This is a genomic window from Brevibacillus panacihumi W25, assembly GCF_000503775.1.
Lineage (GTDB): Bacteria > Bacillota > Bacilli > Brevibacillales > Brevibacillaceae > Brevibacillus > Brevibacillus panacihumi_A.
The window spans coordinates 315,172-370,791 of record NZ_KI629786.1; the positions used below are offsets into that span (position 1 = coordinate 315,172).

Consider the following 55,620-nt stretch of genomic DNA (forward strand, 5'->3'; position numbering starts at 1 on the left):
ACCGGCCGCAGCTGCGTCCCGTACCAAATCCGCTCCCGGATCAGAGATAGCGGGCAGCCCCGCATCGCTGACCAGGGCAATTCTCTTGCCCTCCGCCAACCATTGCAGCAAGCCATGCCCGCTTGCTTCCTTATTATGCTCATGATAACTGACTGTTCTTTTCTCAATCTGAAAATGGTTCAACAGCTTGCGGGTCTGTCGTGTATCCTCACAGGCAATCACATCGACCATTCGCAGCGTTTCCAGACAGCGTACCGTCATATCATCAAGATTGCCAATCGGTGTCGCCACCAGGTAGAGCGCCCCCGTCAATTCCTCTGTAAAGCTGCTTTGGACGTTCATTCGCAAGGCACGCCTCCTATCAACTCTTCTTTTTGTCTGCGCGTAAGCCGCTTGATTGCTTCCTCCCGCTTCAAGCCCCAGGAGCGATCCTCTCCTTCTTCCCAGTACAACAGCTCTACCGGACCTCTTCCTCTGGTATACTTCGCTCCCTTGCCCTCGTTGTGGGCGCGAAGGCGGCGTGCCAGCTCCGTGGTGTATCCCGTATAGAGGCTCTCATCCCGGCAGACGAGAATGTAGACAAAATGGCTTTTATGCGAGGGAATCGCGTCTTCCGAAATAGATCTCCTGCAGTTCTTCACAGTATTCCTCTCCCTTTTCATAGACAATCAGGGGAGGTTGAATCCGCAGCTCCGGTTTGCCGCCACGCATCCCCTCGATCAGCACCATATTGGGTTCGGCGTCCCTGCGCGGATAGACGAGCCGCATGCGCTTTGGTTCCATTCCATACTTCCGCATGTACGAGATGATGTCCACCAGCCTTGTCGAACGGTGCACCATCGCCAGCTTGCCGCCGTTTTTCAACAATTGGCTGCCGACACGTATGACATCCTCCAGATTGAGCAAAATCTCGTGGCGCGCAATGGCAAAATGCTCACGGATGTTTTGTTCTCCGCTCATCGCGGGCATGTACGGCGGATTGCAGGTGATCAGATCAAACTTGCCATGGCCGAACCGCTCTACGGCTTCCTTCACATCCCCATGGTGCATCGTAACGCGCCCATCCAGACCGTTGAGTGTGACATTGCGGGAAGCCATGCTAAACAATCTCTCTTGGATTTCAATACCGTCAAATGTGGCTTCTGGTGTCCGCGTGGTCATGATCAATGGGATCGCTCCATTGCCGGTGCACATGTCCAACACTCTCCCGCGTTTGGGAACAGAGGCGAAGCGCGCCAGCAGGACGGCATCCATGGAAAAACAAAATACCTCATGGCTTTGAATGATCTTCATTTCGTGTGTAAGCAAATCGTCAATACGCTCCGCCTCAAAAAGCGGCACATGAGAGACTGGTTCCATCAGCTACGCCAAACTCCTTTTTCTTGTCTTCATCTGTGAAGTGAAAAAAGCGACCTGATCGATGAGACAGGTCGCTTTTTTCATTCGGTGCCAAGGGACACCTTTATTTTTGCGGACCGCCGCTCAAAAAAGACAGACAGAACAGGCAATCGCCTTCTTTTCGCAAGCTGCCGAAGTGTACATTGCAAATATGAAACCCTTCTCCGTACAGACGAGCCAGGTTGTCATATCCTTCCCCGACTACTTTCTTCTTGGCTTTCTCCTGTGCAGCAGGGTTGGTTCCCTTCTGTTTTGGTGAGGAGCCGGTCTTCTTCTTGTCTAGCCGGTTACGAAGGTGCTGGTTTTCAACGAGTAATTGGGCATTTTCCTCCATCAAAACGACGATGACATCTTTCAGTTCGCCAATCTCTTGATACAGGTCGCCAATTCTTTCTTCAATGCTCGCCATTTTGACGAAAATTTCCCGTTTGTCCACTAGCTCACCTCTCCCCTACCCCACATTATTCAAAAGTGGGGAGCCCTATCGCAATCTCATCAAGTCCAAACTCGGTAATTCGTTTATCTACCGCCAGCTCCACCTGAACAGACTGATCCAGTACGTTCACAGAGACGACCCGTCCGTTCCCCATCGGGGTGGTTACAACTTTGCCAACATCGGGCATTTCATCGCGGGTGCTTTCATAGTTGTCATTTTCGTATTTTAAACAGCACATCAATCGTCCGCAAAGACCGGAGATTTTCGCTGGATTCAACGAAAGATTTTGATCCTTGGCCATCTTGATCGACACTGGCTCAAAGTCGCCCAAAAACGTCGAGCAGCAGAGCAAGCGTCCACAAGGGCCGATTCCGCCCAGCATCTTCGCTTCGTCCCGTACCCCGATCTGGCGAAGCTCAATGCGCGTGCGAAAGACGGAAGCAAGATCCTTTACCAGCTCACGAAAATCAACGCGTCCATCAGCAGTAAAATAGAAGATGATCTTGTTGCGGTCAAAGGTGTACTCCACATCGACCAGCTTCATATCCAGCTTGTGATCCTTGATTTTCGCCTGGCATACGGCAAAGGCGTTCATCGCCGCCTGTTTATTTTCATCCACCTGCTTGGCATCACGTTCGTCCGCCATCCTGATGACTTTTTTCAACGGCAACACGACGTCTTCATCGGCTACCTGCTTCTTGCCAATCACAACTTTCCCGTATTCGACCCCTCTCGCCGTCTCGACGATTACGGTGCAATCCTTCTCGATCGGCAGTCGGTCAGGGTCGAAGTAATATATCTTGCCCGCTTTTTTAAAGCGGACACCAACAACCTCATACAAGGATTATCCCTCCTGGAGTTGAAGAACCAACCGCTCAAGGGCCAACTGTGCGTTGGCGTTTCGCTCTATCCGATACTTCGTTTCCATGACCAAATCAATCCCACGCAAGAGCTCAGCTTTTGTCCATGCCAGTGCTTGTCCTTGCAGCACATCCTGTTGGTCGCTGTTAATGAGATGGGCATGCCTGCCTACTTGCACATACAGGATATCGCGCAGCCAAAGGATGAGCAAATCCAAAAAGAGGGGTAGTTCCTCCTTTATTTTGTCGCTCTTATGCAACATATCATGAATCGAAAAGAGCGGTGACGAGTTGCGTTGTCGGCACTCATGCACCAATTGTATCACTAGATTTCTCAGCTGTGCAAACGATTCTGATTGGCTAAGTATCAGGGCCTCTTCCACATTTGTCGTAATGTGGGAAGCGACCTTCGCGATGCCCGGCAAAACCCCGGCATCGCTTAGCTTTTGGGCGATTGCTTCTGCGGATAGAGGGGAAAAGGGAACAATTTGGCAACGGGATAAGATCGTGGGAAGAATCGCGTGGCTGTGCTCCGTCAAGAGCAGAGCCAATACGCCAACGGGCGGTTCCTCCAAGAATTTCAGCAGGCTGTTGGCAGCCTGCGCGGTCATTTTGTCGATATGTTCAATAATATATACCTTGTGCCGCGACTCCACGGCACGCATCGCCATTTCCTTTTGCAGGGCACGGATCTGGTCGATCTTGATCGACGCGCCATCCGGCGTCACATAGAGGACATCGGGATGGTTGCCAGATTCAATGCGTCTGCATGTAAGACAGGCCCCGCAGGCGTCCGCCTCTTTTTCTGGACAAAAAAGAGACTTCGCCAGATGCAGGGCCATCTGCTTCTTGCCTGCGCCTTTGGGTCCCGCGAACAGATAGGCGTGGGCCAGACGATGGTTGAGCAAGCTATGGTGCAGCAGCTCGGAGGCACGCGGTTGCTGGGAAAATTGTGTCCACGTCATGGTCGGTCTACCACCCGTCAAAAGTACAGATTGATCAGCATGCCGCGAATCTCGCCGATTCGCGCCAAAAGATCGATCATGGGAGCCTGGTCGCTGAGTAGCTCATCGGTCAGCCGCAACAGCTCGGCGTCCACTTCCTTGACGATTTTGTACAATCTGCTGCGTCCGCGTCGGTTCATGCCCCTTCTGTCGTCCAGTGCAATGCCGTATTGAACGGCTTCCTCCATAAACTGCTTGACGAGATTCTTGTAGGCGTAGAAATCACGAATCGAGCGGGAGCGCGCCAAAATCTGGCCTTGCTTATCAATCGTTGACAACAGTTGGGTCAGGCGTTCTTGCGACATGCGCTCATCCTCGCCTTGAACCAGCTTGCCAAAATTCAACTGTTCCGATTGGGGATTTCTGCGTGAGTCTGTAGCTCTTGGCATTTCCACCTTTGGCCGAAGACCATCGCTGATTTTCATCGTGCCACCTCCGTTACTCCTTTAAAACGAATGGAACTCCCCCACATCCAGTACAAAGACGGCTGCACCGCCGACTTGCACTTCCAATGGATAGGGCATAAAGGAGTCGACTGCATTGCTGAGGGGCGAAACCGGGGTTACCATTTGTTTGCGGGACTTGCAGTTATGTGAAATGATGTCGATTACTTCCGGCACACTTTCGTCAGACGTACCGATTAAAAAAGTCGTATTGCCTGCGCGCAAGAAACCCCCGGTACTGGCAAGCTTGGTCGCACGAAACCCTTTTTTGACCAGTTGTTGAGACAGACGACCGCTATCTTTGTCCTGTACGACCGCAATTACCATCTTCATCGGCCATCACCCTTTCTACCATCAAGATTATGGTTACTATCGTTGCTTCATTGTATGTCAAACCTCTAGGCTGGTTACGAACTCCTTCTATAAGTAGTATAGCATGTCTATAACAAAGCGGTACTGTCAGCTTACAATCTCGCAAGTAAAGCTTCCATCGCCGCTTGATACACCTGATCTGGATTTTGCTCGGCATCAATGATGATAAAGCGCTCGGGATCGCGAGCGATCGCCAATTGATAGCCTTCCTGGACCAGCTCGTGGAAGCGCAGCCCCTCCAAATCAAGGCGATTCACTTCCCTGCCACGTGTAGCATTGATCCGTTCCAGACCCACCTCGGGGGAGACATCGAAGTACAGTGTCAACTCCGGCATGCAACCCTCGACGGCAAACTGATTGATCACGAAGACTTCCTCAATGCCCAGCCCACGTGCATGCCCTTGATAAGCAAGGCTGCTGTCGATAAAACGGTCGCAAAGCACCAGCTTGCCTGCTTCCAAGGCCGGCAGTACCTTTTCTACCAAATGCTGACGTCTGGCAGCCGCGTACAACAGGGCTTCCGTCCGTTTGTCCATCTGGGTATGCGCGGGGTTCAAAATGATTTCCCGAATCTTTTCCGCGATGTCGATCCCGCCCGGCTCGCGGGTCAAAAGCACATCCATACCGCGTCTGCGCAGTTCTTCATACATGCGGGCGATGACAGTCGATTTCCCTGCCCCATCACCGCCCTCTACGGTAATGAATCTGCCTTTTCTTCCTGTTGTCACATTCATGCTCCTTCCGAACCTGTTGTCAGCCTACTTCTCATCCCGCAAGACCCGAATCATCTGCAGACTGTCGTCCTGCAACCCGTGAAAACGGGTTTGACCAGCCCGCAGCTCAACAAGCATCGCCATACTCTGTTCATCCATTCGCTCGCCTGGAACCAGTATAGGGATGCCAGGCGGGTAGGGAATCACCATCTCGGCAACGACGCGCCCCAGCGATTGGTCCAGCGGGATGGAGACTTGCGGCAAATCCACCGCTTCATGCATCGGGAGTGCCTGCTCCCTTATATAATGAGAAGATACGATTCCGGCCTGCACGACCCGCTCTGTATCCATCTCTTCCTGTACCTCCAGCGACTCCAGCAAACGCGCCAAGGCGTCAAGGTCTCTTCCTGTCGTACCCGAGGAAGCCGCCAACAGCACGTGGGCGTCATCCGCCAGCTCGGGAAAGATGCCGTGCTGCTCCATCAGCCGCTGCAGGGAAAAACCGTCGATCTGCTCCGTTCGCAGATGCAAAAAAAGCTTCAGCGGATCCAGAGTCGAATAGACGCTGTTGGCACTCAACTGGGGCCAGTGCAGCCATGATAAATGGCGGGTCCGCTCACGCAGCTTGTCCAGCAATGGGAAAAGCCGCTCCCACTCCCACGCCGCTTCCAGGGCAAGGTGTCGCCTCGCCAGATCCAGAGAAGCCATCAGCAGATAGGAAGGGCTGGATGACTGGATCATGCCCAAAATCCGGTATAAGCGTTCCCGGTCAATCCGCTCGCCTTGCAAGTGCAGCATCGACGACATGGTAAGCGCGGTCGCCATCTTATGGGTCGATTGTACAGCGGCATCTGCTCCTGCCTGCATGGCTGATTGCGGGAAGGCGGGGTGAAAACCGTAATGCGCCCCGTGCGCCTCATCCACAAACAGGGGAATGTTATGTCGATGTACGGTCGCAGCCATTTTTGCCAGATCGATCCCCATTCCGTAGTAAGTGGGGTTGGTGAGAAAAACAGCCTTGACGTCCGGATGTGCCTGCAGCGCCCGCTCCACATCCTCACGCCGTACTCCTGCGGCTACACCTGTCGCCAGATCGACAGCCGGAACCAAAAAGACCGGAATCGCCCGCGCCATGATGATGCCGTGAAATACGGATTTGTGGCAGTTGCGCTGAACGAGGATTTTCTCCCCTGGTCGGCATGCTGTCATGATCAGGGCCAGGTTTCCTACCGTGCTGCCCCCGACAAGGAAGCGGGTCTCCTGTGCGCCAAACGCTTCGGCAGCCAGTTCCTGCGCCTTGGCGATGACGCCTTGTGGCTGATGCAGGTCATCCATTCCAGAAATTTCCGTCAGATCCAGCTCCAATACGGACGCAAAGCGATCTCGTCCACCCTGATCGAAGCTGTGACCCATTTTATGCCCAGGCACATGAAACGAGTGCGGTCGATGTCTCGCATGCCGCTCTAGCTGCTCGTACAACGGAGCCTTGCTTTGCCGCTCCCGAAAATCAGCTTCTCTTGCCATCACGCACTCTTCACGCCCTTTACTTTTTCCATGGTTTCCCCATCATTTTAACATGAATTGCCGAAAACGGAAAAAGACATCGGAGGGAATCCGACGCCTTTTTTGCCTTCACGCATCTTTTAACCAGATTCTTCTCATCTGGTGAATGAAGAACGGATACTTTTCGTCCTGTACATCGGTGTTGACCATTTCTTGCTCGCATTGCTGGCAGATAAACTGTTCGCAAATGGCAATTCCGTCCTTTTGTTCCTCGTCACAGACGATACAGCGTTGAGCAACTTTTTCCATAGTGGTAACGCCTGCCCTTTTCCTCAATCTACCAAACATTATACCCCATTATAATCAGCATCATTCCCAAACGTTCGTCTTTTCGCCGATTGCTCGGTAGAGACTTAAATATGCTCGTGCTTCCTGCAGGGGAAAACAGCCCGCCGCATCTAGCACAATGGGCTGTCTCATGATGCGGGCGAGCGAAGGTAGAGGCAGCTCGCCAATCACGGGGTCATGCTGTGCAAGTAGCAGTAAATCCGCTTGTACCAATGCTTCTTCCCTATCGCGCTGAATCGACCAGGTCGGGGCAATGTCGTTCGGAAATGGCTCGTCCTGCTTTATGTACAAGATTACCTCATAATCCTTCAGCCAGCCTACAGGCATCTGTTTCCAAAGAGACCAGGGACCCCAGAGCACGATCCGCCGGATATTCGCTTTTTCCAGGATAGCGGACGTCTCACGCATCAACCAGGCGCAAAGCTGCGCATGATCCTCCCGTGCCGGAAACCACCATTCCTGACCGACTCGCCTGTCTAATCCTAATGCACGGGACACGGAACGCAGGGAAATCCCTTCCGCGTCACAGGTATCGCCCAATTCGAGAAAAAAGCGTTCTTTCCATGCCAGGTAGCGCGGCAACTGGCGAATGACTTCATCTACTTCCCGCCTGGCGCAAACATACGACATCCGTCCATGCGCTGCCAGATGGCGGCTCAATCGGCGCAGCCACTTCCCGTCGGGCTCTCCACCGAGCAGCACGCGTTCCTGATCCGCTACCAAGGCCATGCGCACCACTTCCCAGCGCTTGTTTTCCTGTACCTCGTCTGCCAGTTGATCCGCCCAGCCATACGGGTTGCCCGCCCCGTATACCAGAAGCAGACCAGAAGTCTCACTCAGACGAGCTATGCCATTTACACCATGCAGCTCTGCAGGTGTGGTCACCAGCAAGCCGTCCACTTCGCGTCGAGGAAGAGAGGAGACACCCTCCCTGGGCACCTGAAGATCAATGCCGCACATCGCCAGTTCCGGCCCCACCAAAGGCGAAAGCTCCGCCGATGCGGACAGCAGGAGTCGTTGAGGATGGGACACGACGCTTCACTCCTTTTTCCATCTATCTTGATAGTCTGCCCTCAAAGTGTAAAAACCGCTGGCCGGGACCAACGGTTTCCTCCTGCATGAAGTCTGTGCGATAATACGATGGAATAGCTAAGAATTGCATCGCTCTGGGGGAAGTGAACGGTTGTGAAAGAATCCATGCATCAAACCATCTATAGCTATAAGCTGCTCTACCGCTTCCGCTGGCGGGGTGTCGGCTATCTGACGCAGCTTTTGCTGATCGGCTTGTCTCTCATCGGCAGCTCGCTTCTGCTGGATACTCCCGTGGTCCACCTGATCGTAAGCTTGGCCATCTTGCCAGTAATCCCCGTCTGTCATCTTCTCATCTTCCGGCTCTATGCCAAACTGCGGCTGCAAAAGCCTCATACGACTGCGGACATGCTGGTCTCTCCCTGGTGGGGAACCGGCTATCGGCTGCCTGTCCCAATCCGTCTCTACCGTACCACCGAAGGAACCGTCTTGGCCGGCAGTCTTCTTTTCTCCGGTGCTGCTTATGTCTGGCTGCCTATGGAATACGGCCTTGCCCTGCTTGCCGGCACGTTCATCCTCGCGCTGCCCCGCGTGCTTGCATTGTTGGCTTCCCTTCGTCAGCCAAAGTCGTGCAGCGTCAAGTACGAGGAGCGAGGAGTTGCCTTTCTATTGACCGACGGGTAACGGCTCCCATCCGAATCACATAATCCAGAGCTTGATCACGATCAACGCCGCCAGTCCGGGCAAACGCAGGAATCCCACGAGCATCGCGGTAATCGGATTGATGGGAATATGAAAGTTCGCCATCTCCCCGATCAGATTGGCGAAGAACAACAGGATCGCGCCGATGACCACCTGCATGGCTGCAAATCCAATCCACCGTACGGGACGCGCCACCGATTTGCTTGCGGCAATCAGCAGCATAATGCCGACGATGACCAGTCCTATAATCCATTCCACCGACATGACCAACCCCTCCTACGCTTGTTGACGGTCCCGCTCCCGTTTGGCTTGTGACAAAAGGTACATATAGCGTTTTTCCGTCAATTGCAGATAGTAGATCGCTTCGTCCACCCTGCCGTCCGGTTCGCAGATTTCCATCAGATAGCGGGCGTGCTGCCAATCCTGGCGCGCGTGATGGACAGAAGCGTCCAGCCCCTCCCGCCCCCATTCGACGACTACCCTCGATTTTTTTCCCCAACGACTCACTTGTTTTACGCCTCCCTTACTGAAAGTAGTACAACACGCCCGTCATGTTGTTGATCGCGTGCAGAATGACTGCGCCCCAGATGGATTGATAGCGGTGCCGGACAAAGCCCAGGCCGATCCCAATGACAAATAACGGGGCCAATAACGCCACGTCCATGTGCAAAAGGGCAAACCACAGACTGCTCAGAAGAATCCCGGCGAACGCTCCAATCCGCTTGACCAAATATGTTTGGACGACTCCGCGAAACAGCAGTTCCTCCGCAATCGGCACCAGAATGCCAATCACCAGCACAGACGCCCATGCTGCCAGGATGTTGGTTTCTTTCGCCTGTGCGATCTCCTGGGCGATCTGCTGCTCCCGCTCGGAGGATAAAGAAAGCCCAAACCAATCTGCTACGGGTTCCGTCACCAGAACATCCATCGCTTGCGAAATCAAGAGAAGCAACACCAGCAAGGTGAGGATCATTCGCCACAGCTTGACCGGCTTTTTGATGCCGATTTCCCCCCAGCGGCCACGAAACCAGAGCGGAATCAAAAACAGAAGGAAAAGTTGATACAGCGCGGATTCAAATACCCCACCGACTGTTCCCCTTGCAAAATACGTCCCCTCCATAAAGATTCCATACAGAATCAGTGTTGCTGCTTGATACACATGCATCCAAGCGACGATGTGGAGAACATCGCGACCGTCCAGTTCGTGATCCCCCCATAGCCAGCGCCTGACTTTTCGTTCTCTCCACCAACTGATGACATATCGCACGGAAATCACGATAGTCAGTACGGTTACAGCCAGGATCACGAGTGACAACCAGAGCGCAGGCTGCTCCTCCGTAGTCGCCACCCACCGTCCGTCCTCCCCTTTGATGAATCGGATCAAAGAAAGCTCGGCGGCAAACATGATCCAGTACCCTGCAAACAGCAGGATCGCCCACCACTCGGATTTGTGTCGGTACTGGGACAGCCCCGTTCCTGTCAGCATTTTCTCACGCTCCTATCTCATCTCTATGTCTCGTCCCACCAAAAAAGTCCCCCTTGTTTGCAGGTGCAGATCGTAAGGATTTCTTAAGAAATACGTAAGTCCAGCTTAAGAACGTGTTGATACAATCATGGGCAGTACAGAGACAAGGAGAAAAAATTGCCCATGAAGAGAAAGAAAATTGCGATTCTGTTCGGAGGCTGTTCTTCCGAATATGAGGTGTCGCTGAAATCTGCATCTGCTGTGATTGAACATCTCCGTGATGAGCTTTATGAACCGATCCTGATTGGCATCACAAGGAAGGGTGAATGGCTCCGCTATCGCGGCAATCCCGATAAAATTCTCGCTGACACGTGGTTTCTGGACGAGAATTGCACGCCCGCTGTCGTCTCGCCAAGTCGAGATGTGCACGGAATCATCGAGCAGTATGAAGACAGTACCGAAAAGATTTGGATCGATGCCGCCCTTCCGATCCTGCACGGCAAAAACGGGGAGGACGGCACCATACAGGGGTTGCTGGAGCTTGCCGGTATTCCCATCGTCGGTTGCGATACCCGCAGTTCCGCGCTCTGCATGGACAAGGAACTGGCCCACACCATCGTCCGGTCAGCCGGTATCCTCACACCGTCTTCCGTGGTTATACGAAAAGATACGGACTTGGACCAGGTAGAAAAATGGACCAAAGATCTGACCTATCCGCTGTTTGTAAAGCCGGCAAGAGCAGGCTCCTCCGTCGGAATTACCCAAGTATTACAAAAGCCTGACCTTCTGGACGCGGTAAAACTGGCCTTTGAACATGACGACAAGATCGTCGTGGAGGAAACTGTCCCCGGCTTCGAGGTTGGATGCGCCATTATGGGAAATGAAGAGCTGATCATCGGGGAAGTAGACGAAATCGAGCTGACCCACGGATTTTTTGATTTTACGGAGAAGTACACGCTGAAAACGGCTCATATCCATATGCCCGCTCGTATCGATCCAGATACTTCAGTTCGGATTAAGCAAACAGCCGCCGCGATCTATCAGGCATTGGGTTGCAGCGGGTTTGCCAGAGTGGATCTCTTTGTCACGCCTGAGCGCGAATTGGTTTTCAATGAGGTCAACACGATACCGGGCTTTACTCCGCATAGCCGCTTTCCCAATATGCTCAAAGGGGCAGGATGGTCCTTTGCGGACATGCTTGACCATATCATCGATTTGGCGGTGAGAAAATGAGAGTGGTCTTTCTGAATTCGAAATCCATTCATGAAGGCAATCTGGTGCTGGTGAATCGACATCATCCACTGCGCCAAGAGATAGATCCCGACAAGCTCGTTCCGGTGGACGAGAAGCATACTGCTATTCTTTTGCACAGTGAAGCCCAAACCATGCTTTCCCGGCTATTAACCCTATTGGACGCCAAGGACGGGATTGTGCCCGTCAGCGGCTATCGGTCCTTGCAGGAGCAAGAAACCATTTTCCAGGATTCGCTGAAAGAAAACGGTGAAGAGTTCACCTTGAAATACGTCGCGCTTCCGAATTGCAGCGAACATCAGACAGGTCTGGCCATCGATCTGGCGGAAAACAAGGCTGATATTGACTTTATCCGGCCCGACTTCCCCTACTCGGGGATCTGCCAGGAATTTCGCATGGAAGCGGCCCAATTCGGCTTCATCGAACGCTATCAGACAGGCAAGGAAGCGGTGACAGGGATTGCCTGGGAGCCGTGGCATTTTCGCTATATCGGCTACCCGCATTCCGCCATCATGCAGCAAAAGCAGTTCTCACTTGAGGAATATATCGAGCACCTGAGAGATTTCCCCGAGCACGGGCAGCATTTGCGCTTTGAAGATGAGGGACATGCAGCGGAGATTTTCTATATCCGGGCACAAGAGTCTTCCGTCACAACTGTTTCACTGCCAGACGAGTTGCCTTATCAGCTCTCGGGCAACAACGTGGATGGCTGGGTCTGCACCATTTGGAGGAAGTAGCATGAATCAGGAAAAACAGTACGGCGGAATTGATTCCTTTCGGGTCATCGCCGCATTGCTCGTCGTAGCTATCCATACATCACCGCTATTATCTATCAATGAAACGGCCGATTTTGTGTTTACCCGCATCATCGATCGCGTTGGCGTCCCGTTCTTCTTCATGGCAACCGGCTTTTTCCTGCTCCCGCCCTTTCTTAGAAAAGAGGGACAGTCGCAAAGCGTCATCCGTTTGTTGGCGAAATGCGGGAAGTATTACGGAATCGCCACTCTGATCTACCTCCCGATCCTGTTCTACAAAGGCTATTTTCAGGAAGAAGCGTCGGCTTCGGCAGTCATAAAGGACATCTTCTTCGACGGGACCTTCTATCATTTGTGGTACTTCCCGGCGGTCGCGATGGGGGCTTGCCTGCTGATTCTGCTTTTGCGGCGGTTTTCCAGTAAAATCGTGTTTTTCTTGGCTTTCGGCCTCTATGGTATCGGACTGTTTGGAGACAGTTATTATGGCCTCGTGGAAAACGTACCTTGGATCAAGACAGGGTATGAGTGGCTGTTCGCGTTTTCAGATTATACGAGGAACGGCATCTTCTTTGCCCCCGTCTACCTCCTGCTGGGCGGGATCATCGCGGAACAAAAGCGGCCATTATCGAAAAAGGCTTGTGTCACCGGACTTCTTCTCACCTTCTCGCTCCTTTTGGCGGAAGGGCTCTGGCTGCATCATCTCTCGGTACAACGCCACGACAGCATGTACATCATGCTGATTCCGGTGATGTTCTTCCTGTTTCACTGGCTGTTGTTATGGGGAGGTCGCAGCAACGCTGCATGGCGGTCTGCCTCGATGTGGATCTACATCATCCATCCGCTGTGCATCATCCTGGTCAGAGGGTTGGCGAAAGTCACCAATCTCAGCTGGCTGCTCGTGGAAAACAGCCTGGTGCATTACGGGATGGTCGTCCTTGTCTCCGTGATTGGCTCCCTGCTGATCGTCCAGCTTACCACGCGAAAAAAGGCTAAGAGGGTGTCCCAAAAGTCATCATAAATGACTGAGGGACGGCCCTCTTTTCATTAAGTTAAACAAAAAGAAACCGCTTTTTGTTAAAATGGAAGTTCCACCCACCATTTACAAAAAGGAGCCGGTTTCTTTGTACATTCAATATACCATGGATCAACTCTGCTTACCAATGGATTTAGAAGAAGACATTCCCGCAAATCACCTCGTTCGTGTGGTCAACGCCGCTGTCAATCGTCTTGACGACGCCATCTTCGATGCGGCTTACCCCGGTGGCGGACGAGACAGCTATCACCCCAAGATGCTCACCAAAATCATTATTTACGCCTACACTCAGCGTATCTACTCTTCTCGTCAGATCGCCAAGGCCGTCCGTGAAAACATCATGTTTATGTGGATCGCAGGCAGGCAGCGCCCAGACTTTCGTACTATCAACCGTTTTCGATCAGAGCGCATGAAAGCCGTACTGGAGACCGTGTTTACCGCGGTGCTTCAATTTCTGGTTGAGGAGAACTACGTGCAACTGGAGCATTATTTTGTCGACGGCACCAAGATCGAAGCCAATGCCAATCGGTATACATTTGTTTGGGGAAAAGCTGTCGTGAAGCACAAGGCCAAACTTCAGGAGAAAGTCCAGACTTTGTTCGCCACTATTGAAGAAGCTGAGAAGTATGAAGAAAGAATCCACGAGGGCAAGGATCTTCTTGAAATAGGCGAATCTTCTACCATCACCAGTGAAAAGTTGGAGCATGCTGTCAAGCAATTGGAAGAGCGTCTGCAGGAGAAACCAAAAGACAAACCACTAAAGAAAGCGGTACGCACAATCCGCAAGGATCTGCTTCCTCGCCTCCAAAAGTATGAGACGCATGAGACAATTTTAGGCACGCGAAACAGCTACAGCAAAACGGACCATGATGCCACGTTTATGCGGATGAAAGAGGACCACATGCGAAACGGCCAGCTCAAGCCGGGTTACAATGTTCAGATCGGCACCGAAAATCAGTTCATTCTCGGCTACAGCGTCCACCAGCGACCAACCGATACTCGCTGTCTCATCCCTCATCTGGAGAAAATAAAATCACAGTTCGGCAAACTGCCAAACACCGTCATTGCCGATGCGGGCTATGGCGGCGAGGAGAATTATGACTACTTGGAGCAGAACGAAGTTGAAGCCATCGTCAAATACAGTACGTACCACCGCGAAAAAAGTAAGGCATGGCAAAAGGACATCAGCAAAATTGACAATTGGACCTACAACAGCGAACTGGATACGTGGACATGTGCAGCGGGTCAAACGCTCCATTTCCGCCGAGTAAGTAAGGAGAAAACAGAAAGTGGGTATGAAATCGAATACCGTCATTACCGCAGCGCCGGTTGTGAGGAGTGCCCGCTAAAGCCTCAGTGTACGAAAGCCCAAGGAGATCGAGAGATCAAAGTCAGCATGAAGTATTGGCGGCTAAAGAACCAAGCAAGGCAAAAACTCCGCAGCGAAGAAGGCTATGCTCTGGCCGTGAGGCGCATGATCGAGCCGGAGCCCGTATTTGGCGATATGAAGAACAATCGAGGCTTTAAAAGGTTCCTGCTTCGAGGCTTACCAAAAGTAAGTCTGGAGGTCGGGTGGCTTTCCCTTGCCCACAATCTGCTCAAGAAAGCAGCGGTAGACGCTAAAAACCAAGAAGCTAAGCGAGAACGGACCGCTTAGCCTCTTAGTTTCTTCCGAAACTCATCTAATTTTTCTGATGAGGGTGTTCCAGAGTTTACTTTTGGGACACCCTCGTGGGCAGAGATCAACCTGGACAATCTGCGTCATAATGCAGCGGTATTGCAGAGCATTTTGCCGTCCACATGCAAGTTTATGGCTGTTGTCAAAGCCAATGCCTATGGACACGGAGATGTCCAAATCGCCAAAGAGCTGAATCGTGCAGGGATTTTCTCCTTCGCCGTCGCCACCCTGGCTGAAGGGGTAACATTGCGCAAGCATGGAATCAAAGGCGACATTTTGATTTTGGGCTATACACATCCAAAGGACATCCCTTCCCTGAAACGGTATCGACTAATTCAAACGGTAGTGGATTACAGCTATGCCGCCATGTTGGAAGACATCGGCGAAAAAATCCGGGTTCATGTAAAGGTGGATACCGGGATGCACCGTCTGGGCGAAAGCTACAGCCATATCGACAATCTCAAAGCGATCTTTGGCTGCAAACATCTGCTTATCGAAGGGATCTACACACACCTGAGCGCAGCAGATTCTTTGCGCTCATCGGATGTGGCTTATACCCGCCAGCAAATCGGTCGTTTTTACGATGCGATCAATCAGATCAGCCATAGCGGTTACGCAATTCCCAGGATTCACATTCAAAGCAGCTACGGCGTCTTGAATTATCCCGAGCTTGACTGCGATTACGTCCGCGTCGGCATCGCCCTGTACGGCGCATACAGCCATCCACAGGATCAGACCAAGGTGTCCGTAGACCTGCTGCCTGTCATGGCGGTCAAGGCAAGGGTCTCGGCTGTTAAAGAGATTCCTGCTGGAGATGCCGTCAGTTATGGCAGGGATTATGTCGCTTCTCGGCCGATGAAAATCGCGGTTGTCGCGATCGGGTATGCAGACGGTCTTCCCCGCAATGCCCTCGACAGTCAAGGCCAGGTGCTGATCCATGGTCACCGCGCACCCATTGTCGGGAAAATCTGTATGGATCAGTTGATGATCGACGTAACCGATATTCCAGGCGTTGCACAAGGCGACACGGTTACGATTTGGGGACAGGACGGCACAGAACAGATCACGGCTGAACAAGTAGCGGCAAACTCCAATACCATCACCAATGAACTCGTAAGCCGAATCGGCAGCAGGCTCGAACGCGTCTATATCCGTCACAAGCAAGCAAAGTGAAAGGGCAGGATCACCCTGCCTTTTTCATTCCCCGCAGCCTCTCGCTTGACGTTCCGCTTTTTCCTTCAAATACAGATTTCGCTCCAGCAGGAATCTCCTCATATATCTCTCGAGTATGAGTACATCTGCCAATTTCCCCAACACTCCAAGGGGAGACGTATAATCGAACGTATCGATCATCCGTGTTTTCTTTTCCCCCAACGGAATGAATTCATGCTTATGATAAAAGCGCTTGAACGCGCCTTGCACCATTTCATCGACAAAAAACCACGGCTCCTCCATCTCTGTAATCTTGGCGGTCAGCCGCTGCTTGACGCCAAAATGAACCGCCTCCCAGGTCACGCTTTCTCCAAGTCGGATCAGTCCGCTGGTCACCCCGCCGATCGCCTTCTCCCGCGTCCGGGCCGTAGATTCCATATGACTGTCAATGCTGCGCGCCAGGTCAAAACAGATCTGTTGCGGGGCATCGATCTCTACCTCCATGCGAATGACTGGCATTCACACCCCTCCTATTGCGTTCCATTGGCTGGAGTGCGGTTGGATCCGAATGTCAGGGTCACCGTCGTCCCGTATCCCAGCTCGCTTTCGACCGCTATTTCCCCTTCATGCGCCAAAACCAACTGCTTGGCAATGGCCATCCCCAGTCCTGTCCCGCTTTCATTTTCCTCTGTATGTCCTCCCCGGTAATAACGCTCAAACAGGTTGGCCAGCGTATCCTGATCCATCCCCGGCCCATTGTCCTTCACCTTGACCTGGAAGCCTCCATTCCCGTAGGAACTCACTTCGACCAGCACCAGAGTCCCGGCAGGCGTATGCTTGATCGCATTCGCCAGGATGTTGATGATGATGCGCCTGAAATACGTCGGATCAACCTCGGCATTCAAGGATGTGACACTCGTTCGAAACTCAATCTGATGCTCAGACGCGATCGGATCGTTCACCATCTCCACGGTGATTCTTCGGATCGTTTCGACTGCCGCTATCTCTGTCTTCATCATAGGAAGCGCTTGATTTTTCAATCGATAGGTGAGCGTCAAGTCTTCGATCAGGCCGTTCATATAATCCGCCTTTTCCCGAATGGTTCGTCCAAATTGACTCACTTCCCCATGCTCCCACTTGTACTGCTCCGATTCCAGAATCGAGGCATAGCCAAAAATAGAGCTAAGCGGTGTCTTCAAATCATGCGAGAGTCCGGTGATCCACTCTTCCCGCGTCCGCTCTACATCCTTTTGACGCTGTTCATTCATTTGCAGTGTCTGGCTCAACCGGGAAAGGGCGTCGAACATATCCTTGAATACGGCAAATGACCGCTTCCACTTCCCTTTGCGGGTCTTCCCCACCCTGCGGCCTTTTCTGCCGACGGGCTCGTCATAATTCCCCTTCGCCAAGTGCTCCAGCCAAGTAACCATGTGCAAAAGCGGTTTGCCGACACGCAGCGCGTACCAGCTTCCCGCGATGACGACGGACGCAATCATGATCAGTCCGAATTGGAGAAGCATCGTTTTCATCATATTGTCAAACGATTCATCCGCAGTTCCCGGCGGATCGACCGGGTGACGCGTACCGACCAGATACATCATCTGGCTCTGCTCGTCAAAGCGGCTCATGATGTACAAAGGTGCTTCTTCCTTTTCCAGTACCTCTATCAGTTCAAGCTTGGGAGCAGCAGTCGGATGGTTCCACTCCTGTAAAAGGCGCCCTTCGCGGTCGTAAATCGCATACCAGGCTTTTTTCTGCAAAAAGGTCTCCTGCAATGCCTTCGTTGCTTCTGCACTGCCCGAAGATTCCGCAGCTTGCAAAAGACTCATCAGCTCTTCTTCCGGTGCTGGCGTCCCGTATAAGACGATCACCTTCCGATCAAGCTGATCAACAACCCAATGCTTTACGTGGTATTGCTTGGACTGCACCATGGCCATCCACTCACCTGGCGTATAGCGGCTGGGTATATCGGCTGGAGACCGATACGCGTAGATCACATTCCCTTGCTCATCCAGGATTTGCAGCCATCCCTCATGATTCTCTACGCTTTTCTCCACCCGCTTCTCTACCCGGATGCTCTCGCCATCATTAATAAGCTGAAACGCGATATCGGATGCGGTTAGGCGGGAGAGATCAACCTCAATATCTTCATGCAGCAATTTCATTCCCAGCACCGCAAGCGTAACCAGAAAACAGATGAGCAGCACCATAACAAAGCCAGAAAATTGACGAACATACTGGATAATCAGCTTTTTGCGCAGATTCATAATGGTTTTCCGCCGGGCACCAGCTTGTAGCCCAACCCTCGAATCGTGACCAGATGCTTCGGCTGTGCCGGATTTTCCTCAATCCTTTGCCGCAGCTTGTAGATGTGCACCATGACTGTATTTTCATCAAATACGCCGTACTCGTCCTTCCAGACATGATCGTAAATCTGCTCTTTGGTAAAGACGCGGTTGGGATGTTGGCAGAAAAACACGAGCAGCTGAAACACTTGTGCCGGGCAATCTACCTGTGTTCCATCTACGATCAGCTCCGCCGCATCCACGTTTACTTGAAAACGTCCAAAATCGTATACCTTTTCCTCTGCTGGCGCGGGAATCCGGAAGGTGCGGCGCAGGTGAGCCTTCATCCGTGCCACGACCTCCAGAGGATGAAAAGGCTTCGTAATATAATCATCGGCTCCAAAAGCAAAGCCGCTCAATTTGTCAAAATCAGTCCCTTTGGCGGTCAGAAAAAATATCGGCGCCTTCGTCCGCTGCCGGATTGCTGCACACAAATCAAATCCATTTTGATCAGGCAGCATGACATCGAGGATCAACAAATCGTAAGACCGCTCCTCTACCAGGCGCAGCGCCTGTTCTGCCCTCGTGCATGTATCGACATGCCGAAAGCCTTCTTTATTCATGACCGTCTCCAGCATTTTCAAAATCGCTTCTTCGTCGTCTACAAGAAGTACTCTTGCCTCTGTTTCCACAGCGGTTCCCTCCCTCTACCCCATCCATCATATCATGGCTGGTCTTCACCTCGGCAAAAGTTAAGGTAATGGTAAGGTTGCGTTTTAGTGGAAGAAAGAGAAGCCATTTACAATAAAAGAGAAAGGAGCGAGGAAACCTATGTGGGCCATTTGCCAGCACGAATTTTTCCGATTGTTCAAGAGTGTGAAATCTTTGATTACCGTCGCCTTTATTGTAGGCGTCTCTTACTGGGTCTCCGATCTGGTCAATCAAGCGGCGAGCTTTTTCCCCGATCAGGAGCTTGCGCAGGGTCATGCGTTGGGCATCCTGTCGCTGGTAATGCTGCTCGGGCCGCTTTTTGTATTCAGCCTCTCCCATGACATCATAAATCGAGAGTTATCCGGAAGAACGATGCGTTTTCTCGTCACGCGAACTTCACGCAAGCAGATTGTTGTGGGAAAATTCTTGGGCGTTTGCAGTTTTTGGCTTGTCTGCATGCTGATTGCCTTCGGCGTGGTGTTGGCTACCGTCCACACCTTTGATGCCCCTACCTTTTGGAAATGTATCTCCCTCCTGGTATACTGCATTGCCTTGGCCCTGCTGCTCTCTTTGGCAGTACCACGGCCCAGCTATACCATGTTCCTCGGGATCGTCATTGCCCTCGTCTTGCCGGGTCTGGGCATCTGGAGCTTTGCTTCCAGCCATCCGGCCGCGCAATGGATCGCGTATCTGACACCGTACACCTTCATGGAAAAAGGGGGAGCATGGATCAGCTTAGTCTGGCTGTATGCGGCTGTGTTCCTGACAGCTTCCGTTTTCATGTTTCAAAGGAGAGATTGCTGATGAACATTTTAGAAACCATTCAGTTGAGCAAACATTTTGGGAATCGAACGGTGGTCTCAGACGTCAGTCTGAACGTGCAGAGGGGAGAAATCTTTGGCTTCCTGGGACGCAACGGAGCGGGAAAGTCTACGTTCATCAACATGCTGACAGGCATTATTCGTCCTACCTCAGGAGCAATCCGGATGTTTGGAAGCGATTCGCCTAAAGAAGAATGGAAACGACGCATCGGTGTTCTGCCTGACTACTCGACATTTTACGACTCGCTCAGCCCGGCGGATCATCTCCATTATTTCGCCCGTGTAAAAGGCGTCCGCCTGACGAAGCAGGAATGCGCGCAAATTTTGAAGTCTGTGGGACTGGAGGAGCATGCTTCGCGCAAGGCCAAAACCTTTTCCTTCGGGATGAAAAAGAAGCTGGGAATTGCCCAAGCTCTGGTAGGCGACCCTGAGCTGTTTTTTCTGGATGAACCTACCTCCGGAGTGGATGTGGAATCAGCCCTGCACATCCAGAATCTGCTCCGGCACTTGCATCGGCAAGGCAAAACGATCTTCATGACCTCGCATAATCTGGACGAGGTAGAAAAGATCTGTACGCGTATCGCGATCATGAAAAACGGAAAAATCGGGTCGTTGGGCAGTCTGGACGAGCTGAGGGCAGCGCATCAGACGTGGCGCCATGTACGCGTGCGCCACTCTGCGCTTATCGAAGAGGAGTCAACCCTGCGCACCTTCGTAGAATCACTGGGTCGCAACGTCTCGTGGGAGTCTGAGCGTCTTTCGCTGCAGATCGATGAGGAACAAAAAATAGCAGCCCTGATTCGTGCCTTGGTACAGGCCCGCGTGGACATATACGGGGTTCACGTCGAGGAGCCTTCGTTGGAACGGATTTTTTTGGAGGAGGAGAACCATGTCTAATTTATTTCTTGCCTTGTTTCTTGCCGCTCTGTTGCTGTATCGCATCTATTGGGGAGGCGGCGTGTCGGGAAATCAAACCTACATTTCGATTAGTACTGGTCTGATCGTGCTGAACCTGGTCATCTTCGTGGAAAAATGGGTAAAGAGGCAGAGACGTATCAATCATTAAGTTTTCATAAGAAAAAAGACAGGATACCCTGTCTTTTTTTGCATGGCTATAATTCACGACGACCTTCCAGCGCTTTGGTCAAAGTCACCTCATCCGCATACTCCAGGTCTCCGCCTACCGGCAGCCCGTGAGCAATCCGCGTCACGCGAATCCCGAACGGCTTGATCAGGCGTGAGATGTACATCGCCGTCGCTTCTCCCTCGATATTGGGATTGGTCGCGAGGATCACTTCCTTCACCTGTTCATCGCTCAGTCGCTTCAACAGGTCCGGAATTTTAATATCCTCAGGACCAATGCCGTCCATCGGGGAAATGGCCCCATGCAGGACGTGATAATATCCCTCGAACTCCCGCGTCCGTTCCATCGCCACGACATCTTTGGGCTCCTGAACCACACAGATGATGGAGCCGTCCCGTCTTTTATCCCGACACAAATGGCACGGGTCCAGGTCGGTAATGTTGTTGCAGACGGAACAGTAGTGAAGCTGACGCTTGGCGTTGACCAGTGCCTTGGCCAGGTCGAGCACATCGTCTTCTTTCATGTTGAGGACGAAAAAGGCAAGCCGTCCTGCGGTTTTTTGCCCAATGCCGGGCAGCTTCATAAAGCCTTCGATCAACTTGGACACCGGTTCCGGATAGAACATATGTGTATTTACTCCTTCAAATGCTTGGCATTAGAACAATCCCGGGATGTTCATTCCTCCGGTAAAGCGTCCCATTTCCTTGCCTACCATCTCATCCGCTTTGCGCATCGCATCGTTAACTGCGGCCAAAACTAGGTCTTGCAGCATTTCGACATCTTCTGGATCGACGACTTCAGGCTTGATCACGATATCCTTCACTTGCTTGTGGCCGTCTACTGTCACAGTGACAGCACCGCCGCCTGCAGAGCCTTCTACAGTCTTATCCTTCAGGCCTTCTTGCGCTTTCTGCATTTCTTCCTGCATTTTTTTCACTTGCTTCATCATTTGTTGCATTTGCTGCATGTTTTTCATTGAGGGGTTCCTCCTTTGATTTCTTCCTACTCTTTTACTTCGATGAGCTCTTCACCGACGAGCTTGATGGCCTCTGCCAGAAAAGGATCTTGCTCTTCTTCGGCTGGGGCATCCGATTGGGTAGATGACTGCTCGACAGACTGCCACTCTTCCTCCATGACAGACAAAAGCTGCAACGGCCTTCCGAGCACTGTCTGCATGACGTGTTCCACCACGCCTTTCAGCTCCGGCTCCATCGTTTTATCACAATGTATGGGGCTTTTGAAAACAACGACAACTGCATCGGCTCCGGCGGCTACTGGCTGCCCATTGACCAGCCATGCCTGATGCTGGATCTTGATCTTTTTCAGGTCGGACAATATCTGGCTCCATTGTCCCTGCACCTGTCTTGTCAAGTTGTGGTCCAGTGACTTGGCTACTTCCCGCACCTTGTTGAGCGGAGTCCGCGAGCCGCTCGTACTTGCAGCAGTGCGCCTTGGCTCCGCCTTGCGTGGTTCCTCTGCTTTTGCCGGGCTTTGGATGCCTGCCTGACCGGAGAGGATTTGCGCCAGCCGTTCTTCCAGCACGCGAATGCGGTTTGACAAGCTGGATACATCCGCTCTTCCGGGTGCTTCGCCCGGGCTTGCTCCTACTGCCGCTTCTACCGTCGTCGATGCAACTGGCTGACACAGCTTGACCAGCGTCAGCTCCACCAACACCCTCGCATAGGTGGACCATTTCAACTGCGTCAGCGCCTGATTGCACACCTCGATCTTCGCATACAGCTCAGGCAATGTGTGTTTTTGCGCCACCTCTACGAACTGGTCGTCGATCATGGTTCGTTCGATGATCTCTTCCAGCTGCGGGGCAGTCTTGAGCAGCAGCATGTCGCGATAGTAATAGAGAAAATCTTGCAGAAATTGTTCCGGATCTTTCCCCTGTACCATCACCCGGTCGAACTGCTCCATCACCTTTGCCACATCTCGTTCCACGATATGCAGCGCCAGGGTGGAGAAGTACGATTGAGCCACTGTCCCAGTGATCTGCATGATGTCGCTTGCCCGAACCTCATCCTTGCTGTAGCTGATCGCCTGATCCAACAGACTCAAGGCATCGCGAGCTCCGCCTTCCGCCAGCTTCGCCACCAGCTGCAAGGCTTGTTCCTCTACGCGCACCCCTTGCGACAGGCAAATTTTGTGCAAGAGATTGACCATGACCTGCAAGGGGATGCGGTGAAAATCAAAACGCTGACAACGGGAAATAATCGTCGCCGGAAGCTTGTGCGGCTCGGTCGTCGCAAGGATAAACAGCACGTGAGACGGCGGTTCCTCCAATGTCTTCAATAACGCATTGAACGCTTCCGTCGTCAGCATATGCACTTCATCGATAATGTACACTTTATACCTGACGTCGCTTGGAGCAAATTTCACCTTATCACGGATGTCCCGAATCTCCTCGACGCCACGGTTGGAGGCGGCGTCAATTTCCAGCACGTCCGTGACGGAACCCTCTGTAATGGCTCGGCACGTCGCACATTCATTACACGGCTCTCCATCCTGCGGTTGTTCACAGTTGACTGCTTTGGACATGATTTTCGCTGCACTTGTCTTACCCGTACCACGGGGACCGTTGAACAAATAGGCGTGGGAAAGCCGTCCTTCGCGCAATGCGTTGCGCAAGGTGATCGTCACATGTTCTTGTCCGACTACATCTTCGAATGTCTGCGGTCGGTATACGCGATACAGCGCGGTATAAGCCATGTTCGTGTGACACTCCCCATCTGCACAGTCCTCTTCTATATCCTATATAGTATACACCATTGGCATAGTTCGTACAAAACGCTCATGTGTACGGGAAGCTTTTTTCCCGAAAAAAATCCCGGCACACATGTCCGGGATGATTGCCTCTATTTCACACCTACAAATACGGCAGCAGGATATGGAAGGTGGTGCCATAGCCTTTGGAGGAGACGCGGATCTGTCCACCAAGGTCGTGAATGATTTTTTGGCAAACCGAAAGTCCAAGCCCCGTCCCTTCTTCCTTGGTCGTAAAAAACGGATCAAAGATTTTGTCGATGATGTAGACGGGAATACCTGGGCCTGTATCGTGAATGTCAATGCTCATCTTGTCCCCGTCGTGATCGATATGATGAGAAATGCGCAGCGTCCCTTGTTCTCCCATCGCTTCTATACCGTTTTTGCAAATGTTGATAAATACCTGCTTGAGCAGCTCCGTATCCCCCACCGCCATCGGCAGCTTGCCGCGGGAAGCGAACTTCACCTCCACTCCAAACAAATGCGCCTGTGACTCCACAATCGGGAGAATTTCTTCAAAGATAATATTCAGATCGACGATGGAATACTGTACGTCGCGTGGCTTGCTTAACAACAGAAACTCGCTTACGAGGGAATTGATCCGGTTGATCTCTGTCAACATGATCTCGGTGTAGGTTTTCTCCCGATCCATCCCGCTCTCGGTAAACGATTGCAGGAACATCTGGAGAAATCCCTTGATGGAAGTAAGCGGATTGCGGATCTCGTGGGCGGTGCCAGCCGCGATTTGTCCAATCATGGCGAGGCGTTCATTCCGTTCGATTTTCTGTTCAAAGGAACGCAGATTGGTGATGTCCTTGAACAAGACAAAAGCGCCAACCGTTTTTCCTGATTCATCCTGGATCGTGTTCGCATCGACAATTAATTCGTAGCGTTGGGTATCATTGCTCCACGAAGTGGCGATATTATGCAGCTTGACGCCATCCAGCCATTCTTTTTTGATCAAGCGATGCTGCTCGGGAATCCCGGCAAACAACTGATCGACGTGCTTGTTCAAAATCTGCAGCCGATCCATCCCCAGCAATTTGCAGGCAGTCAGACTGGCTTCAACAATATGTGCCTCACGATCCAGCACGAACAGCCCCAGGCTGGTATCGTGCGTAAGCTTGTTGACGATCCTCTGTGCCATGTCTTGATCGGTCTCTCTCCCCAATTGAAAAAAATGCAGGAGATACAATGGTTTCTCGGCTTCCTGCAACAAGATCATGACTGGGGTTTTGCTCGATTCTCCCCATTTGTCCAGCCATTCCACCTCGACAAACCCTGCCGACTCGCTTTCCCGACTTATGAGTTCCTCATAGAACTGTCCGATGGAACCATCGTAAGGGAGAATGGTTTGCACAGCATGTGAGACCAATTGCTCCCGTGAATACCCGGTCACACGAAGCAGTTGTTCGTTTACTTCTACGATCCTACCCTCGTGATCGACCAATAAAACAGCAGTAGGCAGTTGATGCATGAACCGCTGCAATCGATCGGACGAGCCAACCTGGTGTAACGAAAAAGATGCACTCACAGCTTGTCCCTCCTGACCTATGACGTACTTCATCGCACAGGAAAGCATATCGTTTTTTCCCTCTAGGAAAATTCGTGAAAATGGAACAAAAACCTGCTCTATCAAGGGAAGTGTTCGGGAGAAATCTTTCGCTAGTTCTCGCCAAAAAACAACAAAATCCCCTTTTATCGGTCCAAATAAAAAAGTGGTACGCCCCCTGTTGGGAACATACCACTTGTTGATTGCTGTATAGGTACCGTGCACCTATCTTCGATACTCCACATCCAAGCGTTACATATGGCTGCAGCTCAGACCAGGCTACCCTGCGGCACACGCGATGATCCACTTATGGCTGCTTCCTTCCGGACCTGACCAGGTTCATGGGTTCGCGTTGCACAGGACCCGATCCTCAACACCGCCACCATACGGCAGCCTCACATGAGAAGACCTGGGATAGGAATTCAACCCTGCTGTTGCGGATTGCAGGTTACAGGGCACCGCAACCTCCCCGTCTAGCACGGCACAATTAGAATACCAAAGATACGAGCTGATAGCAAGGCGTAAAGCCATCCATTGCTGGAGAATACTTCCCTAGCCGGTCCACTAGCCTACTCAGAGCCCGGCTTTTTCACCTGGAGAGCGCCTTTCTCATAGGCCTTTTTAAAGCACTCGACGATTTGTGGGTCAAACTGCGTGTGTGAGCACCGCAGCACTTCTTTATAAGCTGCTTGCGCAGATACCGCTTGGCGGTACGAACGTGTTGAAATCATGGCATCGAACGTATCCGCGACTGCCAAAATCCGTCCCATCAGCGGAATCTCTTCTCCTTTTAACTGATGCGGATAACCGCGTCCATCCCATCGCTCATGGTGATAGCGTATTCCCCGGCTGATGTGGGCAAGACTCTCGATCTGTTCCACCATATCTGCTCCGGTCGTCGGGTGCAGCTTTACGATTTCGTACTCTTCCGGTGTCAGCTTGCCCTCTTTTTGCAGAATGTGATCGGGGATGGCAACTTTCCCTATATCATGAAGCAAGCCTGCGTATCGCAAATCATTGCGAGGAAGCATCCGCTTTTGCGACTCGTCCATCTGATCATAGATGGCCAAGGCATACTGGGCTACACGCTCCGTATGCCCCGCCGTATAGGAATCCTTCATCTCCACCGCCAGGTACAGGCTGCGTACGATTTGATCCAAGCCATTTTCAGAGAGGGTAGCGGCGGGCTGCGTTTCACTGCGGGAAACCTTCTGCCTACGATACATCCAAAATGCCCCGCATATCCCCAAGACCATAACGATCAGATTGATTCCACAATACAGGCAATGCATCCAATGGAGAGGGGCGTGGTGAGAGACATGAATCTCTTGCTGACGGTCACTTTCAAGCCAAATCGTGCCCGAAGTGTCGGCTGAAAGCCACATATCTCTTGCATTCTCTATTTGAGCTTCGTGATTCAACAGAAAGCAGAAGTTTAACAGAGTCGAGAGTAGGCATACAAGAATCGTCATGAGCAATAATCGGGCCTTGATCTTTGAAAACACCATCCTCCTCCTTCTCCGCCTGTTGCCCTGGGCGCAACGGTGTAAGAGTTGCGAAATGATTCAAGGACTGCATCATATCCTTATTTCCACGTAAAGAGGAAAGATAAACCTTTTTTACCTGTCATTTCGAAATCAAGACGAGGAAGATGGACAAATACAAGCTTCCGTATTATTCTAAGCTACGGATTGGAGAACGAAATAGAGTGAAGGAGATACATGCATGCGATATATGCTCTTGGTCTTTTTCGGGGCTTGCAGTTACGGAATCCTTTCCACGATTGTCAAGCTCGCGTACAGCCAAGGATTTTCCCCATCACAAGTCATAGGCGGTCAGATGGCCTTCGGGTTTCTTTTAACCTGGATTCCTGCACTCTTCTTTCTGCGCACCAAGCCGCAAAAACGTCTGCTGCTGCTTTTGGCAGGTGTCGGCATCGCAGTCGGAACAACAGGCATCCTGTACTACAATTCACTGCAATACATTCCCGCGTCGCTCGCCATCCTCTTGTTGTTTCAATTCACTTGGATGGGGGTTTTGGCAGAAGCCATCATGACGCGCAAACGCCCGGACAAACCTACGCTGGCTTCTTTGCTTCTGCTGTTTCTGGGAACGATGCTGGCGGGAGGATTGCTGGAAAATGGGGGACTGCAGCAATTTCATCCCTTGGGGGTCTTGCTCGGATTGCTCTCAGCTGTCTCGTACACGCTCTTCATTATTTTTAGCGGAAAGACTGCACTGAGTATCAATCCCTGGCTCCGCAGCTCCAGCATGTCCACCGGGTCTCTCCTGTTGACGTGTCTGATCTATCCGCCTGTCTTTCTGATCGACGGCACGCTGTGGGACGGTTTGTTCCCTTATGTTATCTTGCTGGCGTTGTTTGGTATCCTGATCCCCACAGCCTGCTTCAATTTTGGAGTGCCGCATATTGGAGCTGGAATGGCCACGATTCTCGGAGCGGCAGAATTGCCGACGGCCGTCTTCGCGTCCGCCATTGTCCTGCAGGAGCAGGTAAGCTGGCTGCAAGTCGCTGGTGTAGCCATCATCCTGCTTGGAATCATACTGCCCAAACTGGTGCAGCGCAAACAGCCAAAAACCGCCTCACCCGCCGCCTAATCAGACCAGAAAACCCACCCGAGTGGAGCTATACGCTCTTCACTCAGGTGGGTTTTTGATAATCTCCAAGCTCTGTAATATAGATGCCAGCAAGCATCAGCATGACCCCTGTCCAGATGATTGGAGTCACGGGCTCGCCCCAAAGCAGCCAGGAGAAAAGAAAAGCGAATACCGCCTCAAGTGAAAGCAGGATGCTGACATGTACGGGAGGCGAGAATTGCTGTGCCTTGATTTGCACCACATAGGCAAGCAGGGTTCCGATCAGGCAGTCGAACAAAAAGGCAAACCAGCCGTACGGGCTCAAGGCCTGAGGCATTGGTTCGACGAAGAAAGCAATGACCAGATCGATGACCCCGACTACAAGCAATTGGATCATGACAAACATGAGGGAATCGACTTCAATCCGTTCCTCATATACGCGATCAACCAATAATATGTGCAGGGCAAAAAAGATGGCGCATAGAAAAACCAGAACATCCCCAAAGGCAATGCCTGTCCACCCCTCATCACCTGATAAAAACACCAGTCCTGCAAAGGCGAGGAGGCTGCCCGTCACGGCTGCTTTTCCCACGGGCTTGCGCCGCCATAAGTAATACAGAAAGGGAACGATGACGACATTGGTCCCTGTAATGACCCCCGCTTTGCCCGGCGTGGTCCGGTCTATGCCAAGGATTTGGAAGGTGTAGGCTGCACACAGGACGATCCCGCAGATCAATCCCTGCACCCAAACCTCACGACTGACTCCTCTCATTCGCCTCCAGACAAAGGGAAGGAGAATCAGGGAGGCCAATAAAAATCGCGTGCCCAAAAAGGTATAAGGGGCTATCTCCGTCAGAATGTCTTTGCTCAGGACAAAGGTATAGCCCCAGGCCAGCGCGATGAAAAGCAAGGATGCATCCGCCCAGATCAATTGCTTCTTGGTTGCCACTCAAGTCTCTCCTCTTTCATGGGGTTGCAAAGATCTCCCCAGTCAGTACCGGAGACTATTGTAACATTAGCTTATTAACCTTGGCGCTATTTTTGTAAGCCTAGCAATCGGGGTCCTGATCGACCCTTGCCTGTACACGAAGTTTCTTTTCTTTGTATTTCTTGTAGCCAAACACACACCCTATCACGGCCACGATCAACACCGCAATGGCTGGCGCGATTCCCCGGGTGAAGGTGTTCAGAAAAGCATCTATACTGGATGCTTGGTCTCCAATCACGTACCCGACCAAGAAAAGAATCAATGTCCATACTAAACCAGTCGTATAGGAAAACAACGCATAGCGGCGAAACGTCATTTTTCCGATCCCCACCAGGTAAGGCACCACATGACGCACCACCGGCAGGAAATAGCTGATGCACAAGGCGTAGCTGCCATAACGCTCCAATAAAGACTGGGCGCGTTCGACATGCCTGTTCATCCCCTTTTTCTTGCTGATCCAATTCAACGCGGGAGCACCTAGGGTTCTGCCTAGCACATATCCGAGAGACAAGCCGGACACGACGCCAAGATACGTGGCGATAAAAGCAGGGATTATACTCAGTACACCAATCGAAGTCAGCACTCCAGCTGACAATACAATAACCTCATCCGGAATGGGCATTCCTACAATACCCAACCACAACGTGAAGAAAAGGGCCGGATACCCAAACTGACCCACGGATTCACTCAGCATCTCTATACTCATCTTGTTCCGTTCCTCCTACTATTCGCAAAGGGTACCCGTACACAGATGAACGCATCTGCACCGCCCACTATACAGGCAATCACGCTGTTCAGGCGACTTGTAAATTTTAGCAGAAACAGGTACTCCGTCTCAAGGTGGAGACAAAAATCGCGCTCTTGACGGTATCTGTCGAAGAGACGATGCAGTACAATAAGAACATAAACAATGGTTCGGCTACTTTTAGGAGGGTTATTCATGGATCACAATGGCGTAAAAGCAATTACTCATGCAAGTGCATTTTTTGCACCTTTTCTGGTGCCTCTGCTCGTCTGGCTGCTCATGCAAGACCAACACGTCAAAAGAATGGCATTGCAGGCCTTGCTCTTCCATATCGCAATTGGACTGTTGATCAGTATCTCCGCCATATTTTCCTATATTTTGATCGGGATTCCTTTCTTGATCGTGTTCGGTCTGATGGGCATCTACTATCCGATCAAAGGCGTCATTTATTCGCTCCAAGGACGTCCGTTCCATTACCCGATCATCGGATCCCTGGTAGGTTACTAATTCTAATTCACACAACCGATAGACAGACGCAAAAGACCAGCGCTCTGCTATGAACGCTGGTCTTTCCCTATTCTCTTGGGGCTATTATTTCTTTTTGACAGGGCCGCGCCAGACGGAGATGCCTCCACGCAAATGGGCCAGTTTATCATAGCCATGCTTTTTGAGAACTTTGGCCGCCTGTTTGCTGCGCACGCCGCTGCGGCAGTAGAGCAAAATCTCATTTTTGGGGGATATCTCCTTGACCCGATTGTTCAGTTGGGACAAGGGAATATTGACTGCTGAAGGAATATGACCGGCTTTATACTCGTGCGGCTCTCGTACGTCGACGAGCAATACGCCGCTTTTTTGGTTCACTCGCTCTTTGAACTGATCGGCACTCAGGTTTTGCAGTCCTTTGACAGGAACAAAACGTGTTACCAAAAACCAGGTGAGCAAGGCGTAAACAGCGATTAATAGGATGCTTGTGAAATCCATACAAACATACGCCCTTTCTATCTAGCGGCTTTTTACCAGCAGTTCGATTGCTTCCTTCACCATTTTTTCCGGGTCCTTGCCTGTCCCCTCTTCTTCCAGCAAGCAGCGCTGCAGATTTTCGGCTACGATCTGGGCAATGGCGCGATCGGAAGCATTGCGGACTGCCGACAGCTGAGCCACGACTTCCTTGCAATTTTTCTGCTCGTCCATCATCCGGAGCACGCCTCGAATCTGTCCCTCGATCCGGCGCAATCGTCTTTTCACATCTTCACCATACGTATAGTCCATCTGCTTTCCCTCCGTTCCATTCATACGTATACCTGTATCCTATTATAGACGAAATCAGGGAGGTTAGATAAACAGATTCACTTTGGCCTGGGTGGCATCTCCGAGATAAGCAGCTACCCCGGCGAATTCCATCCCATCCACCAGCTCTTCCTTTTGCAGACCCAAAAGGTCCATCGTCATCGTGCAAGCAACCAGCTTTACCCCTTGCTCTTGCGCCAGCTCAATCAACTGCGGCAGCGACAGGGCATTGTGCTTTTTCATGACATGCTTGATCATGGCAGGCCCCATTCCCAGCATGTTCATTTTGGACAGACCCAATTTTTTCGCGCCCCTTGGCATCATCCAGCCAAATGCTTTCTCCAGCCAGTTTTTCTTCACGTTGACGACCTCGTCTTTGCGCATGGTGTTGAGACCCCAGAAGGTGAAGAAGATCGTCACATCATGGTCGTAGGCGGCAGCTCCGTTCGCAATGATGAATGCTGCAATTGCTTTATCTAAATCCCCGCTGAACAGGACAATCGTGGTTTTTTCCTTTTCCATTTTCCTCATGGCTCCTTTGTTGTTTAATACATATACCCCTATATGTATAATAAAGCCCTTGAGGTTCTTTTGCAACTAAAAAAGCAGGCACCCCGTAAAAGGCGCCCGCTTCATCAAGATAGAAGGGCAATGAGAGACAGCCAAAAGTACAGACCAGCCAGTGTCAGCAACAGGGTCGGAACAGTCAGTACGATTCCTGTCTTGAAGTACTGGCCCCAGGTGATGCGTACCCCTTTGCGGGACAAGACATGCAGCCAAAGCAACGTGGCCAAGGAGCCGATCGGAGTGATCTTGGGACCCAAATCGCTGCCGATGACGTTGGCGTAGATCAATGCTTCACGAATGATCCCGGAGGTGTCCGTCCCTTGGATCGCCAATGCACCGATCATCACCGTAGGCAGATTGTTCATCACAGACGAAAGCACAGCAGACAGAAATCCCATACCGACTGTAGCCGACCACAGGCCTCGATCGGCGATGGCCTGAATCAGTTCACCCAACGTATCCGTAAGTCCTACATTTCGCAATCCATACACGACCACGTACATGCCAATCGAAAATACGACGATGGACCAAGGAGCCTCTTGGATTACCTTTTTGGTCTGAATGCTTTGGCTGCTTCGGGCGGCCAGAAGAAAAATCACAGCAGCCGCCCCGATCACGAAGGAGACGGGTATCGCCAGTGCTTCACTTGCCAAAAACCCGATCAACAACAGACCAAGGATGACCCAGGAGAGGCGAAAAAGCCGGAGATCCTTCAAGGCTTCCCGTGGTTTCCTCAAGTTGTTCAGATCGTACTGCTTGGGAATGTTTTTGCGATAAAAAAGGTAAAGAACCAACAAACTGGCGCCCAGGGAAACGAAATTGGGCACGATCATCCGGGATGCATACTCCATGAATCCGATATCGAAGTAGTCAGCCGATACAATATTGACCAGGTTGCTGACCACCAATGGCAAGGATGTCGTATCCGCGATAAAGCCGCTCGCCATAATGAACGGCAAAATCATGGAGTCCGGCAATTGCAGAGCGCGCACCTGAGCCAACACGATCGGCGTCAATATCAGTGCTGCGCCATCATTGGCGAAGAAAGCAGAGACAGCCGCCCCCAACAACACGACGTAGATGAACATCAAGGTCCCGCTTCCCTTTGCAAACCGGGTCATATGCAAGGCAGACCATTCAAAAAAACCGATCTCGTCCAGGATCAAGGAAATGAGAATAATAGCGACGAACGCCAAGGTAGCGTTCCAGACGATTCCGGTGACAGCTGCGACATCTTCAAAGCTGACGACCCCGCAGATCAATGCCAATATAGCCCCGCCCGTCGCGGTCCAGCCTATGCCAAGCCCTCTCGGCTGCCAAATGACCAGCGTAATGGTCAAGGCGAAAATCAAAAAAGCCAACCACATTTCCACCGTGATCTCTCCCACTCTGTCTTTCGTCATACCTTTAGCATTATATAACGAGATGGTTTAACTGCGAGTAAATGTTTGAAAAGAAATGGACCAGCTCACAAGATTGGTTCTTGCGGCTGGCCCTTTGCCATTGTCTTGCATCTATGCCGTTTTTTCCGTATCGTCTGTATTTGCTGTCCCCAGCTTTTTCTTATATTTCGTGTAATAAATCAAGGTCAGGAACAACAGCCAGGGAACGCCCACGATCCACGAGATATTCCAGAATTCGGCGTCCAACCCCATCGTAATGAGTATCGCCGCGATCAGCACTACGCCAATGATTTGCAGTACCGGGAAAAGCGGTGCGCGGACCGGAAGCGTTTCCCCGCCCCGTGCTTCCCACAGCTTGCGAAATTTCAGATGGGAGAGCAGTGTCAGCAACCAGACGTACAAGGCCCCAAACAAGGCGATGCCAAAGAGGTAATTGTACGCCAGGGGACTGATTTTGGAAATAAGAGCGGCCGCCGCTACACCCAGGCTGGAAAGCAGGAGGGCATTGACCGGGGTGCCGTTTTTGGACAGCTTGCCCAAAGCATCGGGCGCAAATTGACTGCGCGAAAGGGAAAAAATCATGCGCGACGTCAGATACAGGTTGGTGTTCATGCTGGATAGCGCCGCGGTCATGACAACGAAGTTCATAATGCCGGCAGCCGCTGTGATACCAACGTGATCGAATACCAGCACGAACGGACTTTGCGAAATTTCCTTCGCCCCCGCGTGAATCCAGGGCACCACTGCAATCATGATGGCCATCGCCAGGAAGTAAAACACGATCAAGCGCACGACCATCGTTCTCATGGCTCGTGGAACCGCTGTCCTAGGATCCTTCGCCTCCCCTGCTGTCACCGCGATTACCTCAACTCCGACGAAGCTGAAAATCGCCATCAGCACAGCCATCCAGACACCGCCGAAGCCGTGCGGCATGAACCCTTCGTGTTTGGTAAAATTCTCAAATCCCACTGCCGGAGTGCCGATCCCCAGCACTACCGCAATACCGAAGATTATAAAAGCAATAATTGCCACTACTTTAATCATAGCAAACCAGTATTCAAAGCTGCCGAAGTTCTCGACCGAACGGGAGTTGACGTAAATCAAGGCTGCCCCAAAGCCTAACGTCCAGATCCATACCGGAATATCAGGGAACCAGTAGGTCATGTAGATCCCCACCGCGACAGCCTCGCCTCCTACGGCGATGACCTGAGCGGCCCAGTACGTCCAACGGGAGGTAAATCCAGCCCAGCCCCCAAGATATCTCTCTGCATAGACGCCAAATGAGCCTGCAGTCGGATGGGCGACCGCCATTTCTGAAAGACTGAACATCATGATGACGGCGATAAAGGCTGCGATGACGTAACTGAGAATAACAGCTGGCCCTGCATAACTGATCGCGATTGCGCTGCCCATGAACAATCCTGTCCCGATAGCGCCTCCCAAGCCGATCATCGTCAACTGTCCTTTTGTAAGCCCTCTGTGCAGACCGGATTCACGCTCCACGAATTGATCCTTCATCCTGATTCCCCCCTGTTGCTCTGTTAAAATTCGTATTATTCTGACTATTAGGAAGCTGATTTTACCTCTGTAGAACGATCCCCCCCTTTTCCCAACCATCTGGAGTAACAGACATCAATTGTCTTCCCCGCGATAAAGATGGAGATCAGCGTGTAGACAGAGTGCAATGCATCTGTCGTCAACCAAGAGGCAATCACGATCAGACTGTTGATCGCCATCATGCAGCGCCCGATCGTAAAGGCAGGCCACACTTTGGAAATGACGACACTGGCGATATCCACTCCGCCTGTCGTTCCTCCCCCGAGCAAAACCAGAGCGATCCCTCCACCGCTGATCACTCCCCCCAGGATGGTCCCCACGATCGGCTGCTGCCAACCGGGCAAGAACTCAAACAGGTAGAGGAAAACGGAGAGACTGATCATCCCGACCAGGCTGCGAATGACAAATTGCCTGCCGACGAACCGATAGCCCAGAAGAAACAGCGGGATATTGAGTAAAAAATAGATCAGCCCTAGCGAGAGCGGCAGCAGATAGCTGACCAGAATGGCAACTCCCCCCAAGCCAGGCGTCATAATCTCGTTCGGCTTCAAAAAGAGGTAGTAGGTGAGGGCCACCAATGCTGTCCCAGCAAAAATGAACCCCCACTCCAGCGATCGCTTCTTGTTAGAAACCCCCTCGCTCATCGTCAAGCCTCCTGCAGATGTGCAGCAACCTCTGCCAATGCATCGATAGCCGTCTTTACCTCTGCCTTGGTATTGTAATAATGAGGAGCAATGCGGATCACATCATTACGGGCCGAGACGATGACATTCCTTTCCTTGAGGAGAGCTTCCGCTTTTGACGCTTGCGGGATGTAGATAGCGGTGTTTGATGCCTTTTGGCTTTTCTCTACGGGACTGACCACAGTAAGGCCCCTCTCGCCGGCATACATCACAGCTGTTTCGGAGAGGTCTGACAAGTACGCCTCAATCCGCTCAACACCTACTTCATGGAGAAGGCGCAAAGCCGCATTGGCTGCGTAGCCATTGATCATCGGCGGCGTCCCGGTCTCAAATCGACGCGCACCTGCCGCGTAATCCAGGCAACGAATGTCGAAGGCGAACGGATTCGTACGTCCGAACCATCCAGTGACTGCCGGCTCCAGCTTTTCGGCTACCTCCTTTTTTACATACAGAAACGCAATGCCCGGAATTCCCAGCATGTATTTCTGCATTCCCGTTGCCAGGAAGTCGACATCCATGGCTTTGACATCGATGGCGACGCTGCCCGCAGACTGGTATGCGTCCACGAACAAATAGGAGCCTTTTTGATGCACGATCTCCGCAATTTTTGTGAGATCCTGCTTAAATCCGTTGTAATACGAAACATGGGGTATGGAGGTAATCAGCGTTTGTTCATTGACGAACTGATCATAGTACGCAAGCGGGATGACGGATTCCTGAGATGGAATAAACTTGACCTGCGCGCCCTTTTTTTCTTGTGCCAGCCACACGTGGCCAACGCTCGGAAAATCCATTTCTGTCGTTACGATCTGATTGCGTTTCCCGGCAAAATCGAAAGCGCTTGCAATCGACGATGCACATTCGGAGACACAAGACAGGACCGCGATTTCTTCGGGTTCTGCGTTGATCAGCTTGGCAAACTGTGTCTTTGCCTCCTCTACTTCAGCCATCCAGCGCATCCAGTCCATTCCGGTATAGCGCAGGGTATCTACATAGGAGTGAATGGCTTCCTCCACCTGACGGCTTAAAGCACTTTGAGAACAACTGGACAGCATTACCTGTTCTTGTAAAATCGGAAAATAGTCGCGTTCCTTCGCAAATGGAAACATACAAAAACCCTCTTTCCTCACTGTTTGGTTCATTTGTAGTGAACCGGCACACGGCAGCCGTTGCTGTAGTCCCAATGTAAATGAAATGACGCAATCTTAGCAGTAAAATCGTTTACAACGCGGTGTTTTTTCATAAATTTTCTGATAACGTTATGCTCTAAAAAACCACTTGCCCGGTCATTTCCACAAATGTTCCGTGTACGACCAGGCAAGTGGTGAAAACTGGCATCAAACCCTATGAGACGGACGTCGTCTGCTCGCGGCTAAACGAATAACGATACAGCATCAGGACAACAAGCAACAGAATTCCCAGCACCAGATAGAGATTGCTGAAGACAGCGGTGTTGACATATCCGTTCAGCGGATTCCAGTGAGTATCTGCCCCTTGGTCAACCACTTTGCTGTAGATGCCAGTCGAAACGGCACCAGCTATAAAACCCATCATCGAAAACAACCCCATCCCGACGCCCGTCTGTTCTCTCGGGAGAGCCCTCGAGATCGAATTGGAGAGTGAAATCTGCATAAACAATTGCCCCACTGTTCCGAAGATGAGGAAGCCGGCAATGAATCCGGGTGACACGCCCACAAAGACCGAAAGCAGCAAAAAGCACAACAGGATCAAGGCTGAAGCGAGCGTAAACAAGAAGGCATTTCCTTTGGTGTCTGCCAGCTTGCCAGCCCTTCTGCCCAGCATCGCCGATATTGCCGCAGCCGGAACCATGACAAAGCCGATCACCCCTGCTTCCAGCTGGTTGACCTCAGCCAGCAGCTGCGGCGTCAAAAACGGCAAGGAATACCCCATACCCATCACCAGCATCCCCATGATCAGCCCCAGCGCATACCGTTTGTTCCTCAAAAGCGAAAGAGATACAAAGGGGTTTTGCGCAAAACGAACTCGTATGAAAAATGCGATTCCTGCAGCCGCACTTCCAGCTGCTGCTCCCCAACCGCCCATCGTGACGGACCATAACAAAAGTGCCACCGCGGCAGCAAGCAGCCCACCGCCAAGCCAGTCAATCGGAGCGCCATTTCCCCGTTGATCATCCAGGTATCGGCGATAGAAAGGCAGCGTGAACAGAATGAGAAACGGGACGCAAAACAACCAGCGCCAATGAACGACACTTACAATGAAAGCCGCGAGAATAGGGCCGATGGCATTTCCGATCGCAAGCCCTGTAGCGGAGATGCCCAACGCTCGTCCGCGTGTTTCTGGCGGAAAGTAACGAACCGGAATCAACATCGCTGTTGCCGGGATAACCGATGCCCCGACCGCTTGCAGCGCTCTTCCCGCCAAGACCATCCAATAGGCCTGGGCGCAGAGTCCGACCAACGATCCGAGCAGAAATACAATGAGCCCGAACGTAAGCAGATTTTTCAGCTTATAGCTGTCGGCGAGCTTCCCGTACACGACGGAGCCCACTGCATAAATCAGCATGTAAATTGCCGTGACCCAGCTTGCCTCTGAGTAAGAAAGCTGGTATTCCGCACTCATCTGCGGAAGTACAAATTGAACATCATCGCACTCACCGAAGAAATGACCAGCGTGAAAGCGAGAATGCGTATCAAAACTTCACCGGGATTTTTCTGAATGCCTGCTTTCATTTCACGTTTCCCCCTTCCCTCATTTCAGACTACATTATAGAATGGGAGAAGAATAAGTTAAAATATATATATAATTATCAAACGATATACTTTGGTATATGAAACGGATGGTGCCAATGGAGCTGTTACAGTTGGTTTATTTTCAAAAAGTCGCCAAATTGGAGCATATGACGAATGCAGCCAAGGAGCTGCGGATTGCCCAGCCTGCCCTCAGCAAAACAATCGCCAGGCTGGAAGAAGATCTGGGTGTCCCGCTCTTTGACCGACATCATCGGCAGATCAAGCTAAATGCCATGGGGAAGGCATTTTTGAGCAAGGTAGAAACTGCCCTGACGGCGCTGGAGGAGGGACGCAGAGAGGTAGCAGATCTGGCGGGGCTGGAACGGGGAAGCATTCATTTGGCCACGACTACCTTGCATCGACTGTCGAAGCCGATCGGGGCATTTCGCGAGATGTACCCGGATGTCCATTTCCGCATTACACAGGTGTCTCCGGTAGATTTGCCCAAGATGCCGCAGCTTCTCGACCAAGGAGAGATCGACTTCTGTTTTACGGCGGCATCGCTGGACACGGACGGCATTCAGGAAGAGCCTGTTCTGACGGCAGAAGTTTACCTCGCTGTCCCTGCCCATCATCGATTGGCGGATCGGCAAAGCCTGTTCCTGCGGGAGGTGGCTGAAGATTCCTTTGTGGAATACAAGGTAGGACACCCCTTGCGGAAAACAAATGCTGACATTCTGCAGAAAGCAGGGATTCGCCCGAATATCGTATGTGAGATTGAGGAGCCAGCCGCATTGACCAGTCTTGTTCAGGCTGGGCTCGGGGTCGCTTTTGTGCCAAGGTGCTCGTCCGATGAGCCGCTCCCCTTTCCTGTTCTAAAAATCGATGACTTCCCCTGTGAGCGCTCCTATTCCATCGCGTGGAAGGAAAAGCGCTACTTGTCCCTGGCTGCCCGCACCTTTCAGGAAATTCTTGTAGCGTATTTTGCGAAAAGTGCCTCGTACTAAGGAAAAACCCGTACACATGCCCGCTGATTCGTAGGATGGCGGGTATTTTTCATTTGACAATTCTGACACCTCGTAATAACGTAAGGATAACACTAACTACTAAAAAAAGAGGTTATGATGGCGGATCTTTATCGGGAATTGCAGAAGCTCGGTTTTTCTCAATATGAATGCAAGGCCTACATCAGCCTGTTGAAGCATTTTCCGATGACAGGCTATGAAATCAGCAAACGATCAGGGGTCCCCCGCTCGATGATTTACGAGGTAGTGGGAAAGCTGGTCGACAAAGGGGCAGTATATACCGTACCATCCGAACCGGTTACCTACGCCCCTCTGTCCGCCAAAGAGCTGATCAGCCGTCAACGAAAAGAATTCGAGCAATCCTTTGACTATCTGGAAAGAGAGCTTGCGGCGCTGGAAAGCGAACAGGAAGTGGATGTCATTCGGCGCATCAGCGGAGATGACCTCGTAGTGGAGGAAATGCTTGACCTGATCGGCAAGGCCGAGGAGGAGCTCTGGCTTTCCATCTGGGAACCCCAAGTCCCGCTCATCCAGGGCGGGATAGACCGACGGGTTAAAGAAGGCATCCAGGTCTTTACGATGCTCTTTGGGAAACCGGAGAATCAGGTGGGTGTGACCTTCCATCACGATTACATGGCTCCAGAGGTAGTCGAAAAACGCATGAGCGGTCGCCTGAGCATCGTCGCCAGAGACCAAAAGGAAGTGTTGATCGCCAATTTTGCACCCAATACGGTTGCTTGGGCAGTCAAAACCCAAGATCCGGCACTGGTCCTGGTGGCGGTCGAATACATCCGGCACGACATCATGATGGCGGAATTGACCAAGGAGCTTGGTCCTGAAAAAGTGGAAGCTCTCTGGCGCAACAGACCTGAGCTTTTCCATGTCGTAACGGGCAAACGGTTCAAATAAATTTGGACCGTCTTTTCTTTCCTGTTTTTATAGTAGTTAGCTATATAACACCTATTATATGTATTCAGGGATTGGAGGAGAGGAGATGAGCCAAGAGCACATCCCGATGGAAACCTTGGCAGCAACACGAGGCGATGACACCTTTCTCAAAGGGGTAAAGGATTGCATTCCCACTCTTTTGGGCTATTTGAGCATTGGCTTTGCGGCTGGGGTTGTGGAGAAAACGGCAGGACTGAGCATTGCGGAGATTGCTTTGCTCTCGCTCGTCTTGTACGCTGGCTCCGCACAATTTATCGCAGCCGGAATGATCGCTGCGGGCGGTTCGGCTTCCGCCATTATCATCACCATATTCTTTATCAATCTTCGCCATATTTTACTGAGTGCTGCGCTGTCGCCCTTTTTCCGGCATCTTCCTCCTTTTCGCAACATGTTGATCGGCTCCTTGCTGACCGATGAGACATTCGGGGTAGCGATCAATGAGACGGCGAGGCGCAAGCAGATCAGTGAACGCTGGATGCACGGATTAAATATCACGGCCTATCTGAACTGGTTCGTCGCCAATCTTGCCGGGGCCTATTTTGGACAATGGATTGCCAACCCGGAAAAATACGGTCTGGATTTTGCCCTGCCTGCCATGTTCATCGGTTTGCTGGTCCTGTCGATGATCAGCCGCAACAGATTCGTACGGGATGGGGTTGTCGCGCTCAGCGCGGTCATCCTGACAGTGGCAATCTCTCTGGTATTTGGGAGCAATTTGGGCGTAATCGCTGCGACCTTGATCGCAGCTACGATTGGGATGGTGTTGGAAAGATGGAAGTAAGATGGGATATATTGCTGATCATATTGGGTGCCGCCTTGGTGACATTTGTCCCGCGTGTCCTTCCCCTGATGCTGCTGAGCAGGATTGCCTTGCCCGAATGGGGCGTACGCTGGCTGAACCACGTCCCGATCGCGGTCATGGCTGCGTTGATCGGACAGGAGATTTTTCTTCGGGATGGCAAATGGTCGCCGTTCACCTCTAACATCGAGCTGCTCGCTGCACTTCCCTCTTTTTTGGTGGCAATCAAGACGCGAAGCCTGCTGGGAACCGTTATCGTGGGGATCGTGACCGTCATGGCCTTGCGCTTTTGGTTCATTTGAACGTAGCTTCATGAGCCATGTGGCGGTACTCCGAAATAAAACAGGGTCATAAAATGGGATAAATATCCATATTATGACCCTTGATGTTACTCAATCGTGATGTCGTACTCCATTGTCTTGGCTGTTGTCCGAGCAATTTCCGAACCAAGCAGTTGTTTAACAATGTGGAATGCCATATTGATTCCGGCAGAAATCCCACCCGATGTCACAATGTTCCCTTCATCAACGAACTTGACATTCCTCTTTACACTGACAGCCGGAAACTCATTCTCGAGTCTATCATAGCTGGCCCAATGAGTCGTGGCCATCTTTCCGTTTAGAAGACCTGCCTTCGCCAACAGTAGAGCACCTGTACAAACGGATGTCATCAGTTGAACATTGCCCGCACGCTGCGAAATCCACTGAATGACTTTCTCGTTGTAAATCTCCTTCTCTCTGGCACCAATCCCGCCAGGAATCACCAAAATATCAAAATGTGGCGCATTGTCGAAACTGTAGTCTGGCTGCACTTTTAATCCATTGCAAGCCTGTACTAATTCTCCCGTCTCCGAAACTAGTTTTACGATAAACGGATTGGATTCCGGAGTATCCACAGGCTGATCCGGATATTCAGTAACGGAAAACACTTCGAAGGGACCAGCAAAATCAAGCACCTCAACATCATGGAAGAGAAATATACCTACACTCCACTGTTTTTTCACCATGGCTCACACTCCCAATTCCTATCTATTCCATTTAGTATACCACCCCCTATCTCCTGGTAGGGATTCCAGCTTTTTATGTAACCACGTCCATCAAGTTACGAAACTCATTCCTCAATTTACACTATCTTACTGTCTATTCCTTAAGTGAACACAAAAAATAAAGCATAAAGTGGCCAAAACGGCCACTTTATGCTTTACATTACACAACATTATGCTTCCTCTTTCATACCTGTAAGCGGAGAGAGTGGGATTCGAACCCACGCACGCCTCACGACGCCTAACGCATTTCGAGTGCGTCCCCTTATGACCACTTGGGTATCTCTCCATATGGTTTGCAGAAACATTATTTAATATAGCAAAACAATTACACAAATGCAAGTGGCAAATCCTTGCTACCCCTTGATTTGCGCTTGCTGATCGGACAAACTAGAAAGAGTGTGGAAGGCATCATGAAACAGGAACCTAACAGAAACGAGGAAAATAGATGAAACGTGAGCGTTTGGATAAAGTGTTGGCCAATATGGGGTTTGGGACACGCAAAGAAGTAAAGGCCCTTGTGAAGCAAAAAGTCGTCGTCGTGGACGGGACAATAGCGACGGACCCGGGCATGCACGTCATTCCCGAAGAACAGGAAATTGTCGTCGATGGCGAGGAGATCAACTACAAGCGCTGGGTATATGTGATGCTGAACAAACCGCCTGGCGTCGTCTCCGCGACAGAAGACAACCTGCATGAGACGGTCGTGGACTTGCTGCCTTATGATTGGGCGATCAAGGTGCATCCGGTAGGGCGCCTGGACATCGATACCGAGGGATTGCTGCTTTTGACCAATGATGGGCAGTTCTCCCATAGCCTGCTCTCTCCGAAGAAGAAAGTGGAAAAGGAGTACTTCGCACGCATCGAAGGCAGGGTAACCGAAGAGCATGTCCGAGAATTTGCCAAGGGCGTGGAGCTGGACGATTTTACGACCATGCCTGCCAAGCTCGAGATTCTTTCGTCTGGCGAAGTATCCGAGATTCGCGTCACGATTATGGAAGGCAAGTTTCATCAGGTGAAACGGATGTTTGCCGCCTTTGGATTGCAGGTCATCTACCTGCAGCGTATCCGCATGGGTCCGATCCCGCTCGATACCACCTTGGAGCTGGGCGAATACAGGGAACTCACCGAAGAAGAGCTGGAGCTGCTGAGCCAGCATATTCAGAAATAAATCGAGCAGGAGGGGGTGTCTAACCTCACCCCCTACCTCTCACACCGCCGTACAACCTATGGCAGAATATCGCCGTAGACACCTTTTCATCCCTTTTCGGCTTTGAGGTTCCAGAAAGAGAGAACGATATGATAAAAAATTTCCTGATTGCAATAAACCTGCTTATCACCATGAGTGTATTGACGGGGTTTTATTCAAAATCAACCGACACGTTGCAACAGTCATTGGAATCGAACCTTGTTCCCGTATCAGCGATGGAGCTTCCTTCAAAAACCATCATCGGATTTGGAGAGGCTACGCATGGCAACAAGGAATTTACCACGCTGAAATCAGATATTTTCAAGCATCTTGTCGAAAAGCAAGGATATCGCGTATTTGCCATAGAAGGCGATTTCGGCGGAGGACAAAAGGTCAATGAATACATAGCTGGAGGAAGCGGAACTGCACAGGAGGCTGCACAAGCAATCGGCTTTACGATTTACCATACGCAAGAAATGGCAGACCTACTAGCGTGGATGCGCTCCTATAATGAGCATCGGGATGCAAATGACCAAATTCATTTTTATGGCTTTGACATGCAACGCTATGACCATAACAAAAACGGGCTGTTCTCCTATTTAAAGAAGGTTGATCCGGCACTTGCCGCCAAATACGAGACTGCGCTTGTGAATCTGAATGATAAAACGGTGTACGATCAAAAGCTGGCCCTTGTACAGGAGGGGCTCTCCCATATTCAAAACTTGCTGGAGCGGATGAAAGAAAACAAGTCCGTTTATACCGCAAAAAGCACGGAGAAAGATTATGAATTGGCTCTGGCCTTTGCAGAGGCTATAAAGCAAAACGCTACACTGCGCGGAACGAATGCGAGCTATAACAATGCCCGCGATTCCTATATGGCGGAAAAAGCGCTATGGATTTTATCTTTTGAAAAGAAGCATTACGGCCGCGAGAATATGTTCATAACCGGACATAATGGACATATTGAAAAAACCTCTACTACAGCGGGAACGACAACCTGCATGGGAGCCTATCTCGCAAAAGCCTTGGGAGACCAATATTACGCCATAGGAAGTGAATTCTACGAAAGCTCCTTCCTAGCTAATGATGCCATCACCAACGAGCGCAAAGTGTTTACTGTAAAAAATAGTGGGAATGATCGACTCGCTGTTCGATTTGCTCAGACCAACATGCAGGCTGGCTTCCTGGATTTTGCAAAGGCAAGACATGATGATCATTTCCTTGCTTACCTGAATAAAGCCCAGCCCATCAGTGCAATCGGCGCAGTCTTTAGTGGATGGTATGGGAAAATGGAAAAGATGTATACGTTGCAGATGATTCCGGCAAAAGCTTTTGATGCCATGATTTTCGTACGAACCGCCACTCCTTCGGTCATGGTAACGGATTAATCGAATGAACGAAGAGAATGCCCTTCCGCTCATGCAGAAAGGCATTCTCTTTCCAGTTTTATTCGTCAGCAGAGCTAGCCCGCTTTTTGCGCAGACTGCGAAAAAAATCCTTCAGCAATTGCCCGCACTCTTCGGCAAGCACGCCCTCTACCACCGGAACCTGATGATTGAAGCGAGGTTCCTCCAGCAGATTCATCAAAGTCCCGGCACATCCTGCTTTGGGATCGACTGCCCCGTATACGACCTGCTCAATCCGGCTTTGCACAATCGCCCCTGCACACATGGGACAAGGCTCCAGTGTCACGTACAAGGTGCAGCCGATCAACCTCCAGCCGCCCAGCTTTGCACTGGCCTCCCGAATCGCGATCATTTCGGCATGGAGTGTCGGGTCCTTCTTCGTCTCCCGCAGGTTGTAGCCCCTGCCGACGATTTCCCCGTCGCGAACGATCACCGCCCCGATCGGCACCTCACCGATTGCCGCCGCTTTTTTGGCTTCCTCTATTGCGGCACGCATATAGGTCTCATGCTGCCCATGCATCTCCATCATCACTTTTGACTGAAGACGCCTTCAAACACCAGGGACTCCAAAGGTTGGCGTGTCGATGGCTTCTCCCGCTCCTGCAAGGCTTCCGGCAATTCTTCCTTCACTCCCTGATACCCAATCGCAATCACGATTTGTGGTTCGTATTCGGATGGGATACCCAAGTCTTCACGCGCTTTTTGCGGATCGAACCCACCCATGGCATGCGTGACCAGACCTTGGCGCGTCGCCTCCAGCGCCAAATAGCCCCATGCTGCTCCAGCATCTAACGCATGGGAACGAAGGGCGGTTCCACGCGAGCTGATGGTTTTGGACAAAAGCAGGACAAGTACAGGAGCCTTCTCGCACCAGATGCGATTGCCTTCTGCGATAAACGGATAAAAACGCTCCTTGTCTTCTTGCGTCCGAGCTACGATAAAACGCCAAGGCTGTTCGTTGCTTCCAGACGGTGCCCAGCGCGCCGCTTCGAACAGGCGGGACAATACCTCATCGGAGACGGGGTCGGTCTTATACGAACGCGGAGACCAGCGATTTAAAAAAACAGGGTCAATATCATGGCCTGCTTGTCGATTTTCTTTTACTTCAGGTGTCAAAACATTCCCTTTCATGATGATTCATACCTCCCTGGATTTTTTGCCAATCCCTACCGTCCTGTTCCCATTCACATACTCTTAGCGAGATTACATACATTAATGGTGTAAGGAAATGGGTACAAGTGACAGAAATCCTCGTTTTGGAGGGATGCGAGTGGGCTTAACCTCGACCAACCACCTATTTGACTCTTTTCATAGCCCCACCAAAGGACGATTAGCCAAAGAAGATGTCTTTTCCTTGATCGCACAGACCATCGCTTCCCATACAGGACCTTTCGAAATCATCGTGGGAGCCGATTCCCAACTGAAAAGCCGCGGTACTTTTTTTGCGCTCGTCATCACCGTGATCCGGCCAGGACATGGCGGAACCTTTTTTTATCACAAGTTCCAGGAACGTCGCTACTCATCTTTGCAACAGCGCATCTTTCAAGAGGCTGTCTACGCTGTGGGATTGGCTACGGAAGTACGTCAATACCTTCGCGACCATCAGCTCGACACCCCGGTCCGGCTCCATTTTGACATTGGCACGAACGGACCTACTCGTAAGTTTATCCAGTCCCTTCTCAGCCTAGCAGCTTCGAACCACTTTCGCGCAGAGATAAAGCCCCATTCCTTCTGCGCCTCCACGATTGCCGACAAGTTTACCCGTTAACGAGATTTCTACAGCGGAGCGCTGCCACCAGCGTGCCCGCTATTTTTCTGCCGCTTTCCTCTATTCGTTGTCTCCTCTGCGATCTCCTACCTTCCCAGCCTTCCCCAAGTGTCGATTGCTTTTTCCCAAGAATCACGCATATCTTTCCAAAATCTTTTATATAGTAACGATAATCCAATAGAAAAACCGGAGAGATCTGGGGTGAGGAAGATGGCGGGAGAAGGTGGGCAAGCTCGACCTTATACCATCACGCGCATTCTGAACCACAACGTCGTCCTGGTCGAGGAATCCTGCTCTTCACAGGAAATCGTCTTGTTCGGAAAAGGAATTGGCTACGGGATCAAACCGGGGGAAACGGTACAAATCACGGATGCTCGTGTTGAAAAACGCTTTCGACTGGAACAGGAGCACCATCAAGTGCAGTACCAGGCGATGCTGAACCAGGTCGATCCCGCTGTCGTCGGCATTGCCGAGGAAATTATCGCACTTGTAGCTCAGGAGATTACTCCCGTCTTGAATGAACACGTCCATGTCGCATTGCCGGATCACATTCACTTTGCTATTTATCGGCTGCGCAATGGGTTGGAGATTGTGAATCCCTTTTTATTTGAGGTTCAAGCCTTGTATCCCAAAGAATACCTCCTCGCCGGGCGAGCAGGCGAGATGATTCAGAAGGCTTTTTCCCTGGGTATTCCCGAGAGCGAGATCGGTTTTCTAGCCCTGCATATTCACGCAGCCGTCAGTCACACCCCGGTCAACAAAACCGTCCAGCTTACGCATTGGACCGGCGAATGGGTGAGCCTGATCGAGGAACGCGCTCAACAGCAGATCGACCGAAGCTCTGTAGATTACGTCCGGCTGATCACACATTTGCGCTTCACTGTCGAGCGGGTCCAACAGCGAAAGCCCATCAAAAACCCTCTGCAGGATCGGGTCAAAGCCATGATTCCAGACGTTTATCCCATAGCCGAAGCCCTTTGCGCATCCATCGCAGAAAAGCTGGGCGCATCTGTGCCAGAAGATGAGGTGGGCTATCTCGCCCTGCATCTGTACCGTATGTTCTATCGTCCAAATTGAATATTCACCCTGCGTGTTACTAGCTCGACTAGGCATGAGCAGCTATCCGTGACAGACGCCATCCATGCGTCTGCCAAAAAGCTGCTTCATGCCTATTTTTCTTGGCACATCATCAAAGGAGGCGCTTATGCTGTTCCGATTATTCTCGCGCAACAATCCGCAAAAGGAAATCAACGTCCTGGCTCCCTTGACTGGCAGCGTACTGCCCCTGTCACTCGTGCCCGACCCGGTATTTTCCCAAGACGTGCTGGGCAAAGGAGTGGCCATCTCGCCCACTGATGAGCTTCTGACATCACCTTTGACAGGCCGAGTCACGCATCTTTTCCCGACGCATCATGCTATCGCCATAACCAGCGACTGCGGTCTTGAGTTTCTTCTGCACATCGGAATCGATACGGTAAAGCGAAAAGGAGAGGGCTTCTCTGCGGTCGTGTCGACAGGGGATCGGGTAACGGCTGGAGATGCCTTGATCCGTTTTGACAGGATGCTTTTGCAAAAAGCGGGATTCTCCCTTGTTACGCCCGTCATCCTTACCAATCCCGATGCCATCTCCCGCTTGGAAGTAACGGCAAATGAGCAAGTGACAGCCGGGAAAGACACATTGATGCGTATCTTGCAGAAATAGCTTCTCTTCACACGTTCGGTCTTGCCTCTCCGCCCTCCATCTCCTGCTTTCTTCCCGTTCTTTATTCCTGGAGAGGCATGCTGATACAACTTTCATCCAAGGAGGGTTTACTCATGCTTGCCTTTTTGCAAAGGATTGGGAGGGCATTGATGCTTCCCGTCGCCACGCTCCCGGCTGCGGCGCTATTGCTTCGCTTCGGGGCGATCAACTACGAGACCGAGTTTCATATGGGGGCATCGGTCGGAGGCTTTCTCAACCAGCACATCGCTCCCTTCCTGTTTGCCGGCGGTTCAGCTATCTTTGACAACCTCCCGCTGATTTTTGCTGTCGGTGTCGCCATCGGCCTGGCTGGAGATGCGGTCGCTGCTCTGGCTGCGGTCATCGCTTATATGGTCCTCACTTCGGTCCTTACCAAAGTGCCTGGGGCCATCCCGTTTATAGCCGAGGATGCCAAGCTGAACATGGGAGTTCTAGGAGGTATTCTGGCCGGAGGGATTGCCGCTTACTTCTACAAAAGGTATCACACGATCAAACTGCCGGATTGGCTTGGGTTTTTTGGTGGAAAACGTTTCGTCCCGATCATCACTTCCATCGTGATGGTGCTGATCGGCATCGTGTTTGGGATCATCTGGGGGCCGATTCAAGAGGTTCTCGATAATGTGGGGAACTGGATAGTAAGTCTGGGGGCCATCGGAGCCGGATTGTTCGGATTCTTGAACCGTTTGCTGATTCCATTTGGGCTTCATCACGTCCTCAACGCGATCGCCTGGTTCCAGATTGGCGAATATACGGACGCGACCGGGAAAGTCATCAATGGCGACCTCCACCGCTTCTTCGCTGGCGATCCTTCGGCGGGACTGTTTATGACTGGCTTCTTCCCGATCATGATGTTTGCTTTGCCGGCTGCTGCGCTGGCGATTGTCCACACGTCCAAACCAGAGAATCGCCAGGTGATCGCCTCCATTTTTATGGGGACCGCACTAACCTCATTTTTGACAGGCATTACGGAACCGCTGGAATTTGCCTTTATGTTCGTGGCTCCCGTGCTCTATGTCGTGCATGCTGTCCTGACCGGGTTGTCCGGCTATATCGTGACCGCGATGGGGATCAAGCACGGCTTTGGCTTCTCTGCAGGATTTATCGACTACGCCGTCAATTTTCCGCTCTCCACCAACGCATGGGAGATTATCCCCGTGGGTCTGGCCTTTGCCGTCGTGTATTACTTCCTCTTCCGCATTCTCATCGTCAAATTGAACATCATGACTCCCGGTAGAGAAGACGAACCGGGCGAGTCGCTTGCAGCCAGCGGGTTCAGCTCCATGCGGGAAAAGGCGGAACAGGTACTCGCCAGCATCGGGGGCAAGGAGAATATCATCCAGGTGGAAGCCTGCATCACTCGTTTGCGCCTCCACGTGAAAAATGAAAATTTGATACAGGAAAAAGCGCTCAAGGATTTGGGCGCCGCAGGAATCATCAGGCTCGGCAAAGGTCAGGTGCAGATCGTCTTTGGCACCCAGTCTGAGCTGTTGAGAGATGAGATCATGAGATTGTAAGAAAGGCTGCAGCCTATTTGGAGTGGGGCGAATCTTCCTGGTGTTGCAGGGAGGTGCGCCTTTTTTATATTTTTTCGGTCTTTCCCGCTGCTTCCGCCTGCAGCTGCTTTTCAAATCGAAGGAGCCGCATCACAAAATCATCGCACGCGTCCTTGCTTTGCGGAGCCATCATCTTGATTTCATATCCGATCGTTTTCTTCCAAATCTCCAACTGACGCAGGTTGGCATCGTATGGTTTCACGGAAATTCACCCCTTGTCTCCCTCTTCTGGTGCTTGCTGATTCAGCAATACGTACGCCCGAATAGATCTTGCAGCCCGCAGTGCAGCTTTTTAGCCAAGATCGGCAGATGGCCTGCCTTAAACTCGTATTCGCCCTTTTCATATTTCAGGTAGGAAGATGCATGCTTGAACCCTAGCGATTCAGCCATCTCCTGTTGAGTCAACCCGCGCTCCAGCCTGCGTTGGATGATGTAAGCGAGATCGATTTCCTTCATTCGCTATGATCCTCCTATTAAAAATAGAAAATCCTGACATTTTCATCATATCGTTTCTGTTTTAACAAAGTCAATACAATCATTGTTATTTCGACAAAATCTGTTTTTTCCGTTTTGGAAAATTGTTAAAATGAACTTGCCATTATGGAAAGGTGGTACCAGCATGTCAGTGGTAGGCAAACGAATCAAATGGCTTCGCGAGCAAAAAAAATGGTCCCAGCTCGAGTTGGCTGAAAAGCTGGGGATTCATAATACAGTCCTATCCCGCATTGAATCCGGTGAAAAAAAGGGAGTCGACCATCATCTCATCTCCCAGGTAGCCGATTTATTTGAGATTTCGACGGACTTCCTGCATGGCAGAACAGACACCCCCGCTCCCTTCTGGCAACAAGCCTCCGTTCGTGAGGAGCATGCTCCGTTTCTGAATTTGGAGGGGTTGAGTCTGGATGATTTGGAAGAAGTACGGACCCATATTGAATATTTGAAATGGAAAGCCAGGAAATCCAAATAGGAAGAGGCTGACTCGAAAAGATCGTGATGAAAAACGACCTTTTGAGTCAGCCTCTTCTATTCATCTTCGCTTGATTGCGCAACATCATCCAACTCGATCCACGTTTGGCACCAGCTTTCAATTTCCTTTAACGCCGGTCCCAGGGCAAGCCCTTTTTGCGTCAGCGAATATTCTACGCGAACGGGAGCTGAGTCCGTATAAACCTCGCGATGCACCAGACCTTCTTTCTCCAGATCCTTCAATCGTTCCGAGAGCAGCCTTCCGCTGATTGGCAGAGCGGCTTCCAAGGCGCAAAATCGCTGCGGCCCCGACAGCAACTGGTAGATAATAAGCCCTGTCCAGCGTTTGCCGAGTAGCTGCATGCCTTTTTCGAACCTAGGACAGAGGGAAGACTGTTTCATACCTATCACCTCATTCTCCTTCCAGTATACCGCTGTTTTTGAAATCCATCAAAACGTATGAACTGGGTTGTCGCCCAATGCCGAATCTTGTCCCCTTTTATTGGGAATAAAGATTGGGTTGACATCATATATTATTATTGTATACTAACTAATGAAAAGTAATCAACTTACTTTATATATTTACTGGAGGTTGTACACTCATGAATCAACGTTTTGAATGGAGCTTACTCTTGATACGCGTCGTGGCAGGGATCACTTTTCTGGTCCACGGTATCGTCAAATTTCAAATGGGCTTGGACAACGTCGCCGGTTTTTTTGGCAGCCTGAGTCTGCCTGCTTTTCTTGCTTATCTCGTAACCTTTTTGGAAACAATTGGCGGACTTGCGCTCATTCTCGGTTTTGGTACGCGTATTTTCTCCGCTTTGCTGGGAATCGTGATGGTCGGAGCGATTTTTACTGCCAAGCTGGCGGGCGGCTTTTTGGGAGATGGCTCGGGTGCCGGTTACGAGTTGGATCTCGCACTGCTGTCCATGCTGCTTGCTCTGGTCATCAGCGGAAGCTCGCGTTATAGCGTAGATTCATTGTTCTCGAATCAAAAATCATCTTGACCGATACTCGAGAAATATGATACTTTTTTAAATGTCATGACATATATGTCATGACATTTATTTTGTTGGAGGGGATTTTTTGAGACTGGACGACGCATTGGGATTTGCCATCAACAATACGGGACGAGCCGTCACGCGCCTCCTGATGACCGCATTCGCCCCCTATGATGTGACACCAGAACAATGGTCCATATTGAAGCGATTGGAAGAAGGCGATGAAATCTCCATCAAAGAGTTAAGCAAACGAGTAGGAAAAGATCAAGCAAATGTGACGAGAATATCCGACTTGTTGGAGCGCAAGGGACTGGTCTTGAGAAAACCGAATCCGGAAGATAAGCGATCATCGCTGGTTTGTTTGACGGAAGAGGGAAAGCAAATCATTCGCCAGCTGGACCCGATCGATGAGCACGTCCAACAAGTTCTTGTGAAAGGGATAGCCGAGCATGAGATGGAGCTGGTAAAACAATTGCTCACAAAAATGAGAGAAAATTGTAACGCGGAACTTCAAGGTTAGACGAAATACGTTTCCGTGGGGATTGGAGAGATCATCATTGGAAAGACAGCCCCTGTGGCGCAAAGACTTTCTTAGCATTTGCCTTAGCAGCTTGTTTCTTTTTATTACGTACTACGCCCTGGTGGCTACGCTGCCGATCTATGTCATGGAGATATTGAACGGCGGTGACCGGGAAGCAGGATTGACATTGACCGCCTTTATCATCGCGGCCGTCCTGTTTCGGCCGTTGGCAGGCAAATGGGTGGACGAGCTTGGCAGGAAAAAGATATTCCTCCTCTTCTCCGCTGTATTTATGGTATCCACGTTTCTGTACTTCGGGATCGCGAGCCTCGTGTTTTTGCTCGCTCTTCGCTTCGTTCACGGTGTAAGCTTCGGCTTTGCTACGACGGCCATGGCTGCTATTGCTACCGACCTGGTTCCCGACGAGCGAAAAGGGGAAGGGATCGGCTACTACGCGATGTTTATGAATATTGCGATGGTGATTGGCCCGTTCATGGGGTTGACGATCATGCACCAGCTCGGCTTTACAACGCTCGTGGTGATATTGTCTGTGCTGTCTATTCTTTCTTTCGTATGCGGCGGGCTCACACGCGTTCTCGAACACAAACGCTCCGTGAAGCCAACAGCCAACAGAGCCTTTCATTGGAAAAATTTCATTGAACCGGGTGCCGTACCTATCTCCCTGACTGCTTTGCTGCTTTCTTTTGCCTATAGCGGACTGCTCTCTTTTATTCCTGTTTATGCAAAAGAGCTGGGGATGATGGAGGTCTCGAGCTATTTCTTTGTCATTTACGCCATTATGATTGTTGTATCCCGTCCTTTTACCGGGAGATTGTTTGACCGGATGGGGGAAAACATCGTCGTATACCCCAGTATCATCCTGTATGCCATCGGATTGATTCTCCTGAGTCAAGCACATACGCCGACCATGTTTTTGGTGGCGAGCGGCGTGATCGGACTCGGGTATGGCAGTGTTTTTCCGAGCTTTCAAGCCATCGCGATCAAATCTTCCCCGACGGAACGCCGCGGCTTGGCGACCGGGACCTACTTTCTCTTGCTGGATACCGGGATGGGAGTTGGATCGTTCGTACTCGGGATCATTGCCTCGTCTACGAACTATAGCTTCATGTTTATCCTGTCTTCTTTAGTGGTTGTATTTGGGGGGATCGTGTATTATACCTTGCATCATAAAAGGGCCGCGAGAAGGAAGCGGCAGGAAGGTTTGCAGGTTGTGAAAGGTCAAATGTAAAAAGGAAAAATGAACTGCACCCCGTCAAGTAGACAGTACAAATAAGTAAAAGTTTTAAGCGGCCTTAGTTCTGAATTCCGTGGGACTGAGGCCGTTTAACTTTGCCTGTAATCGCTCGTTATTGTAAAAGTGGATATAGGTATCGATGTCCTTCTTCAACTCTTCAAACGAGTTGTATGTAGTCAGGTAATACATCTCGCATTTCAAGGTTCCCCAGAAAGATTCCATTGGTCCGTTGTCAATGCAACGGCCAACACGTGACATGCTTTGGGTAATGTTTGCTTTGTCCAGTTTCCTCTTAAAAGCCGTCGAGGTGTATTGAAACCCCCGGTCACTGTGAAGCATAGGAGTAGCGCCCGGCGTAGCCTCAAGCGCCTGGTCCAGCGTTTTAAATACGAGTTTGTTGTTGTTCGAATGCCCGAGCACATAGGAAATAATGTTGTTGCTATGGAGGTCCAGGATGGCGCTGAGGTAAGCTTTCTGACTATGTCCATATTTGAACTCCGTTACATCGGTCAGCCACTTCTCATTGAGCGCTTCAGCATGGAACTTGCGGCCTAGCAAGTTCTCGGCAATATGCTGTGGAGCGGAACGCGGGTATTGCTTTTTCTTCCTACGGATTACCGACTGGATCCCTGCGAGGGTCATGAGCCGCCGAATTCGTTTGTGATTAATGGGTTTGCCTGTTTGACGACGGAGCTGGACAGTGTGCCGCCGGTAGCCGTAGATGCCGCGCACCTGCTCATGAAGGGTCAGCATGTCCTTCGTCAGTTGCTCGTTTTCTTGTTCCTGCGGGCTGGGTTTGTGGTTTACCCACTTGTAATAACTGGAGCGCTGAATCTGTGCAACCTCACACAACAACTGCACGCTAAACCCTTGTTCTTCATGTACCGCTTGTATGGCCACATACACATGCCTCCGTCGATGTCTGCTCAAACTCGCCTCCTTTGAATTTCCTTCAACTTTTTTAGAAACGCATTCTCCGCTCTAAGCCGTTCATTTTCATATTCGAGCTTCTTCATCTCCAGCTTGTGACGCTCGGCCTCGGTTAACTCCTCAGACGCTTTCTTCCGTCCTCGCCCGTCCTGAAGCGCATCTTGTCCGCCGTTCTCGTACTTCTTGACCCACTGGTACACTTGGTTGTAGGAAACATTAAACTGCGCTGCTGTTTTCCCATAGTTGCGCTTATGTGCCATACAGTAAAGCACGATATCAATTCGTTCCTGCCACGTAGTAGAACGTCCTTTGGTCATAGCCGATGCTCCCTCGTTAACCGATTTAAAGCTGCTATGACTATTATACTTGGCAATCCAGCTTCTGAGCTGAGTTCGGCTTGCAATTTTGTATGTATCGATGAGTTCATATTGTGAATACTTCCCCGACAAATAATCTTGAACCGCTTGAAGCTTTAATTCGGGGGAATACCGGTTATTCTTGATTCGGATTTCTAACCCTTCCATTCCGTACAATTCATACTGATGCCGCCAAGCTCGCAAGGTCTTCTTATGGAGATTGTACTTGTGGGCGACTTCCACCAGAGTGCCCCCACCTGTTTTCAACTCCTCCAAAATCGCCAATTTCTCCGCGCCACTATACTCATTCTTCTTAGCCAAAAGAAATACTCCCCTCCAAGTAGTAGGTTTGTTTTTTAAACCTGTCTACTTAAAGGGGAGCATATCACTATGAGGAGGGCTTTGCTTTACCACCATTCCTATTTCACTTCTACCGTAAAATCCTTCAACGGTCGGCCTGACCAGCCTTGCTTCAATGAAACGATAAATCTGTAGCTAGCTTTCGGTGCGTTTTTGCTGGCTTTTACTTTGATTTGGACTGTTGCCGTTTCTCCGGGCATGAGTTCCAGGTCTTTTTCAGGATCTGTCATCACCTTTACCATATTGGGGCTGTTGTAGGCGAAATGATAATTGACATCAATGGTGTACTTAGCGGTGTGGACTCTGCTGTCGTTGGACACCTGAACATTTTCAATGAGAATTTCTTCACCTGGGGACAACAAGTATTCACCATTGGCATTCATTCCGGCTTCCGTAGATGTACTCTGTGGCTCTGGTGCTGGTGCTGGTTTGTCTATAGCTTGAGGTTGTTCGATTGGTGGCGCAGTCACAGTCTGATTTTGTGGGTATTGTTTTATCAAGTAAACAACTACATCATTGGTTTCAGGATAATGGTCCACTTTTACCATCGTATAGCCGGTAGGGGACTGATAGAAATCAACGTTGCCTGAATCTGTTGTTTTTGCAAGGCTGGTCAACCATGGTTTATTCAAAATTTCCTTTGTTCCCTCGTATGTCATGTAGCTAATGTATTGGTCCTGGTCATCGAAAAAAATGGACAAAGAACCGTATTGATAACATAAGCTCCTCGTCTCGCCATCCACGTAGGACTCAGACATCGGGTTCCCCAGCAACGTTTTCACTTCTTCTTTTGTTAAATCAAAAGTAAGTACCTTTTCCGTGCCATTCTGATTGTAAACAGCTGCATACTCGTCCATC

At 51.0% G+C, this 55,620-nt stretch carries 66 protein-coding genes, 1 tRNA gene, 1 other RNA gene and 1 pseudogene (2 of these 69 cut by a window edge); 25 read left to right on the top strand and 44 right to left on the bottom strand.

The features are described 5' to 3' along the window. The 12 genes from rsmI to T458_RS51215 form a co-directional block, all read right to left on the bottom strand. On the bottom strand, positions 1-342 hold the start of the coding sequence (rsmI, locus tag T458_RS51160) for a 16S rRNA (cytidine(1402)-2'-O)-methyltransferase (RefSeq protein ID WP_023558924.1). It extends 531 nt beyond the left edge of the window; only the first 342 of its 873 coding nucleotides appear in the window; its start codon is at positions 340-342; its stop codon lies beyond the left edge, outside the window. After that, a complete protein-coding gene (locus tag T458_RS51165) occupies positions 339-641 on the bottom strand; it encodes a GIY-YIG nuclease family protein (protein WP_023558925.1) in 303 nt (100 codons plus the stop codon). Before T458_RS51165 ends, rsmI begins: the two co-directional genes overlap by 4 nt. Further along, on the bottom strand, positions 592-1,359 hold the full coding sequence (locus T458_RS51170; protein WP_023558926.1) for a tRNA1(Val) (adenine(37)-N6)-methyltransferase: 768 nt from the start codon (positions 1,357-1,359) through the stop codon (positions 592-594). Before T458_RS51170 ends, T458_RS51165 begins: the two co-directional genes overlap by 50 nt. Positions 1,360-1,462: 103 nt before the next feature. Then, on the bottom strand, positions 1,463-1,834 hold the full coding sequence (yabA, locus tag T458_RS51175) for a DNA replication initiation control protein YabA (protein ID WP_023558927.1): 372 nt from the start codon (positions 1,832-1,834) through the stop codon (positions 1,463-1,465). Between the two features lie 25 nt (positions 1,835-1,859). Then, positions 1,860-2,675, bottom strand: coding sequence for a PSP1 domain-containing protein (locus T458_RS51180; RefSeq protein WP_023558928.1), 816 nt, complete (start codon positions 2,673-2,675; stop codon positions 1,860-1,862). 3 nt (positions 2,676-2,678) lie between these two features. Next, complete coding sequence (holB, locus tag T458_RS51185) at positions 2,679-3,659, bottom strand: DNA polymerase III subunit delta' (RefSeq protein ID WP_023558929.1); 981 nt, start codon at positions 3,657-3,659, stop codon at positions 2,679-2,681. A 17-nt stretch (positions 3,660-3,676) separates the two neighbouring features. Then, positions 3,677-4,123, bottom strand: coding sequence for a YaaR family protein (locus T458_RS51190; protein ID WP_023558930.1), 447 nt, complete (start codon positions 4,121-4,123; stop codon positions 3,677-3,679). 21 nt (positions 4,124-4,144) lie between these two features. Continuing rightward, a complete protein-coding gene (locus tag T458_RS51195; RefSeq protein WP_023558931.1) occupies positions 4,145-4,474 on the bottom strand; it encodes a cyclic-di-AMP receptor in 330 nt (109 codons plus the stop codon). A gap of 131 nt (positions 4,475-4,605) precedes the next feature. Beyond that, on the bottom strand, positions 4,606-5,247 hold the full coding sequence (gene tmk / locus T458_RS51200) for a dTMP kinase (protein ID WP_031306186.1): 642 nt from the start codon (positions 5,245-5,247) through the stop codon (positions 4,606-4,608). Between the two features lie 24 nt (positions 5,248-5,271). Then, on the bottom strand, positions 5,272-6,750 hold the full coding sequence (locus T458_RS51205) for an aminotransferase class I/II-fold pyridoxal phosphate-dependent enzyme (protein WP_023558933.1): 1,479 nt from the start codon (positions 6,748-6,750) through the stop codon (positions 5,272-5,274). A 108-nt stretch (positions 6,751-6,858) separates the two neighbouring features. Further along, the gene (locus tag T458_RS51210) at positions 6,859-7,038 is read right to left on the bottom strand and encodes a sigma factor G inhibitor Gin (protein WP_031306188.1); all 180 of its coding nucleotides are present in this window, start codon (positions 7,036-7,038) and stop codon (positions 6,859-6,861) included. A gap of 60 nt (positions 7,039-7,098) precedes the next feature. Further along, complete coding sequence (locus T458_RS51215; RefSeq protein WP_023558935.1) at positions 7,099-8,109, bottom strand: Rossmann-fold NAD(P)-binding domain-containing protein; 1,011 nt, start codon at positions 8,107-8,109, stop codon at positions 7,099-7,101. Between the two features lie 153 nt (positions 8,110-8,262). Between T458_RS51215 and T458_RS51220 the strand changes: the two genes are divergently transcribed. Beyond that, positions 8,263-8,790 carry a hypothetical protein gene (locus tag T458_RS51220; RefSeq protein WP_023558936.1) on the top strand — a complete coding sequence of 176 codons (528 nt, stop codon included), beginning with the start codon at positions 8,263-8,265 and terminating at the stop codon, positions 8,788-8,790. Positions 8,791-8,805: 15 nt separating this feature from the next. Here T458_RS51220 and T458_RS51225 read toward each other — a convergent pair whose 3' ends face one another. From T458_RS51225 to T458_RS51235, 3 genes are read right to left on the bottom strand one after another with little or no spacing between them, the layout of a single operon-like run. Further along, complete coding sequence (locus tag T458_RS51225; RefSeq protein WP_023558937.1) at positions 8,806-9,072, bottom strand: pro-sigmaK processing inhibitor BofA family protein; 267 nt, start codon at positions 9,070-9,072, stop codon at positions 8,806-8,808. 12 nt (positions 9,073-9,084) lie between these two features. Beyond that, complete coding sequence (locus tag T458_RS51230; RefSeq protein ID WP_023558938.1) at positions 9,085-9,315, bottom strand: DUF2508 family protein; 231 nt, start codon at positions 9,313-9,315, stop codon at positions 9,085-9,087. 16 nt (positions 9,316-9,331) lie between these two features. Beyond that, complete coding sequence (locus T458_RS51235) at positions 9,332-10,294, bottom strand: CPBP family intramembrane glutamic endopeptidase (protein WP_023558939.1); 963 nt, start codon at positions 10,292-10,294, stop codon at positions 9,332-9,334. Positions 10,295-10,456: 162 nt separating this feature from the next. On the opposite strand from T458_RS51235, the gene vanG reads away from it, so the two are divergent. From vanG to vanT, 5 genes are all read left to right on the top strand, one after another. Continuing rightward, positions 10,457-11,506: a D-alanine--D-serine ligase VanG gene (vanG, locus tag T458_RS51240; protein ID WP_023558940.1), complete on the top strand. Its 1,050-nt coding sequence runs from the start codon at positions 10,457-10,459 to the stop codon at positions 11,504-11,506. After that, the gene (locus T458_RS51245; protein WP_023558941.1) at positions 11,503-12,261 is read left to right on the top strand and encodes a M15 family metallopeptidase; all 759 of its coding nucleotides are present in this window, start codon (positions 11,503-11,505) and stop codon (positions 12,259-12,261) included. Before vanG ends, T458_RS51245 begins: the two co-directional genes overlap by 4 nt. Before the next feature lies 1 nt (position 12,262). Then, positions 12,263-13,297, top strand: a complete 1,035-nt coding sequence (locus T458_RS51250; RefSeq protein WP_023558942.1) for an acyltransferase family protein — start codon at positions 12,263-12,265, stop codon at positions 13,295-13,297. A 103-nt stretch (positions 13,298-13,400) separates the two neighbouring features. After that, positions 13,401-14,969, top strand: coding sequence for an IS1182 family transposase (locus tag T458_RS51255; RefSeq protein ID WP_023555990.1), 1,569 nt, complete (start codon positions 13,401-13,403; stop codon positions 14,967-14,969). A gap of 90 nt (positions 14,970-15,059) precedes the next feature. Beyond that, entirely contained in the window at positions 15,060-16,163 is a 1,104-nt protein-coding gene (vanT, locus tag T458_RS51260) for a serine racemase VanT catalytic subunit (protein ID WP_436967340.1), read from the top strand. 24 nt (positions 16,164-16,187) lie between these two features. Here vanT and T458_RS51265 read toward each other — a convergent pair whose 3' ends face one another. Genes T458_RS51265 through T458_RS51275 form a run of 3 tightly spaced genes read right to left on the bottom strand, consistent with a single transcriptional unit; the run spans position 16,188 to position 19,119 of the window. Further along, positions 16,188-16,661, bottom strand: coding sequence for an SRPBCC family protein (locus T458_RS51265; RefSeq protein WP_023558944.1), 474 nt, complete (start codon positions 16,659-16,661; stop codon positions 16,188-16,190). 11 nt (positions 16,662-16,672) lie between these two features. Further along, on the bottom strand, positions 16,673-18,409 hold the full coding sequence (locus tag T458_RS51270) for a sensor histidine kinase (RefSeq protein WP_023558945.1): 1,737 nt from the start codon (positions 18,407-18,409) through the stop codon (positions 16,673-16,675). Then, positions 18,406-19,119, bottom strand: coding sequence for a response regulator transcription factor (locus T458_RS51275; protein WP_023558946.1), 714 nt, complete (start codon positions 19,117-19,119; stop codon positions 18,406-18,408). Before T458_RS51275 ends, T458_RS51270 begins: the two co-directional genes overlap by 4 nt. Before the next feature lie 139 nt (positions 19,120-19,258). On the opposite strand from T458_RS51275, the gene T458_RS51280 reads away from it, so the two are divergent. From T458_RS51280 to T458_RS57355, 3 genes are read left to right on the top strand one after another with little or no spacing between them, the layout of a single operon-like run. Further along, positions 19,259-19,942: an ABC transporter permease gene (locus T458_RS51280; RefSeq protein ID WP_023558947.1), complete on the top strand. Its 684-nt coding sequence runs from the start codon at positions 19,259-19,261 to the stop codon at positions 19,940-19,942. Further along, positions 19,942-20,856 (top strand): ABC transporter ATP-binding protein, encoded by a 915-nt coding sequence (locus tag T458_RS51285; RefSeq protein WP_023558948.1) that lies wholly within the window; start codon positions 19,942-19,944, stop codon positions 20,854-20,856. Before T458_RS51280 ends, T458_RS51285 begins: the two co-directional genes overlap by 1 nt. After that, complete coding sequence (locus T458_RS57355; RefSeq protein ID WP_023558949.1) at positions 20,849-21,025, top strand: hypothetical protein; 177 nt, start codon at positions 20,849-20,851, stop codon at positions 21,023-21,025. The genes T458_RS51285 and T458_RS57355 overlap by 8 nt, the downstream gene beginning before the upstream one ends. A 46-nt stretch (positions 21,026-21,071) precedes the next feature. On the opposite strand, the gene recR is transcribed toward T458_RS57355, so the two are convergent. The 6 genes from recR to T458_RS56165 all read right to left on the bottom strand — a co-directional run bounded on the left by recR (position 21,072) and on the right by T458_RS56165 (position 26,590). Further along, positions 21,072-21,668, bottom strand: a complete 597-nt coding sequence (gene recR / locus T458_RS51290) for a recombination mediator RecR (RefSeq protein WP_023558950.1) — start codon at positions 21,666-21,668, stop codon at positions 21,072-21,074. Between the two features lie 30 nt (positions 21,669-21,698). Further along, the gene (locus T458_RS51295; protein WP_031306192.1) at positions 21,699-22,010 is read right to left on the bottom strand and encodes a YbaB/EbfC family nucleoid-associated protein; all 312 of its coding nucleotides are present in this window, start codon (positions 22,008-22,010) and stop codon (positions 21,699-21,701) included. Between the two features lie 35 nt (positions 22,011-22,045). Further along, a complete protein-coding gene (dnaX, locus tag T458_RS51300; protein ID WP_023558952.1) occupies positions 22,046-23,758 on the bottom strand; it encodes a DNA polymerase III subunit gamma/tau in 1,713 nt (570 codons plus the stop codon). A gap of 157 nt (positions 23,759-23,915) precedes the next feature. After that, complete coding sequence (locus T458_RS51305; RefSeq protein ID WP_023558953.1) at positions 23,916-25,346, bottom strand: ATP-binding protein; 1,431 nt, start codon at positions 25,344-25,346, stop codon at positions 23,916-23,918. Positions 25,347-25,581: 235 nt separating this feature from the next. Further along, positions 25,582-25,846, bottom strand: an RNA gene (gene ffs / locus T458_RS56695) — signal recognition particle sRNA large type. Between the two features lie 87 nt (positions 25,847-25,933). Beyond that, complete coding sequence (locus tag T458_RS56165; RefSeq protein ID WP_252989869.1) at positions 25,934-26,590, bottom strand: HD-GYP domain-containing protein; 657 nt, start codon at positions 26,588-26,590, stop codon at positions 25,934-25,936. A 499-nt stretch (positions 26,591-27,089) separates the two neighbouring features. On the opposite strand from T458_RS56165, the gene T458_RS51310 reads away from it, so the two are divergent. After that, positions 27,090-27,980 carry an EamA family transporter gene (locus T458_RS51310; protein ID WP_023558955.1) on the top strand — a complete coding sequence of 297 codons (891 nt, stop codon included), beginning with the start codon at positions 27,090-27,092 and terminating at the stop codon, positions 27,978-27,980. Between the two features lie 43 nt (positions 27,981-28,023). Here the strand turns inward: T458_RS51310 and T458_RS51315 are convergent, their stop codons facing one another. Both T458_RS51315 and T458_RS51320 read right to left on the bottom strand, forming a co-directional pair. Next, positions 28,024-28,908 carry a DMT family transporter gene (locus T458_RS51315; RefSeq protein WP_023558956.1) on the bottom strand — a complete coding sequence of 295 codons (885 nt, stop codon included), beginning with the start codon at positions 28,906-28,908 and terminating at the stop codon, positions 28,024-28,026. Positions 28,909-29,008: 100 nt separating this feature from the next. Further along, entirely contained in the window at positions 29,009-29,653 is a 645-nt protein-coding gene (locus T458_RS51320) for a DedA family protein (protein WP_023558957.1), read from the bottom strand. Positions 29,654-29,887: 234 nt separating this feature from the next. Between T458_RS51320 and T458_RS51325 the strand changes: the two genes are divergently transcribed. Continuing rightward, positions 29,888-30,199, top strand: a complete 312-nt coding sequence (locus T458_RS51325) for a DUF4870 domain-containing protein (RefSeq protein ID WP_023558958.1) — start codon at positions 29,888-29,890, stop codon at positions 30,197-30,199. A gap of 84 nt (positions 30,200-30,283) precedes the next feature. Here T458_RS51325 and T458_RS51330 read toward each other — a convergent pair whose 3' ends face one another. The 8 genes and pseudogenes from T458_RS51330 to T458_RS51365 form a co-directional block, all read right to left on the bottom strand. Further along, positions 30,284-30,673 (bottom strand): rhodanese-like domain-containing protein, encoded by a 390-nt coding sequence (locus T458_RS51330; protein WP_023558959.1) that lies wholly within the window; start codon positions 30,671-30,673, stop codon positions 30,284-30,286. 21 nt (positions 30,674-30,694) lie between these two features. After that, positions 30,695-30,961: a metal-sensitive transcriptional regulator gene (locus T458_RS51335; RefSeq protein WP_031306196.1), complete on the bottom strand. Its 267-nt coding sequence runs from the start codon at positions 30,959-30,961 to the stop codon at positions 30,695-30,697. Positions 30,962-31,024: 63 nt separating this feature from the next. Continuing rightward, positions 31,025-31,501 (bottom strand): DsrE/DsrF/DrsH-like family protein, encoded by a 477-nt coding sequence (locus T458_RS51340; protein ID WP_023558961.1) that lies wholly within the window; start codon positions 31,499-31,501, stop codon positions 31,025-31,027. 113 nt (positions 31,502-31,614) lie between these two features. After that, entirely contained in the window at positions 31,615-32,913 is a 1,299-nt protein-coding gene (locus T458_RS51345; RefSeq protein ID WP_031306197.1) for an arsenic transporter, read from the bottom strand. 147 nt (positions 32,914-33,060) lie between these two features. After that, positions 33,061-34,467, bottom strand: a complete 1,407-nt coding sequence (locus T458_RS51350) for an amino acid permease (RefSeq protein WP_023558963.1) — start codon at positions 34,465-34,467, stop codon at positions 33,061-33,063. Between the two features lie 47 nt (positions 34,468-34,514). Next, positions 34,515-35,150 carry a YitT family protein gene (locus T458_RS51355; protein ID WP_023558964.1) on the bottom strand — a complete coding sequence of 212 codons (636 nt, stop codon included), beginning with the start codon at positions 35,148-35,150 and terminating at the stop codon, positions 34,515-34,517. 2 nt (positions 35,151-35,152) lie between these two features. Beyond that, positions 35,153-36,298, bottom strand: a complete 1,146-nt coding sequence (locus T458_RS51360) for an aminotransferase class V-fold PLP-dependent enzyme (RefSeq protein ID WP_023558965.1) — start codon at positions 36,296-36,298, stop codon at positions 35,153-35,155. Positions 36,299-36,533: 235 nt separating this feature from the next. Beyond that, positions 36,534-37,900, bottom strand: a pseudogene (locus tag T458_RS51365) (MFS transporter). Positions 37,901-38,016: 116 nt separating this feature from the next. On the opposite strand from T458_RS51365, the gene T458_RS51370 reads away from it, so the two are divergent. The 4 genes from T458_RS51370 to T458_RS51385 all read left to right on the top strand — a co-directional run bounded on the left by T458_RS51370 (position 38,017) and on the right by T458_RS51385 (position 40,974). After that, entirely contained in the window at positions 38,017-38,907 is an 891-nt protein-coding gene (locus tag T458_RS51370) for a LysR family transcriptional regulator (protein ID WP_023558966.1), read from the top strand. 117 nt (positions 38,908-39,024) lie between these two features. Next, positions 39,025-39,834, top strand: coding sequence for a TrmB family transcriptional regulator (locus tag T458_RS51375; protein WP_023558967.1), 810 nt, complete (start codon positions 39,025-39,027; stop codon positions 39,832-39,834). 85 nt (positions 39,835-39,919) lie between these two features. Beyond that, positions 39,920-40,654 carry an AzlC family ABC transporter permease gene (locus T458_RS51380; protein ID WP_023558968.1) on the top strand — a complete coding sequence of 245 codons (735 nt, stop codon included), beginning with the start codon at positions 39,920-39,922 and terminating at the stop codon, positions 40,652-40,654. Then, positions 40,645-40,974, top strand: a complete 330-nt coding sequence (locus T458_RS51385; RefSeq protein WP_023558969.1) for an AzlD domain-containing protein — start codon at positions 40,645-40,647, stop codon at positions 40,972-40,974. Before T458_RS51380 ends, T458_RS51385 begins: the two co-directional genes overlap by 10 nt. Before the next feature lie 86 nt (positions 40,975-41,060). Here T458_RS51385 and T458_RS51390 read toward each other — a convergent pair whose 3' ends face one another. Both T458_RS51390 and T458_RS51395 read right to left on the bottom strand, forming a co-directional pair. Beyond that, on the bottom strand, positions 41,061-41,675 hold the full coding sequence (locus T458_RS51390; RefSeq protein ID WP_171819420.1) for a DJ-1/PfpI family protein: 615 nt from the start codon (positions 41,673-41,675) through the stop codon (positions 41,061-41,063). A 239-nt stretch (positions 41,676-41,914) separates the two neighbouring features. After that, positions 41,915-42,003: transfer RNA gene (locus T458_RS51395), tRNA-Ser, on the bottom strand. A 159-nt stretch (positions 42,004-42,162) separates the two neighbouring features. On the opposite strand from T458_RS51395, the gene T458_RS51400 reads away from it, so the two are divergent. Together T458_RS51400 and T458_RS51405 are read left to right on the top strand one after the other, a co-directional pair. Further along, positions 42,163-42,885: a pseudouridine synthase gene (locus tag T458_RS51400; RefSeq protein ID WP_023558971.1), complete on the top strand. Its 723-nt coding sequence runs from the start codon at positions 42,163-42,165 to the stop codon at positions 42,883-42,885. Between the two features lie 128 nt (positions 42,886-43,013). After that, complete coding sequence (locus T458_RS51405; protein ID WP_023558972.1) at positions 43,014-44,291, top strand: erythromycin esterase family protein; 1,278 nt, start codon at positions 43,014-43,016, stop codon at positions 44,289-44,291. Between the two features lie 58 nt (positions 44,292-44,349). On the opposite strand, the gene tadA is transcribed toward T458_RS51405, so the two are convergent. Together tadA and T458_RS51415 are read right to left on the bottom strand one after the other, a co-directional pair. Then, a complete protein-coding gene (gene tadA / locus T458_RS51410) occupies positions 44,350-44,829 on the bottom strand; it encodes a tRNA adenosine(34) deaminase TadA (protein ID WP_436967339.1) in 480 nt (159 codons plus the stop codon). A gap of 8 nt (positions 44,830-44,837) precedes the next feature. Further along, the gene (locus T458_RS51415) at positions 44,838-45,440 is read right to left on the bottom strand and encodes a nitroreductase family protein (protein WP_023558974.1); all 603 of its coding nucleotides are present in this window, start codon (positions 45,438-45,440) and stop codon (positions 44,838-44,840) included. A 133-nt stretch (positions 45,441-45,573) separates the two neighbouring features. Here T458_RS51415 and T458_RS51420 point away from each other — a divergent pair, with 133 nt between their 5' ends. The 4 genes from T458_RS51420 (at position 45,574) to T458_RS51435 (ending at position 49,332) form a co-directional block, all read left to right on the top strand. Next, a complete protein-coding gene (locus T458_RS51420; protein WP_252989870.1) occupies positions 45,574-46,077 on the top strand; it encodes a ribonuclease H-like YkuK family protein in 504 nt (167 codons plus the stop codon). 210 nt (positions 46,078-46,287) lie between these two features. Beyond that, positions 46,288-47,154, top strand: a complete 867-nt coding sequence (locus T458_RS51425) for a BglG family transcription antiterminator (protein ID WP_023558976.1) — start codon at positions 46,288-46,290, stop codon at positions 47,152-47,154. 127 nt (positions 47,155-47,281) lie between these two features. Next, entirely contained in the window at positions 47,282-47,779 is a 498-nt protein-coding gene (locus T458_RS51430) for a PTS sugar transporter subunit IIA (protein ID WP_023558977.1), read from the top strand. 113 nt (positions 47,780-47,892) lie between these two features. After that, on the top strand, positions 47,893-49,332 hold the full coding sequence (locus tag T458_RS51435) for a PTS transporter subunit EIIC (RefSeq protein WP_023558978.1): 1,440 nt from the start codon (positions 47,893-47,895) through the stop codon (positions 49,330-49,332). A 64-nt stretch (positions 49,333-49,396) separates the two neighbouring features. On the opposite strand, the gene T458_RS57360 is transcribed toward T458_RS51435, so the two are convergent. Further along, the gene (locus tag T458_RS57360; protein WP_023558979.1) at positions 49,397-49,573 is read right to left on the bottom strand and encodes a hypothetical protein; all 177 of its coding nucleotides are present in this window, start codon (positions 49,571-49,573) and stop codon (positions 49,397-49,399) included. A gap of 41 nt (positions 49,574-49,614) precedes the next feature. After that, positions 49,615-49,827: a helix-turn-helix transcriptional regulator gene (locus tag T458_RS51440; RefSeq protein ID WP_023558980.1), complete on the bottom strand. Its 213-nt coding sequence runs from the start codon at positions 49,825-49,827 to the stop codon at positions 49,615-49,617. Between the two features lie 163 nt (positions 49,828-49,990). Between T458_RS51440 and T458_RS51445 the strand changes: the two genes are divergently transcribed. Then, positions 49,991-50,338 (top strand): helix-turn-helix domain-containing protein, encoded by a 348-nt coding sequence (locus T458_RS51445; RefSeq protein WP_023558981.1) that lies wholly within the window; start codon positions 49,991-49,993, stop codon positions 50,336-50,338. Between the two features lie 56 nt (positions 50,339-50,394). On the opposite strand, the gene T458_RS51450 is transcribed toward T458_RS51445, so the two are convergent. Next, positions 50,395-50,739, bottom strand: coding sequence for a winged helix-turn-helix transcriptional regulator (locus T458_RS51450; RefSeq protein WP_023558982.1), 345 nt, complete (start codon positions 50,737-50,739; stop codon positions 50,395-50,397). A 200-nt stretch (positions 50,740-50,939) separates the two neighbouring features. Here T458_RS51450 and T458_RS51455 point away from each other — a divergent pair, with 200 nt between their 5' ends. The 3 genes from T458_RS51455 (at position 50,940) to T458_RS51465 (ending at position 53,110) form a co-directional block, all read left to right on the top strand. After that, a complete protein-coding gene (locus tag T458_RS51455) occupies positions 50,940-51,347 on the top strand; it encodes a DoxX family protein (RefSeq protein WP_023558983.1) in 408 nt (135 codons plus the stop codon). A gap of 79 nt (positions 51,348-51,426) precedes the next feature. After that, positions 51,427-51,861, top strand: coding sequence for a MarR family winged helix-turn-helix transcriptional regulator (locus T458_RS51460; RefSeq protein WP_023558984.1), 435 nt, complete (start codon positions 51,427-51,429; stop codon positions 51,859-51,861). A gap of 37 nt (positions 51,862-51,898) precedes the next feature. After that, positions 51,899-53,110, top strand: coding sequence for an MFS transporter (locus T458_RS51465; RefSeq protein ID WP_023558985.1), 1,212 nt, complete (start codon positions 51,899-51,901; stop codon positions 53,108-53,110). Positions 53,111-53,164: 54 nt separating this feature from the next. Here the strand turns inward: T458_RS51465 and T458_RS0129360 are convergent, their stop codons facing one another. The 3 genes from T458_RS0129360 to T458_RS51470 all read right to left on the bottom strand — a co-directional run. Further along, a complete protein-coding gene (locus tag T458_RS0129360) occupies positions 53,165-54,046 on the bottom strand; it encodes an IS3 family transposase (protein WP_084568069.1) in 882 nt (293 codons plus the stop codon). Further along, a complete protein-coding gene (locus tag T458_RS0129365) occupies positions 54,043-54,723 on the bottom strand; it encodes a helix-turn-helix domain-containing protein (protein ID WP_031305320.1) in 681 nt (226 codons plus the stop codon). The genes T458_RS0129360 and T458_RS0129365 overlap by 4 nt, the downstream gene beginning before the upstream one ends. Positions 54,724-54,821: 98 nt before the next feature. Continuing rightward, positions 54,822-55,620: the 3' portion of a hypothetical protein gene (locus tag T458_RS51470; protein WP_023558986.1), read on the bottom strand. 254 nt of this gene lie beyond the right edge of the window; only the last 799 of its 1,053 coding nucleotides appear in the window; the start codon falls outside the window, past its right edge; its stop codon occupies positions 54,822-54,824.

What these genes read in the sequence shown, in the direction of transcription:
- T458_RS51440 (WP_023558980.1), bottom strand. Translation starts at nt 49,827, where the DNA reads ATGAAGGAAATCGATCTCGCTTACATCATCCAACGCAGGCTGGAGCGC.
- T458_RS51195 (WP_023558931.1), bottom strand. Translation starts at nt 4,474, where the DNA reads ATGAAGATGGTAATTGCGGTCGTACAGGACAAAGATAGCGGTCGTCTG.
- T458_RS51370 (WP_023558966.1), top strand. Translation starts at nt 38,017, where the DNA reads ATGGAGCTGTTACAGTTGGTTTATTTTCAAAAAGTCGCCAAATTGGAG.
- T458_RS51340 (WP_023558961.1), bottom strand. Translation starts at nt 31,501, where the DNA reads ATGGAAAAGGAAAAAACCACGATTGTCCTGTTCAGCGGGGATTTAGAT.
- T458_RS51245 (WP_023558941.1), top strand. Translation starts at nt 11,503, where the DNA reads ATGAGAGTGGTCTTTCTGAATTCGAAATCCATTCATGAAGGCAATCTG.
- T458_RS51415 (WP_023558974.1), bottom strand. Translation starts at nt 45,440, where the DNA reads ATGAAAGGGAATGTTTTGACACCTGAAGTAAAAGAAAATCGACAAGCA.
- T458_RS51210 (WP_031306188.1), bottom strand. Translation starts at nt 7,038, where the DNA reads ATGGAAAAAGTTGCTCAACGCTGTATCGTCTGTGACGAGGAACAAAAG.
- T458_RS51285 (WP_023558948.1), top strand. Translation starts at nt 19,942, where the DNA reads ATGAACATTTTAGAAACCATTCAGTTGAGCAAACATTTTGGGAATCGA.
- T458_RS51360 (WP_023558965.1), bottom strand. Translation starts at nt 36,298, where the DNA reads ATGTTTCCATTTGCGAAGGAACGCGACTATTTTCCGATTTTACAAGAA.
- holB (WP_023558929.1), bottom strand. Translation starts at nt 3,659, where the DNA reads ATGACGTGGACACAATTTTCCCAGCAACCGCGTGCCTCCGAGCTGCTG.
- T458_RS51430 (WP_023558977.1), top strand. Translation starts at nt 47,282, where the DNA reads ATGCTGTTCCGATTATTCTCGCGCAACAATCCGCAAAAGGAAATCAAC.
- T458_RS51350 (WP_023558963.1), bottom strand. Translation starts at nt 34,467, where the DNA reads ATGAAGGATCAATTCGTGGAGCGTGAATCCGGTCTGCACAGAGGGCTT.
- T458_RS51325 (WP_023558958.1), top strand. Translation starts at nt 29,888, where the DNA reads ATGGATCACAATGGCGTAAAAGCAATTACTCATGCAAGTGCATTTTTT.
- T458_RS51345 (WP_031306197.1), bottom strand. Translation starts at nt 32,913, where the DNA reads ATGTGGTTGGCTTTTTTGATTTTCGCCTTGACCATTACGCTGGTCATT.
- dnaX (WP_023558952.1), bottom strand. Translation starts at nt 23,758, where the DNA reads ATGGCTTATACCGCGCTGTATCGCGTATACCGACCGCAGACATTCGAA.
- T458_RS56165 (WP_252989869.1), bottom strand. Translation starts at nt 26,590, where the DNA reads ATGTATCGTAGGCAGAAGGTTTCCCGCAGTGAAACGCAGCCCGCCGCT.
- T458_RS51320 (WP_023558957.1), bottom strand. Translation starts at nt 29,653, where the DNA reads ATGAGTATAGAGATGCTGAGTGAATCCGTGGGTCAGTTTGGGTATCCG.
- T458_RS51375 (WP_023558967.1), top strand. Translation starts at nt 39,025, where the DNA reads ATGGCGGATCTTTATCGGGAATTGCAGAAGCTCGGTTTTTCTCAATAT.
- T458_RS51330 (WP_023558959.1), bottom strand. Translation starts at nt 30,673, where the DNA reads ATGGATTTCACAAGCATCCTATTAATCGCTGTTTACGCCTTGCTCACC.
- T458_RS51270 (WP_023558945.1), bottom strand. Translation starts at nt 18,409, where the DNA reads ATGAATCTGCGCAAAAAGCTGATTATCCAGTATGTTCGTCAATTTTCT.
- T458_RS51280 (WP_023558947.1), top strand. Translation starts at nt 19,259, where the DNA reads ATGTGGGCCATTTGCCAGCACGAATTTTTCCGATTGTTCAAGAGTGTG.
- T458_RS51445 (WP_023558981.1), top strand. Translation starts at nt 49,991, where the DNA reads ATGTCAGTGGTAGGCAAACGAATCAAATGGCTTCGCGAGCAAAAAAAA.
- T458_RS51385 (WP_023558969.1), top strand. Translation starts at nt 40,645, where the DNA reads ATGGAAGTAAGATGGGATATATTGCTGATCATATTGGGTGCCGCCTTG.
- T458_RS51450 (WP_023558982.1), bottom strand. Translation starts at nt 50,739, where the DNA reads ATGAAACAGTCTTCCCTCTGTCCTAGGTTCGAAAAAGGCATGCAGCTA.
- T458_RS51205 (WP_023558933.1), bottom strand. Translation starts at nt 6,750, where the DNA reads ATGGCAAGAGAAGCTGATTTTCGGGAGCGGCAAAGCAAGGCTCCGTTG.
- T458_RS51170 (WP_023558926.1), bottom strand. Translation starts at nt 1,359, where the DNA reads ATGGAACCAGTCTCTCATGTGCCGCTTTTTGAGGCGGAGCGTATTGAC.
- recR (WP_023558950.1), bottom strand. Translation starts at nt 21,668, where the DNA reads ATGTTCTATCCGGAACCGGTGTCCAAGTTGATCGAAGGCTTTATGAAG.
- T458_RS51380 (WP_023558968.1), top strand. Translation starts at nt 39,920, where the DNA reads ATGAGCCAAGAGCACATCCCGATGGAAACCTTGGCAGCAACACGAGGC.
- T458_RS51425 (WP_023558976.1), top strand. Translation starts at nt 46,288, where the DNA reads ATGGCGGGAGAAGGTGGGCAAGCTCGACCTTATACCATCACGCGCATT.
- T458_RS57355 (WP_023558949.1), top strand. Translation starts at nt 20,849, where the DNA reads ATGTCTAATTTATTTCTTGCCTTGTTTCTTGCCGCTCTGTTGCTGTAT.
- tadA (WP_436967339.1), bottom strand. Translation starts at nt 44,829, where the DNA reads ATGCATGGGCAGCATGAGACCTATATGCGTGCCGCAATAGAGGAAGCC.
- T458_RS51265 (WP_023558944.1), bottom strand. Translation starts at nt 16,661, where the DNA reads ATGCCAGTCATTCGCATGGAGGTAGAGATCGATGCCCCGCAACAGATC.
- T458_RS51250 (WP_023558942.1), top strand. Translation starts at nt 12,263, where the DNA reads ATGAATCAGGAAAAACAGTACGGCGGAATTGATTCCTTTCGGGTCATC.
- T458_RS51405 (WP_023558972.1), top strand. Translation starts at nt 43,014, where the DNA reads ATGATAAAAAATTTCCTGATTGCAATAAACCTGCTTATCACCATGAGT.
- T458_RS51420 (WP_252989870.1), top strand. Translation starts at nt 45,574, where the DNA reads ATGCGAGTGGGCTTAACCTCGACCAACCACCTATTTGACTCTTTTCAT.
- T458_RS51235 (WP_023558939.1), bottom strand. Translation starts at nt 10,294, where the DNA reads ATGCTGACAGGAACGGGGCTGTCCCAGTACCGACACAAATCCGAGTGG.
- vanG (WP_023558940.1), top strand. Translation starts at nt 10,457, where the DNA reads ATGAAGAGAAAGAAAATTGCGATTCTGTTCGGAGGCTGTTCTTCCGAA.
- T458_RS51190 (WP_023558930.1), bottom strand. Translation starts at nt 4,123, where the DNA reads ATGAAAATCAGCGATGGTCTTCGGCCAAAGGTGGAAATGCCAAGAGCT.
- T458_RS51335 (WP_031306196.1), bottom strand. Translation starts at nt 30,961, where the DNA reads ATGGACTATACGTATGGTGAAGATGTGAAAAGACGATTGCGCCGGATC.
- T458_RS51400 (WP_023558971.1), top strand. Translation starts at nt 42,163, where the DNA reads ATGAAACGTGAGCGTTTGGATAAAGTGTTGGCCAATATGGGGTTTGGG.
- tmk (WP_031306186.1), bottom strand. Translation starts at nt 5,247, where the DNA reads ATGAATGTGACAACAGGAAGAAAAGGCAGATTCATTACCGTAGAGGGC.
- T458_RS51435 (WP_023558978.1), top strand. Translation starts at nt 47,893, where the DNA reads ATGCTTGCCTTTTTGCAAAGGATTGGGAGGGCATTGATGCTTCCCGTC.
- T458_RS51355 (WP_023558964.1), bottom strand. Translation starts at nt 35,150, where the DNA reads ATGAGCGAGGGGGTTTCTAACAAGAAGCGATCGCTGGAGTGGGGGTTC.
- T458_RS51310 (WP_023558955.1), top strand. Translation starts at nt 27,090, where the DNA reads ATGCGATATATGCTCTTGGTCTTTTTCGGGGCTTGCAGTTACGGAATC.
- T458_RS51225 (WP_023558937.1), bottom strand. Translation starts at nt 9,072, where the DNA reads ATGTCGGTGGAATGGATTATAGGACTGGTCATCGTCGGCATTATGCTG.
- T458_RS51295 (WP_031306192.1), bottom strand. Translation starts at nt 22,010, where the DNA reads ATGCAGCAAATGCAACAAATGATGAAGCAAGTGAAAAAAATGCAGGAA.
- T458_RS51455 (WP_023558983.1), top strand. Translation starts at nt 50,940, where the DNA reads ATGAATCAACGTTTTGAATGGAGCTTACTCTTGATACGCGTCGTGGCA.